The sequence below is a fragment of the Soonwooa sp. genome, assembly GCF_030151385.1.
Lineage (GTDB): Bacteria > Bacteroidota > Bacteroidia > Flavobacteriales > Weeksellaceae > Soonwooa.
The window spans coordinates 1-45765 of sequence record NZ_JASLDS010000070.1; the positions used below are offsets into that span (position 1 = coordinate 1).

43 protein-coding genes are annotated in these 45765 nt (G+C 36.1%); 32 read left to right on the plus strand and 11 right to left on the minus strand.

The genetic code is table 11. The features are described 5' to 3' along the window. The 8 genes from Q1V95_RS13060 to Q1V95_RS13095 all read left to right on the plus strand — a co-directional run. The coding region (locus Q1V95_RS13060) for a DEAD/DEAH box helicase (RefSeq protein ID WP_300674775.1) at positions 1 to 1540 on the plus strand (1540 nt) is incomplete at its 5' end. A 138-nt stretch (positions 1541 to 1678) separates the two neighbouring features. Then, positions 1679 to 2317 carry a DUF47 family protein gene (locus Q1V95_RS13065; protein ID WP_300674778.1) on the plus strand — a complete coding sequence of 213 codons (639 nt, stop codon included), beginning with the start codon at positions 1679 to 1681 and terminating at the stop codon, positions 2315 to 2317. 27 nt (positions 2318 to 2344) lie between these two features. Continuing rightward, positions 2345 to 3481 (plus strand): inorganic phosphate transporter, encoded by a 1137-nt coding sequence (locus tag Q1V95_RS13070; RefSeq protein ID WP_300674780.1) that lies wholly within the window; start codon positions 2345 to 2347, stop codon positions 3479 to 3481. Between the two features lie 140 nt (positions 3482 to 3621). Further along, complete coding sequence (locus Q1V95_RS13075; RefSeq protein ID WP_300674783.1) at positions 3622 to 4593, plus strand: polyprenyl synthetase family protein; 972 nt, start codon at positions 3622 to 3624, stop codon at positions 4591 to 4593. A 3-nt stretch (positions 4594 to 4596) separates the two neighbouring features. Next, positions 4597 to 5199 (plus strand): hypothetical protein, encoded by a 603-nt coding sequence (locus Q1V95_RS13080; RefSeq protein WP_300674785.1) that lies wholly within the window; start codon positions 4597 to 4599, stop codon positions 5197 to 5199. Positions 5200 to 5260: 61 nt separating this feature from the next. Beyond that, positions 5261 to 6226 carry a GSCFA domain-containing protein gene (locus Q1V95_RS13085; protein ID WP_300674788.1) on the plus strand — a complete coding sequence of 322 codons (966 nt, stop codon included), beginning with the start codon at positions 5261 to 5263 and terminating at the stop codon, positions 6224 to 6226. A gap of 137 nt (positions 6227 to 6363) precedes the next feature. Continuing rightward, a complete protein-coding gene (locus Q1V95_RS13090; RefSeq protein WP_300674790.1) occupies positions 6364 to 7137 on the plus strand; it encodes a TatD family hydrolase in 774 nt (257 codons plus the stop codon). Further along, positions 7137 to 8267, plus strand: a complete 1131-nt coding sequence (locus Q1V95_RS13095; protein ID WP_300674793.1) for a 1-acyl-sn-glycerol-3-phosphate acyltransferase — start codon at positions 7137 to 7139, stop codon at positions 8265 to 8267. The genes Q1V95_RS13090 and Q1V95_RS13095 overlap by 1 nt, the downstream gene beginning before the upstream one ends. Positions 8268 to 8301: 34 nt before the next feature. On the opposite strand, the gene Q1V95_RS13100 is transcribed toward Q1V95_RS13095, so the two are convergent. From Q1V95_RS13100 to Q1V95_RS13125, 6 genes are all read right to left on the minus strand, one after another. Further along, positions 8302 to 9585, minus strand: a complete 1284-nt coding sequence (locus Q1V95_RS13100) for a DEAD/DEAH box helicase (RefSeq protein ID WP_300674796.1) — start codon at positions 9583 to 9585, stop codon at positions 8302 to 8304. Between the two features lie 83 nt (positions 9586 to 9668). After that, positions 9669 to 10157, minus strand: a complete 489-nt coding sequence (locus Q1V95_RS13105) for a DUF6438 domain-containing protein (protein WP_300674799.1) — start codon at positions 10155 to 10157, stop codon at positions 9669 to 9671. A gap of 44 nt (positions 10158 to 10201) precedes the next feature. After that, positions 10202 to 10810: a porin family protein gene (locus tag Q1V95_RS13110; protein ID WP_300674802.1), complete on the minus strand. Its 609-nt coding sequence runs from the start codon at positions 10808 to 10810 to the stop codon at positions 10202 to 10204. A gap of 20 nt (positions 10811 to 10830) precedes the next feature. Continuing rightward, entirely contained in the window at positions 10831 to 11814 is a 984-nt protein-coding gene (gene obgE / locus Q1V95_RS13115; RefSeq protein WP_300674805.1) for a GTPase ObgE, read from the minus strand. Between the two features lie 98 nt (positions 11815 to 11912). Further along, complete coding sequence (locus Q1V95_RS13120; RefSeq protein ID WP_300674808.1) at positions 11913 to 12494, minus strand: adenylate kinase; 582 nt, start codon at positions 12492 to 12494, stop codon at positions 11913 to 11915. Between the two features lie 47 nt (positions 12495 to 12541). Then, on the minus strand, positions 12542 to 13096 hold the full coding sequence (locus Q1V95_RS13125) for a phosphoribosyltransferase family protein (protein WP_079666245.1): 555 nt from the start codon (positions 13094 to 13096) through the stop codon (positions 12542 to 12544). A gap of 135 nt (positions 13097 to 13231) precedes the next feature. Here Q1V95_RS13125 and Q1V95_RS13130 point away from each other — a divergent pair, with 135 nt between their 5' ends. The 10 genes from Q1V95_RS13130 (at position 13232) to Q1V95_RS13175 (ending at position 23075) form a co-directional block, all read left to right on the plus strand. Then, positions 13232 to 14125 carry a T9SS type A sorting domain-containing protein gene (locus Q1V95_RS13130; RefSeq protein ID WP_300674814.1) on the plus strand — a complete coding sequence of 298 codons (894 nt, stop codon included), beginning with the start codon at positions 13232 to 13234 and terminating at the stop codon, positions 14123 to 14125. A 287-nt stretch (positions 14126 to 14412) separates the two neighbouring features. Next, the gene (gene hisG / locus Q1V95_RS13135) at positions 14413 to 15270 is read left to right on the plus strand and encodes an ATP phosphoribosyltransferase (protein ID WP_300674816.1); all 858 of its coding nucleotides are present in this window, start codon (positions 14413 to 14415) and stop codon (positions 15268 to 15270) included. Positions 15271 to 15280: 10 nt separating this feature from the next. After that, positions 15281 to 16573 (plus strand): histidinol dehydrogenase, encoded by a 1293-nt coding sequence (gene hisD, locus Q1V95_RS13140; protein WP_300674819.1) that lies wholly within the window; start codon positions 15281 to 15283, stop codon positions 16571 to 16573. Positions 16574 to 16584: 11 nt separating this feature from the next. Further along, positions 16585 to 17601, plus strand: coding sequence for a histidinol-phosphate transaminase (gene hisC / locus Q1V95_RS13145; RefSeq protein WP_300674822.1), 1017 nt, complete (start codon positions 16585 to 16587; stop codon positions 17599 to 17601). A gap of 69 nt (positions 17602 to 17670) precedes the next feature. Then, the gene (gene hisB / locus Q1V95_RS13150; protein ID WP_300674825.1) at positions 17671 to 18804 is read left to right on the plus strand and encodes a bifunctional histidinol-phosphatase/imidazoleglycerol-phosphate dehydratase HisB; all 1134 of its coding nucleotides are present in this window, start codon (positions 17671 to 17673) and stop codon (positions 18802 to 18804) included. A 96-nt stretch (positions 18805 to 18900) separates the two neighbouring features. Continuing rightward, complete coding sequence (hisH, locus tag Q1V95_RS13155; RefSeq protein WP_300674828.1) at positions 18901 to 19500, plus strand: imidazole glycerol phosphate synthase subunit HisH; 600 nt, start codon at positions 18901 to 18903, stop codon at positions 19498 to 19500. A gap of 85 nt (positions 19501 to 19585) precedes the next feature. Then, entirely contained in the window at positions 19586 to 20299 is a 714-nt protein-coding gene (gene hisA, locus Q1V95_RS13160) for a 1-(5-phosphoribosyl)-5-[(5-phosphoribosylamino)methylideneamino]imidazole-4-carboxamide isomerase (protein WP_300674831.1), read from the plus strand. Positions 20300 to 20389: 90 nt separating this feature from the next. Next, entirely contained in the window at positions 20390 to 21142 is a 753-nt protein-coding gene (gene hisF, locus Q1V95_RS13165; RefSeq protein WP_300674834.1) for an imidazole glycerol phosphate synthase subunit HisF, read from the plus strand. After that, positions 21139 to 21735, plus strand: a complete 597-nt coding sequence (gene hisIE, locus Q1V95_RS13170; protein ID WP_300674837.1) for a bifunctional phosphoribosyl-AMP cyclohydrolase/phosphoribosyl-ATP diphosphatase HisIE — start codon at positions 21139 to 21141, stop codon at positions 21733 to 21735. The genes hisF and hisIE overlap by 4 nt, the downstream gene beginning before the upstream one ends. Positions 21736 to 21932: 197 nt before the next feature. Then, the gene (locus tag Q1V95_RS13175; RefSeq protein ID WP_300674840.1) at positions 21933 to 23075 is read left to right on the plus strand and encodes a DEAD/DEAH box helicase; all 1143 of its coding nucleotides are present in this window, start codon (positions 21933 to 21935) and stop codon (positions 23073 to 23075) included. Between the two features lie 42 nt (positions 23076 to 23117). Here Q1V95_RS13175 and Q1V95_RS13180 read toward each other — a convergent pair whose 3' ends face one another. Beyond that, entirely contained in the window at positions 23118 to 23474 is a 357-nt protein-coding gene (locus tag Q1V95_RS13180) for a diacylglycerol kinase family protein (RefSeq protein WP_300674843.1), read from the minus strand. A 334-nt stretch (positions 23475 to 23808) separates the two neighbouring features. On the opposite strand from Q1V95_RS13180, the gene dnaN reads away from it, so the two are divergent. Next, on the plus strand, positions 23809 to 24939 hold the full coding sequence (gene dnaN, locus Q1V95_RS13185; protein WP_300674846.1) for a DNA polymerase III subunit beta: 1131 nt from the start codon (positions 23809 to 23811) through the stop codon (positions 24937 to 24939). A gap of 150 nt (positions 24940 to 25089) precedes the next feature. Next, positions 25090 to 27492 (plus strand): phenylalanine--tRNA ligase subunit beta, encoded by a 2403-nt coding sequence (gene pheT / locus Q1V95_RS13190; protein ID WP_300674848.1) that lies wholly within the window; start codon positions 25090 to 25092, stop codon positions 27490 to 27492. A gap of 56 nt (positions 27493 to 27548) precedes the next feature. Here the strand turns inward: pheT and Q1V95_RS13195 are convergent, their stop codons facing one another. The 3 genes from Q1V95_RS13195 to Q1V95_RS13205 form a co-directional block, all read right to left on the minus strand. Then, positions 27549 to 27920 (minus strand): hypothetical protein, encoded by a 372-nt coding sequence (locus tag Q1V95_RS13195; RefSeq protein WP_300674850.1) that lies wholly within the window; start codon positions 27918 to 27920, stop codon positions 27549 to 27551. Between the two features lie 68 nt (positions 27921 to 27988). Beyond that, entirely contained in the window at positions 27989 to 29896 is a 1908-nt protein-coding gene (gene acs, locus Q1V95_RS13200; protein WP_300674852.1) for an acetate--CoA ligase, read from the minus strand. 14 nt (positions 29897 to 29910) lie between these two features. Then, entirely contained in the window at positions 29911 to 31797 is a 1887-nt protein-coding gene (locus Q1V95_RS13205; RefSeq protein WP_300674854.1) for an AMP-binding protein, read from the minus strand. Positions 31798 to 32259: 462 nt separating this feature from the next. Here Q1V95_RS13205 and Q1V95_RS13210 point away from each other — a divergent pair, with 462 nt between their 5' ends. From Q1V95_RS13210 to argH, 8 genes are all read left to right on the plus strand, one after another. Next, positions 32260 to 32856, plus strand: coding sequence for a GNAT family N-acetyltransferase (locus tag Q1V95_RS13210; protein ID WP_300674857.1), 597 nt, complete (start codon positions 32260 to 32262; stop codon positions 32854 to 32856). Continuing rightward, a complete protein-coding gene (locus tag Q1V95_RS13215) occupies positions 32828 to 34015 on the plus strand; it encodes an argininosuccinate synthase domain-containing protein (protein WP_300674859.1) in 1188 nt (395 codons plus the stop codon). Before Q1V95_RS13210 ends, Q1V95_RS13215 begins: the two co-directional genes overlap by 29 nt. Before the next feature lie 337 nt (positions 34016 to 34352). After that, positions 34353 to 35318 (plus strand): N-acetyl-gamma-glutamyl-phosphate reductase, encoded by a 966-nt coding sequence (argC, locus tag Q1V95_RS13220; protein WP_300674862.1) that lies wholly within the window; start codon positions 34353 to 34355, stop codon positions 35316 to 35318. 94 nt (positions 35319 to 35412) lie between these two features. After that, positions 35413 to 36549, plus strand: coding sequence for an aminotransferase class III-fold pyridoxal phosphate-dependent enzyme (locus Q1V95_RS13225; protein WP_300674863.1), 1137 nt, complete (start codon positions 35413 to 35415; stop codon positions 36547 to 36549). 83 nt (positions 36550 to 36632) lie between these two features. Next, positions 36633 to 37586: an acetylornithine carbamoyltransferase gene (locus tag Q1V95_RS13230; RefSeq protein ID WP_300674865.1), complete on the plus strand. Its 954-nt coding sequence runs from the start codon at positions 36633 to 36635 to the stop codon at positions 37584 to 37586. An 80-nt stretch (positions 37587 to 37666) separates the two neighbouring features. After that, entirely contained in the window at positions 37667 to 38458 is a 792-nt protein-coding gene (gene argB, locus Q1V95_RS13235; protein ID WP_300674867.1) for an acetylglutamate kinase, read from the plus strand. After that, positions 38430 to 39518 (plus strand): M20 family metallo-hydrolase, encoded by a 1089-nt coding sequence (locus tag Q1V95_RS13240; RefSeq protein ID WP_300674869.1) that lies wholly within the window; start codon positions 38430 to 38432, stop codon positions 39516 to 39518. Before argB ends, Q1V95_RS13240 begins: the two co-directional genes overlap by 29 nt. A gap of 242 nt (positions 39519 to 39760) precedes the next feature. Further along, positions 39761 to 41065: an argininosuccinate lyase gene (argH, locus tag Q1V95_RS13245; RefSeq protein WP_300674871.1), complete on the plus strand. Its 1305-nt coding sequence runs from the start codon at positions 39761 to 39763 to the stop codon at positions 41063 to 41065. Here argH and Q1V95_RS13250 read toward each other — a convergent pair. Next, a complete protein-coding gene (locus Q1V95_RS13250; protein WP_079666277.1) occupies positions 41062 to 41517 on the minus strand; it encodes an Lrp/AsnC family transcriptional regulator in 456 nt (151 codons plus the stop codon). The genes argH and Q1V95_RS13250 overlap by 4 nt on opposite strands. A 239-nt stretch (positions 41518 to 41756) precedes the next feature. Between Q1V95_RS13250 and Q1V95_RS13255 the strand changes: the two genes are divergently transcribed. From Q1V95_RS13255 to carB, 4 genes are all read left to right on the plus strand, one after another. Then, the gene (locus Q1V95_RS13255) at positions 41757 to 42647 is read left to right on the plus strand and encodes an aspartate carbamoyltransferase catalytic subunit (protein ID WP_300674873.1); all 891 of its coding nucleotides are present in this window, start codon (positions 41757 to 41759) and stop codon (positions 42645 to 42647) included. 87 nt (positions 42648 to 42734) lie between these two features. Further along, positions 42735 to 43832 (plus strand): carbamoyl phosphate synthase small subunit, encoded by a 1098-nt coding sequence (locus Q1V95_RS13260; protein ID WP_300674875.1) that lies wholly within the window; start codon positions 42735 to 42737, stop codon positions 43830 to 43832. Between the two features lie 13 nt (positions 43833 to 43845). Beyond that, the gene (locus Q1V95_RS13265) at positions 43846 to 44199 is read left to right on the plus strand and encodes a four helix bundle protein (protein ID WP_300674877.1); all 354 of its coding nucleotides are present in this window, start codon (positions 43846 to 43848) and stop codon (positions 44197 to 44199) included. Between the two features lie 60 nt (positions 44200 to 44259). Further along, positions 44260 to 45765: carbamoyl-phosphate synthase large subunit (gene carB, locus Q1V95_RS13270; protein ID WP_300674879.1), on the plus strand; the 1506-nt coding region annotated here is incomplete at its 3' end.

Consider the following 45765-nt stretch of genomic DNA (forward strand, 5'->3'; position numbering starts at 1 on the left):
AACAGCAGCGTTTTCGCTTCCGATTTTGGATATGATTGACGAAACGAGTCGCAAAATCCAATTTTTGGTGCTTTGTCCGACGCGAGAATTATGTCTTCAAATTACGAAAGACATAAAAAACTACACCAAGTATTTACCAAATATCAAAACAACTGCGGTATATGGTGGTAGTAGTATTATGGAGCAAATCCGTTCTTTAAGAGATAAACCACAAATTATTGTGGGAACTCCAGGACGTGTTATCGACCTTATTAACAGAAAAGCTTTAGACTTCTCTAGCATCCATTGGTTGGTGTTGGATGAGGCTGACGAAATGTTGTCTATGGGTTTTAAAGATGATTTGGAAACAATTATCAGCGAAACACCAGAAACAAAACAAACTTTCTTGTTCTCTGCTACGATGAACAAAGAAGTTGAAAGAATTTCTAAAAACTATTTAACGAATCCACATCGTATTTCGGTAGGTTCTATTAACGAAGTTAAAAAGAACATCAAACACGAATATTTTGTAGTAGGTTACCGTCAAAAGAAAGAAGCGCTAAAGCGTATGATTGATGCTAACCCTAACCAATATTCGATTATTTTCTGCCGTACAAGAATGGAAACACAAGAGGTTGCAGACTTCTTGATGCAAAATGGTTACGCAGCAGATGCTCTTCATGGTGACTTATCACAAGCGCAACGTGATACAGTTATGAAGAAATTCCGTTTGAAAAATATCGATATTCTTGTGGCAACAGACGTTGCAGCAAGAGGTTTGGATGTTGACTCTTTAACGCATGTTATCCATTTCTCATTACCAGATGATCCAGAAGTATTTGTACACAGAAGTGGTCGTACAGGACGTGCTGGGAAAGATGGTATTTCTTTAGCTTTGATTAAACCTGAAGAAAGTAGAAAGCTTAAACAAATTAAAGCTTCTACAAAAATCGAAATCAATGAAGGGAAAATCCCAACAGGTGACGATATTATGAAAGCACAAGTTAATGGTGTTTTCGAAAAATTGTTAAGCGAAGAAGGTGCAGAAGATGTATTTACATTTGATGATGCATTGATTCCTGATTTGTCTCAATTTTCAAAAGAAGAGTTGGTGCACAAGTTACTTCAATTCCAATTGAAAGAATTAGGAACTTACTACAAAGACAGAAATGACTTGGTGGAAGCTAAATTCAATGGAGGAGATGACAGAGGAAGTCGTCGCGAGAGAGGAAGAGAGCGTGAGAGAAGAGGCGAACCTCGTGAAAGAAGAGAAGGTGGACGTGATGGTGGAAGAGACCGTAAGTCTAGACGTAATTCTGAAAACATGGTGAGATTTTTCTTTAACTTAGGAAAAAGAGACCAATTGAAGAAAATGGACATGTTGGAGATTCTTAACAAAGCAACTTCGAAGTCTAAAAAACGTGCAGATATTGGCGATATCGAGATTCTTGAGAAATTCTCATTCTTCGAAATCGAAAAATCTTTCAAAGATGAAGTTCTTAGAGGGCTTGAAACTCAGAAATTTAAAGGAAAAGATATGCGTGCGGAAGTCGCTAACTAATCCTCGTAAAATACTAGTAAAGACCTACATCCAGCGATGTAGGTTTTTTTATTTGTTAATGATTTATTAACATTGGCTTATTATTGAGGTTATGCTTATTTTGGATATTTGTGGATTCAAAATATAAAATAATATAAAATGGGAATTGGGAATATTTTCAGAGCATTCCAGCCGAAAGACAAGATTTTTTTTGATTTGTTCGAGAAGGTGACAGACACATTGGTGGATATGTCAAAGACTTTTCATGAAGGATTGTTGGAGTTTGATGTCAATGATGAGTCAATGCTTAACCAAATGAGTGACTATGAGCACAAGATGGATGATTTGACACATGAAGTTTTTGTACAATTGGGTGAAAACTTTATCACACCATTTGACAGAGAAGACATCAGTCAATTAGCTGCTGGACTAGACGATATCGCAGATTATATCTATGCTTCTGCAAAGTACATCTACCTTTACAAAACGCCTGAAAATAAAGTATATTCTGAGTTTTCATTATTGATTCACAAATCTTGTGTTGAGTTGAGAAGAGCTATCGAGAATCTTAAAGATTTCAAAAACCCTAACGAGGTTAAAGAATCTTGTATTAAGATTAACTCTTACGAAAATATTGCTGACGATGTATTAAGTCAAGCAACTGTTAAGCTTTTCGAGACTAATGATGCGATACTTATCATCAAACAAAAATCTATTCTTGATTATCTTGAAATAGTAACGGACAAAGCTGAAGATGTTGCTAACATCATGGAAAGTATTGTTATTAAATACGCTTAAGTCTATTCATTAACCAAATAATTACGAATGGATTTTCCAGTTTTACTAATTGTCATTATTGCGTTAGCGTTAATATTTGACTATATCAATGGTTTTCACGATGCCGCAAACTCTATTGCGACAATTGTGTCAACTAAGGTTTTAACACCTTTCCAAGCAGTTTTATGGGCTGCACTTTGGAACTTTGCAGCTTTCTTTATCGCAGCTTATGTTATCGGCGAGTTCAAAATTGGTAACACGATTGCCAAAACCGTCAACGAAAGTTATATTAACCTAGAAGTAATCTTTGCGGGTCTTATTGCAGCGATTGCATGGAACTTGCTGACGTGGTGGTTTGGTATTCCGTCATCATCGTCACATACCTTGATTGGAGGTTTCATCGGAGCTGCTTTGATGCATGCTTTGTGTTTAGATTATCAAGCGCTTAGTACTGCTCATCCAGATGCAGGATTTTTTCATAATTTATTAGAAGCTTTCAAGCAACTCTTTACACAAGATGTTGTTAAGTTTAAAGTCGTTATTCCAATTTTCTTGTTCATCTTTATGGCGCCATTAATTGGTATGGTGATTTCGATTATTATCACGTTGATTATTATTCAGCTTTATAAAAGATCGAATCCACACAAGGCAGAAAGGCAATTCAAAAAAATGCAGTTGGTGTCTTCGGCATTATTTAGTTTAGGTCACGGGCTTAACGATGCTCAAAAAGTTATGGGTATTATTGGTGCAGCCGTTATCTATTACCATGTTAATATGTTGGGAGATCAATACGCATTGATGAAACCTGCTGTAAGATTTGACTTCTTTACACAGCATTATATTTGGGTGCCTTTGGTGTCTTTCATCGCAATCGCATTGGGAACAATGAGCGGTGGTTGGAAGATTATCAAAACAATGGGTACCAGAATTACAAAAGTGACGCCTTTGGAAGGTGTAGCTGCTGAGACGGCAGGTGCGATTACATTATTCATTACAGATCACTTTGGTATTCCAGTTTCTACAACTCATACTGTAACAGGATCTATCATTGGTGTAGGTTTGACCAAAAGAGTTTCTGCAGTAAGATGGGGTGTTACAGTAAGTCTATTGTGGGCTTGGGTGTTAACAATTCCTATTAGTGCTATTGTTGCTGGAATTACATATCTTATTGTAATGGCTTTCTAAGTTTTAGAAAACTTTAAATTAAAATATAAACTTTGTCTTCGTAAGTCGACAAAGTTTTTTGTTTTATAGGCTTTTAGAGCTGTAGAAGATTTACTTAAACCGTTTTAAAATTGTATTTTTGTGTAAAATTATTTCGGTCTATGAATTTTTTAGATAAATATCAGAATATTGTTTCTGAAGCAGTTGAAAAACACCAATTTAAAGAAGATCCAGCAGAACTATATGCACCAATGAACTACATTATGGCGCACGGTGGCAAAAGAATGCGACCAATTATGGTGTTGATGGCTTGCGAATTATTCGGTGGTAATTTAGAAAATGCTTTGAAGCCTGCTTTGGCGATTGAGTATTTCCACAACTTTACACTAATTCATGACGATATTATGGACGAGGCGCCGCTTCGTCGTAACAAACCAACGATTCATACTTTGTATGGACTTAACATTGGTATTCTTTCGGGAGATAATTTGCTGTTCAAGGCTTATCAGTATTTTCTAGATTTGGAGCCTATACTTTTCAAAAAGTGTTTGAAGATATTTACAGATACTGGAATTGTCGTTTGCGAAGGTCAGCAGTTGGATGTTAACTTCGAAAGCATGAACGATGTTAGCCATGATGATTATATTAAAATGATTACTTACAAAACGGGATCTCTTAGTGCAGCATCTTTACAGATTGGTGCGCTGATTGCAGGAGCAAGTGATGAAGAGTCAGATTTGCTTTATAATTTTGGTAAACATTTAGGAATCGCATTCCAAATTATGGACGACTATTTGGATGTCTATGGCGACCAAGCTGCGGTTGGAAAAAAACATGCTGGCGATATCTACGAAAACAAAAAAACAATTCTTTATCTAACGGCTTTGGAAAATGCTAATGATGATGAGCGTAAAGAGTTGGATTATTGGTACAGTAAAAAGACCGACAATGTTGATAAAATCTATGGTGTCGAAAAGATTTTTCGTATGACGAAGGTTGAAGAAAAAGTGCTTCGTTTGGTACATCAACACAGCGAAATCGCTTTAGAATATTTGGCTAAAATTGACGTTCCTGTGGAGAATAAAAAACCGCTTTTGGAACTTGCAGAATATCTATTAAGAAGAGAAAAATAAATCATGATTTTAGGACATTATATTATTAAAAAATATAGAAGTCTTAACGGACAAGGTCTAGGAACTAGATTTATTATCGTTGGTATCCCTCTAATACCAATACAAAGCTTTTACTTTCTTGATAAGAAGAAAAGTTTTGAAGTTGATTTGTATTGGAGACAGGTCGTTAAAATCTATATGATAATGATATCGATTATTATATTGTGTTTTATGTTTGGAAGTAATGCAGGCTATTATAGTAATCATAATACTTTCAAAGTGAAAGTGGGATTATTAGTATTGGTTAATGTTTTAGTTCTATATTTTTTAGATTTTTATCCAAAGAAAGATAAACAAATAAGGCTTCTACTAGAGGATGCTGTTGGTATTAATGCTCTTCCTAAATTTTTAGGTCACGAAATGGCTTACAATATTCAAAAAGGCTTTATTCAAAGTTTTGGTGGAAATTGGAAAGATAAAATATTAAGTAAAGAATATAGTTTGGGTGAAGTTCCCTTACTGTTTTCAATAGCTGTGTACGAGCAGTATTTATTTAAAAGTGAAAAGAATCAGAAAATGGTTGATTTACTTTTTAATGAATATAGTAAGATCAAAAACTTAAATTAAATCGAGGTTTCATTAATTCATTTACTATTTAGAAAAATAAATTTTAATTTTTATTAAATTCATGATTTTCAGAACAGAAGTTGACATCAATGCCGTTGAAGAAAAAATCCAAATCGAAGATTCTATCTTTTCGATAGGTTCGTGTTTTGCCTCGGAGATTAGTACCAAATTGGCAGATGGACAGCTCAAAACTTTCCACAATCCGTTTGGGACTTTGTTCAATCCGTTTGCGATTAACCGTGCATTTCAGAAGATTTACGCAGGGAAAGATTATACCGAGGCAGACCTTATTCTGGCTAATGATTTGTTTATTAGCTTGGATCATCATTCGTCGTTTGACTCTCGTTTTTCGCACAAAACTTTGGAGCAGATCAACACGAAATTGCAGACGGCTAATGACTTTTTGCAAACGACAAAATGGGTTGTTATCACTTATGGAACGTCCTATATTTACGAGTTTTTGCCAAAAAATAAAATCGCAGCCAATTGTCACAAAATCCCACAAAAATTCTTTAATAAAAGATTTTTGAAACACGAAGAATTGTGTCAAAATATTGCCGAAACTATAGAATGCATCAAGGATATTTGCCCAGATGATGTTCAGGTTTTGTTCAGCTTGTCACCCGTTCGTCACACCAAAGACGGAATGACCGAAAACAGCTTGAGCAAAGCAAAATTGATGACAGCAATCCACGAGGTTGTGCCCAATTATAACAACTGTCATTATTTGCCGATTTATGAAATTTTGATGGACGATTTGCGCGATTATCGTTTTTACAAAGACGATATGTTGCACCCAAATTCGCAGGCGGTTCAATATGTTTGGGAGAAATTTGGACAAGCTTTTTTTGCCGATGAAACAAAGCTTTTCATCAACGAAAATAACAAAATTCAGTCCGCGCTTCAACACAAATCTTCGGATGAGGAAAGTCCAAAACATCAAAAGTTTTTAGAAACTTTAAAACAGAAAATCCAAGATCAGCGTCAAAAAGTTAAACATTCGATTTTCTCGGATTTAGATTTTTAGGGCAGCTATTTCCGCCGGAGCCTGTACTGAGCTTGTCGAAGTGCTCCCGCTATTGATTTACGAATTACGAATTAGGAATTACGAATTGTTTTCGCTAAGCAACTAAAAACTAACAACCGCCAACCAACAACAAAAAAATGATTGATACACATACACATTTATATTCAGAACAATTCGATGAAGATAGAGCCGCGATGATTGATCGTGCCGTGGACAAAGGTGTTGAGCAATTTTTGTTGCCTGCTATCGACTCCGAAACGCACGAAAAAATGTTGCGGTTAGAAGCTGACTATCCTGAGCAAATGTATGCGATGATGGGACTTCATCCTTGTTCTGTACAACCAGAATCTTTGGAAAAAGAACTCGAAATCGTAAAAAACTATATCGATCAAAGAGATTTTGTTGCCATTGGAGAAATCGGAATTGATCTTTATTGGGATAAGTCCACTTTGGATATTCAAATAAAGGCATTTGAACAACAAATCGACTGGGCAATAGAAAAAGATTGGCCAATTGTGATCCATACACGCGAAAGCTTTGACGAAACTTTTGAAGTTCTAGACCGGAAAAAGCATCCCAAACTTCGAGGGATTTTCCATTGTTTTTCAGGCGATTTGGAGCATGCAAAACGTGCTATAGATTTAGGATTTATCCTTGGTATTGGTGGTGTTGTTACTTTTAAAAATGGAAAAATTGACCAATTCCTTAACGAAATTCCGTTGGACAAAATCGTTTTGGAAACAGATTCACCTTATCTTGCACCTGTACCATTTCGTGGAAAACGAAACGAAAGTGCATATGTAGCCTTGGTTGCTGGGAAGTTGGTGGATGTATATGGCGTTTCATTTGATGAGATTAATCAAAAAACAACAGAAAACGCGCTTAGAATGTTCAATCTAAAAAAAGATTAATGCAAAGCATATTTGAAAATATAAGATTTTATAATCCTGAAGAAGTGCAAAGCGCCTTGCTCTCGATGCAAAAACATCCGATGATGCAAGCTTTGTTGCGTTTCACATTTCCTCAAAAATCTGAGGAAGAAATTTCTTCGGTTCTAAAATCAATTAACAGTATAGAAGATTTTCAGTCAAAAGTCATTCGTTTTTGTATTCAGAATATATTATCGCAATCCTCGGAGGGATTAAAGGTTTCAGGTTTAGAAAATCTTGATAAATCTAAAACTTATCTTTTTATATCCAATCACCGTGATATTGTATTGGATACGAGTTTGCTTAATTTGGCGTTGTTGGAAAATGACTTTCAATTAACCGCTTCGGCGATTGGCGATAACTTGGTGCAACGCGATATTTTCATGGTTTTAGCAAGGCTGAATCGTAACTTTTTGGTGAGTCGAGATGTGTCGCCAAGAGAACTTCTTAAGAGCAGTCAAATGTTGTCAGAATACATTAAGTATTTGGTTTTGGAAAGTCATCAAAATGTTTGGATTGCCCAACGCGAAGGCCGCACCAAAGACGGAAATGATAATACGCATCCAGGTGTTCTGAAGATGTTGGCAATGGCAAATGGCAAAAATGATGTTTGCGATTATTTCGAAAAGCTTAATCTTTTGCCTGTAAGTATTTCCTATGAATTTGATCCAACTGACAAGCTGAAAACGGTTAAAGCGCATCAATCCAAAGATATTCCGAAAGATAAAAATGAGGATTTTAATAATGTGATGGCGGGTGTGTTAGGACAGAAGAAACATATTCATATTCATTTTGGGAAAACGATGGAAACTGACTATTCTCGAATTAAAGCAGAATCCGAAAACGCAAACCAAGAAATTCAAAATCTTGCAAAGGCAGTTGACAAGCAAATAATTGGAAATTATCACTTGTTCCCGACCAATTTTATTGCTTATGATGTTCTTACAAAAGGTAATCGTTTTAGTGGTCGCTATTCGGAGAGTGAACGTGATTTTTTCGTGCGCCGTTTAGAACTTAATATTGATAAAAATCAAGAATCTTTCCTGAACCACTATTTAGGAATGTACGCAAATCCGGTAAAAAATAAATTGGATTTGGGTTTAGAAATATAAAAAAGGAAGCAAATTTTGCTTCCTTTTTTGTAGCTTACTTCTTTCTAGTAAAATTACTCTTGTTATTTGGCTTTTTGTAAGATAATCCGCTGCGTTGTTCAGATTTGGATTGTTTGTTAGCAGCAGGTCTTGGTGGTCTAGCAGCCATTGGCTTGTTGTTGCTATCACGTTTTTGCTCAACCAAATTATCGGTGTGGAAAGGATGATTCTTCTCAACCGGAATTTTTTTACCAATCAATTTTTCGGTGTTTCTTAGGTTGACAAGATCCAATCCATCAACAAAAGAAAAAGAGGTTCCTTCGTTGCCCGCACGACCAGTACGACCAATTCTGTGGACGTAAGTTTCGGCAACGTCGGATAATTCGAAGTTCAAAACATATTTTAATTCGTCGATATCAATACCACGTGCTGCAATGTCTGTCGCAACAAGAACACGTGTTTTTTTCGATTTAAAATTGTTAAGCGCATTTTGTCTTTGGTTTTGTGACTTGTTACCGTGGATGGCTTCAGCAGAGATTTTTGAAGATTGCAACTTACGTGCAATTTTGTCTGCGCCATGTTTAGTTCTTGCAAAAACCAAAAGTTGGTCAATCTTTTTATCTTGAAGAATGTGTATTAACAAATCAAGTTTATCATCCTTTTCAACAAGATAAGCACTTTGTTGGATAGTGTCAGCCGTTGACGACACTGGTGTCACTTCGACCTTTACAGGATTGTGCAGAATGCTGTTGGCAAGTGCGCTAATCTCTTTAGGCATCGTCGCTGAGAAGAAAAGCGTTTGTCTTTTTTGAGGAATAAGTTTGATGACTTTTTTAACATCGTGAACAAATCCCATATCCAACATTCTGTCGGCTTCATCCAAAACAAAAATCTCTAAATCTTTGAGACTGATAATTCTTTGGTTGATGAAATCTAGCAATCGTCCTGGTGTTGCAATAAGGATGTCAACCCCTTTTCTAAGACTTGCTTCTTGTGCACCTTGTTTAACACCTCCGAAAATCACCAAAGATTTTAGTGGAAGCGCTTTGCCATAATCTTTGAAGTTTTCTTCAATTTGTATAGCGAGTTCACGCGTTGGCGTAAGGATTAAAGCTTTTATCTTTTTGTTGCTAGGCGAATACCTAGACATTAAATTTTGTAAAATCGGAATCGCAAAAGCTGCGGTTTTTCCTGTTCCTGTTTGGGCACAACCTAAAAAGTCTTGTCCTTTAAGAATGGTTGGAATAGCTTTTTCCTGTATGGGCGTTGGCTTTTCGTATCCTAAAGTTTGGACAGCTTTTGTAATAGGTTCTATTAAATTAAGGTCTGTAAAATTCAAATGAATATATTTATTTTAAAAAAGAAATTCCTTCGCGATGAAGGAATTTTATGTTGCAAAGTTAGGTTAAATAAAATAAAGACTTATTCTACTTTTTTCCAATCTTGATTTTTGCGCAGTTCACGGATAAAATCGTAAACTTCTCTTAGGTTTTTGCTTCCATTGCCGCCGTAATCTTCGATGTTTTTAGATGTTCCATCTTTGTATTTGATGCGAAGAAAACTTGTTGCCATATCTGTGATATTGCGGTCTCCATATTTATTGTTGAGACTTTTGGGATTTAGTTTGTTTAGCAGCGCTGTTAACTTTTTGTAATCCTCCGCTTTTATTGTCGTTTTAAAAGTCCCTTCTCTTGGTTTCGAAAAATCATCTTTTGAAAAATTTTCTCCAAAATTAAAACGTTCTGCTTCGAAAACTGCGGTTCTATCTGCATTAATTGTCATTTTGAAAACGGAGCAAAAACCATAACATGGTGTTGTTTCGAATTCTATCGTCGAATATTTGGATTGGTTTTTCTGTGCTTGACAAGACATTAAAACAACAAATGCAAAAAGACTTAATAAGTATTTCATAATTTTTATTTTCTGAAAAGCTTTCAATTTTCGTTCCAATAATATTATTTGAATCGGTAACCTAAACCAACTTGGAAAAAGCTAGCTTTTATATCGGCGCCTTCTTTATTAATTTTAAAAAAGTTAAAATTATATCGGGCATCAAAAAACAAATTATTTGGTAGCTTATATTCTGTACTTAAAAAAGGAAAAATATTTAATGTGCTAATGTTATCAATTTTTCCATCTTGATAAAATCCGTCATGGAATGAATATTTAACATTTGGATTCAAGTTAATACCGAAATTAAGTCCCGCTGAAACCGAAAAAGGCTCTGCGATATAATACTTCGCTGAAATCGGAATTTGCAATTGTGGTAAATGTACGTTTGCTTTTTGAACGCCCATGTTGATAATTTCGTTTCCGACCATACTCGTTACGTCATAACTGAATTTTCCGCCAAGTTCGGTGTACAAAAGCTCACCTTGTACAGAAAATTTGTCGTTAATTTTGTGTTCAGCAACACCTCCAACATAGAAGTAAGATTTGCTGTCAATATTCTCATCGAGAAGATTAATCGTTGATAAGTTGTAACCTGCTTTTACGCCGAAAGTTGTTTGCGCATAGGAGGTTGCTAAAAATCCTAAAGCAAGAATTGATAGTAGTTTTTTCATAGTTTATTGTGATGTGATTGTTATCCGTGTAGTTTTTTCCAGATGGCGTCTTTTAGCTCCATCAATCCTTCGCCAGTAACACCTGAGAAGAAAATTGGTTTTTTGCCTTCCGGGAATTCAGAAGATATTTCTGCTTTTAATTCGTCATCCAACAAGTCCGCCTTAGAAACCGAAATAATATAATCTTTATCCAAAAGTTCTGGATTGTATTTTTTTAATTCATTTTCTAAAATCTCAAATTCTTTATAATGATTTTCCGAATCTGCAGGGATTAAAAAAAGTAGGATAGAGTTACGCTCGATGTGACGTAAGAAGCGATGACCAAGACCTTTTCCTTCCGCAGCACCTTCGATAATCCCAGGAATATCTGCCATTACAAAGGATTTGTAATTTCTGTAATCCACAATTCCTAAGTTAGGCGTAAGCGTAGTAAACGCGTAGTTAGCAATCTTTGGTTTTGCCGCAGAAACTGAAGCCAACAAGGTCGACTTACCAGCATTTGGAAAACCAACAAGTCCAACATCAGCAAGAATTTTTAGTTCGAAAACAACAAAACCTTCTTCGCCTTCCATACCAGGTTGTGCATATCTCGGTGTTTGATTGGTAGATGATTTGAAGTGCTCGTTACCAAGTCCACCTTTACCACCTTTCATGATGATGATTTCTTGACCATCTTCTAGGATTTCGCCAAGGATTTCGCCATCTTCATTTTTTGCAATGGTGCCGATGGGCACATTGATGTAGATGTCCTCACCAGCTGCACCAGTTAACTGATTTTTAGCACCGTTTTCACCACGACCAGCTTTCACGTGACGTGTGTAACGAAGCGGAAGAAGCGTCCATTCGTGACCGTTACCTTTCATGATGATGTCGCCACCACGACCACCATCGCCACCGTCAGGACCACCTTTGGGAATGTATTTTTCGCGACGAAGATGGGCTGAACCTGCGCCTCCGTGACCTGATGTACAATGAATTTTAACGTAATCTACAAAATTGGACATTTGTTTTCTTTTTTAATTATATATGATAAATTATGAGTTACAAATTTAGAATTAAGTACAAACCTAACTCATAATTTATAACTCATAACTAAAAAAAATTACTTTGTAATTTTTTCAACTTCAGCAAAAAGTTTTTCTGCGATGTCTGATATTTCTCCAATACCATTAACCTCTACATATTTGCCTTGTTGTTTGTATAGTTCTGCAACTTCTGCCGTTTTTGCATAATATTCTTTGATGCGGTTACGGATGATTTCTTCGTTGCTATCGTCAGTTCTTCCACTTGTTTCGCCTCTTTTCAAAAGTCGTTGTACAAGCGTTTCGTCCTCAACTACCAAGGCTAGACAAATCGTGATGTCAGATTTTAGTTCGTCTTTTACAATTTGTTCCAAAGCTTCGGTTTGTTTTGCAGTTCTTGGGAAACCATCAAAAATAAAACCTGCGGCAGTTGTCGGTTTTCTTAGTTCGTCCACCAACATATCAATGGTCACTTGGTCTGGTACTAACTCGCCTTTGTCGATGTAAGATTTCGCAAGTTTTCCTAGTTCTGTTTCATTTTTGATATTGAATCTGAAAAGGTCGCCAGTCGAAACTTGTTTAAGATTAAATTTTTCAATCAAATGTTGCGCTTGCGTTCCTTTTCCGCTTCCCGGAGGACCGAATAATACTAAGTTAATCATTTTTTATTTAGATTTATTTGGAATACGATGCGAGACCGTATAGAAATTTAGTGGTTGATACTTCCGTCTTCTAATTGATAAAGGTCTTTTAGGTTTCTTCCCAACTCATCATAATCCAATCCGTAGCCTAAAACAAATTTGTTAGGGATTTCTTTCCCAACATAATCGATCTTGAATTCTTTTTTGTAAACATCCGGTTTTAGTAACAAAGATGCTACTTTAATCGATTTTGGACGTTGTGTTTCTTTAAAATAAGTGAAAAGATTTTCAATTGTATTACCTGTATCCACAATGTCTTCCATCAAAATAATGTGACGGTCCTTGATGTCTTTTGTTAGCTCCATCTCTTTGAAGACAATCCCCGAAGATTCTGTCCCAACATAAGAACTCATTTTGATAAAACCAAGTTCGCACTCGCCAGGATAAGCTTTGATAAAATCAGAGAAAAACTGAATAACACCACTTAAAACCCCGATGAAAACTGGACGTTCGTCTTTGTATTCTTCATAGACTTCTTTCGCCATTCTATCGACGATTGTTAAGATTTCTTCGTGCTTTAGATAAGGGACAAAGGATTTGTCGTGAACTTTTATACTTTCCATAATTTTTTAAGAAAGCACAAAATTACGCATTTTAATTTATTATTAATAATTAGAAATATGACTTATGTAATAATATTAAAATTTTTGACTCTGTTTGATAACTTTATTTATTTTTGCAGCCCTTTAACTATTAATATGAATAAAAAACTATTTATTTCTACACTTTCGATATTGTTGTTTAGCCAAAGTATTTCGGCACAAGAAACCAAAATCTCTTTTGAAACTTCGGAAGGTTTTACTCTCGGAAACTTTAATGGACAAAAAGGATGGAGCAATTGGGGGTATGTGGACGAGACGCATTCTCAGGTCGTTAACACGATAGCAGCGGACGGCGCAAACTCGGTTGAAGTTACGGCAGATGAGGCGCAAGAAGAGAATTGGGGAGGCATTTTCTACAATGCACCAGCTTATAGAAGAATGTCAATTTCGGCAGACATTTATCTAGATAAGTTAACCTCTGCGGATTACGATATGTTGACGCTTTACAGCATGGATGTTGATGACTACGAGCGTATTGGAGGTTTCTACTATAGTTATAATGCAAGCTTAGAAGTTGGCGATGATACGACAAGCGTTATCAAAACTTGGCAGGCTAAAAAATGGTACAACTTAAAAGTTAACATCGATTTTAACACAAAAAAAATCGAGTATTATCTTGATAATGTTAAACTTACAACCTCGACTTTTAATTCTGAAATTAATTCCATTAAAGAGTTTGATTTTGAGTTCGATAATTATAAATCGGGTTTCAAAGTGGATAATGTTAAAATCCAAAATCTTGATAATCTAGCAACTGCTGAAATTGATAAAAATGTGTTTCAAGTTTATCCAAATCCAAGTTCCGATTTTATAAATATTAAAGGAGTAAAAGATGTAGAGCAGATTTCGATTTTCGATGGCAGCGGAATTTTAATTTATCAATCAAATTCTTTTGCTCCTATTGATGTTAAAGCTTGGAAATCTGGTTTGTATTTAATTAAGATTAAAACTAAAAATACAGAAGTAACGACTAAATTTATTAAGCAATAGTCTTTATAGGATATTTTTAGATTTCAGAAATATTATCTTGTTTGTTTTAAATTTTTAGAAAAATATTTTGCTTGTTAAAAATTATTTATAAATTTGCTTCATCAAAATAACAAAAATGTATAACAATCAATTACATCATTATTATCATCATACTTGCACTCAGGCGAGCTGATAATGATATGTAGTTGACAGAAAATATCAAAATCCCGTTTGAGTAAATCGAACGGGATTTTTTATTTTTAATCGGCAGAATCCGCGATTTACTCAGGCTTTAATTCAATAAAAAAATGAGTAAACTAAAAATTGCCATTCAAAAAAGCGGACGACTTTACGAAGATTCCATCAAGCTTTTGCGCGACTGCGGCATTTCTTACAATGACGGAAAAGACCAACTGAAGGTTTCTGTCGATAATTTTCCGCTTGAGATTTTTTATCTGCGTAACTCCGATATTCCGCAATATGTCGAAGATGGTGTTGTGGACGTTGCAATTGTTGGCGAAAATCTTTTAATCGAAACTTCAAAAAATATTGATGTTGTTGAGCATTTAGGATTTTCGAAGTGTCGTGTATCAATGGCAGTTCCCAAAGATATTGATACAGACGATTTATCTTATTTTAATGCTAAAAAGATTGCAACTTCTTACCCGAATACCCTGCGTCGATTTCTAGACGAGAATAATATTAAGGCCGATATTCACGTCATTTCTGGTTCGGTGGAGATTGCGCCAAATATTGGTCTTGCGGAAGGCATTTGTGATATCGTAAGTTCAGGTTCAACTTTGTTTAAAAACGGACTTCGCGAGACAAAAGTGATTCTAAAATCCGAAGCGGTTTTGGCAAAAAATCAAAATCTTTCAGAAGAAAAAGAAGCGATTTTAGGGAAATTGTTATTTCGAATCCAAGCCGTTCAGAAAGCTAAAAATTCAAAGTATATTTTGCTAAATGTCCCGAATTCTAAGATTGAATCGGTTTCTAAAATCTTGCCCGTTCTTAAAAGTCCGACCGTTATTCCTTTAGCAGAGGAAGGTTGGAGTAGCATACATTCTGTTATTGACGAAAGTCGTTTTTGGGAAGTTATTGACGAGTTGAAGCAAGCTGGTGCGCAGGATATTTTGATTATCCCGATTGATAAAATGGTGATTTAAAATTTCGATTATGATAATTACTAAATATCTTCAGAAAAGCGATTGGAAGAATCTTGTGCAAAGACCAACGCTGGAAAAACAAAACTTAAAATCCCTAATTGCGGAAGTTTTTGACAATGTTTCTACAAATGGAGACGAAGCTTTGAAATTTTTTTCTAAAAAATTTGATAACGTTGATATTGCAGATTTTAAAGTTGCAAGAAAAGAAATTGAAACGGCGAAAAGTTTAATTTCCGAAGATTTGAAAAAAGCGATTCAGCAAGCGAAATCGAATATCGAAATTTTTCATGCGTCGCAAAAAGAATCCATTAATAAAATCGAAACAACTTCTGGTGTGACTTGTTGGCGAGAATCTCGCGGCATCGAGAAGGTTGGAATCTATATTCCTAGCGGAACGGCGCCTTTGTTTTCGACCGTTCTTATGTTAGCAATTCCTGCAAAATTAGCAGGTTGTAAAGAGATTATTTTGTGTTCGCCGCCGGACGAGAAAGGCGAAATTAATCCTGCGATTTTGTACGTGGCGGAACTTTGTGGTGTTACTGAAATTTTTAAAGTTGGTGGTTCGCAAGCGATTGCTGCGATGACTTTTGGGACAGAAACAATTCCTCAAGTTTATAAAATTTTTGGTCCCGGAAATCAGTTTGTAACAACTGCGAAAGAAATGGCGACCGAATTTGGTATTGCTATCGACATGCCTGCTGGTCCTAGCGAAGTTTTGGTAATTGCAGATGAACAAGCGATTCCTGAGTTTTGTGCGGCAGATTTATTATCTCAAGCAGAACACGGCGCTGATAGCCAAGTTGTTTTTATTTCTGATAACGAACGGGTTTTTGAAGATACTTTAAACGAGTTAAAATTACAATTGCAGAATTTACCTCGTAAAGATTTGGCAGAAAAAGCTATTGAAAATAGTCAATTTATTTTGGTTAAAACTTTATCCGAAGCTTTTGAAATTTCTAATTTTTATGCGCCCGAGCATTTGATTTTAGCTGTTGACAATCCAGCGAATTGGACTTCTAAAATTGTTAATGCTGGTTCTGTTTTTCTTGGGAATTATTCTTGCGAAAGTGCTGGTGATTATGCTTCTGGAACCAATCATACCTTGCCAACCAATTCGTTTGCTAGAAGCTATTCTGGCGTTTCTTTAGATTCTTTTTTAAAGAAAATTACTTTTCAAAATATTACAAAACAAGGTATTCAAAACCTTGGAAAAACCATCGAAGTTATGGCGGAAGCAGAAGGTCTTTTTGCACACAAAAATGCGGTAACACTTCGATTAAATCAAATTAATCAAAACAAATAAACTTTTAAAAAATGGAAAATCCGATACAAAAATTTGTTCGACCAAATATTCTTGCACTTCAACCTTATATTAGCTTTAGAGATACTTTGTCAGACGGCGATTACACGCTTTTAGATGCCAACGAAAATCCGTTCGGGACTTACAATCGTTACCCAGATTCGACTCAGAAAAAACTAAAACAAAAACTATCCGAAATCAAAAATATCCCAAGTTCGCAAATTGCTTTGGGAAACGGAAGCGATGAGTTGATTGATTTGATTATTAAAATATTTTGCGAGCCTAAAAAAGATGCAATCGTTGTGATGAATCCATCTTTTGCAATGTATAGTTTTTATGCAACAATTAATGAAAACAAGATTGTCACACTTGATTTAGATTCTGGTTTTCAATTGAAAAAAGAGGATTTTTTAAATAAAACTAAAGATACAAAAGCGAAAATTTTGTTTTTATGTTCGCCCAACAATCCAACAGGGAATTCTATTGACGATTTGGAATTTTATGTTAAGAATTTTGACGGAATTGTCGTTGTTGATGAAGCCTACATAGAATTTTCAAACCAACAATCGATTTTGGATAAGTTAAATGAATTTGAGAATCTGATTGTTTTACAAACGCTCTCAAAAGCCCGTGCTTTAGCTGGTTTAAGAATTGGAATGGCGTTGTCGTCGGAGTTTATTATTTCTCTAATTAACAAAACAAAAGCGCCTTACAATATTAGTGAGGTCAACATGAGAACTGCACTTCAAGAATTGGAAAAAGTTGAAGAATACGAAAGTCGTTTACAAGAAGTTTTAGTTCAGAAAAATATTTTAAAACAAGCTTTTGAAAACTCTTCAAGTATTAAAAAAGTTTATGATTCTGATGCTAACTTTTTCTTGGTGGAAGTTGAAAACTGTGAAGCTTTTTACGAAGATTTAATTCAAGCAAAAATATTGTGTAGCAAACGTTTTCCAGCGATTCCGAATGCTTTAAGAATTAATGTCGGAAGTGCCGAAGAAAATCAAGAACTGATACAATTGTTAAAATAAGATTTTAGAATTAGGATTGACTTTTTCCATCATTCATAATTCAAAAATTGCAAATCATACATAAAAAAAATGAAAAAAATATTGTTCATAGATCGCGACGGAACCTTGATTTTGGAACCCGAAGATTACCAAGTTGACAGTTTCGAAAAGTTAGAATTTTATCCAGAAGTTTTTACTTATCTCGGACGAATCGCTAAAGAATTGGATTTCGAATTGGTAATGGTGACCAACCAAGATGGTTTGGGAACCGAATCGCATCCAGAGGAAAAATTTTGGCCGATTCAAAATTTCGTTATTAAAGCTTTTGAAAATGAAGATGTGAAATTTGATACTATATATATTGATAGAACTTTTGCGCATGAAAATGCACCAACACGCAAACCAGCAACTGGTCTGTTGACGAAATATATTAATAATCCAGATTATGATTTAGCGAATTCTTATGTAATTGGTGACCGAATTACCGATGTTAAATTGGCACAGAATCTTGGTTCAAAAGCGATTTTTATCGCAAATGATGAAACGCTGGGCGCAAATGAAATTAAGCAAAATGAAAATCTTGACGAAGTTATCGCGTTGAAAACAGCGTCTTGGAAAGCTATTTATGAGTTTTTAAAACTTAAAAATCGTTTTGCATCCATCGAAAGAAATACCAACGAAACAAAAATAAAAATTGAATTAAATCTTGATGGAACTGGTAAATCCGAAATTTCGACTGGACTTTATTTTTTTGATCACATGCTTGACCAAATTTCACGTCATGGCCAAATGGATTTGAAAATAAAAGTTGATGGCGATTTGCAAGTTGACGAACATCATACGATTGAAGATACAGCGATTGCTTTGGGAGAAGTCTTTACCAAGGCTTTAGGAGATAAGTTGGGAATTGAGCGTTACGGTTTTACGTTGCCAATGGACGATTGTCTTGCGCAAGTTGCAATTGATTTTGGTGGTCGAAATTGGTTGGTTTGGGAAGCGGATTTTAAACGCGAAATGATTGGACAAATGCCAACGGAAATGTTTTATCACTTTTTTAAATCCTTTAGCGATGGCGCAAAAGCCAATCTCAACATCAAAGCGGAAGGAGCAAATGAGCACCACAAAATAGAAGCGATTTTTAAAGCTTTTGCAAAAGCCATTAAAATGGCTGTAAAACGAGATTCAGAAAAAATGATTTTACCATCAACAAAGGGACTTTTGTAATTTACGAATGATGATTTAGGATTTACGATTTCTTAATTCGTAAATCGTATATAGTAATTCTAACATCGTAAATCAAAAATCGTAAATCAAAAAATAATGATTGCAATAATAAAATACAACGCTGGAAATGCAAAATCGGTTTTTAACGCAGTGGCGCGTTTGGGTTATGAAGCCGTTATCACAGACGATTTCGGTATAATAAAAAATGCTGAAAAGGTTATTTTTCCGGGTGTTGGTGAAGCAAGTTCGTCGATGAAGTATCTTAAACAAAAAGGTTTAGATAACATTATTAAAAACCTAAAACAGCCTACTTTGGGAATTTGTCTTGGTCAGCAATTGATGTGCGAGTTTTCGGAAGAAGGAAATGTTGATTGTTTAGGGATTTTTCCGATTCAGGTTAAGAAATTTCCTGTCAAAGATATTGTTCCGCACATGGGTTGGAATACGATTTATGATTTTCAAAATATGATCTATAATCTTCCTGCAAAATTATTTGATAACATTAATAGAAATTCCGATGTCTATTATGTCCACAGTTATTATTGTGAATTGTCCAATTTCACGATTGCTAAGACGAATTATATTTTAGAATTTTCCGCTGCACTTAATAAAGATAATTTTTATGCAACTCAATTTCACCCCGAAAAATCGGCTGAAATAGGAGAACAAATCTTGAAAAACTTTTTAGAAATTTAACTATTTACGAAGTATGATTAGGTTGTAAATCGTAATTCTAACATCGCTAATCTAAATTCTAAAATCGTAAATCAAAAATAAAAATATGAGAATTTTCCCTGCAATAGACGTTATCGACGGAAAGTGTGTTAGGCTTTCACAAGGCGATTACAATACTAAAAAAATATACAACGAAAATCCTTTAGAAGTTGCAAAAGAGTTTGAGGATTTCGGAATTGAATATTTGCATTTGGTTGACTTGGATGGTGCAAAGTCCAAACAGATTATCAATTACAAAACTTTAGAACAAATTACTTCTAAAACCAATCTCAAAGTGGATTTTGGAGGAGGTATAAAGTCTGACGCTGACATTAGAATTGCGTTCGAGTGTGGAGCAAACCAAATTACAGGCGGCAGTATTGCTGTGCAAAATCCAGCTTTATTTGAAGAATGGATTCTTAAATATGGAAGTGAAAGAATTATTTTGGGCGCGGATGCAAAAGACCGAAAAGTTGCGACACATGGCTGGCTAGAGACTTCTGAGTTGGACGTTGTTAAGTTTATTCAAAACTATGAACAAAAAGGAATCGAATATGTGATTTGTACGGACATCGCAAAAGATGGGATGTTACAAGGCGCTTCGAATGATTTGTATACTGAGATTTTAGAAAATACTGAAGTTAAACTAATTGCTTCTGGCGGCGTGTCTTCAATTGATGATTTAATCCAATTAAAAGAACTCGGTTGTGAAGGCGCAATCCTAGGAAAAGCAATTTATGAAGGAAGAATTTCACTTCGTGATTTACGATTGTTGATTTAGGGATTTGAGATTAAATCGTAAATCAGAATTCTAAAACCGTAAATAATTTAATCGTAAATCTAAAATCAAGTAATCGTAAATATAAAAAAAGTGTTGAAAAAAAGAATAATTCCGTGTCTTGACATAAAAGATGGAAGAACGGTGAAAGGTGTTAATTTTATTGGCTTGCGTGACGCTGGCGATCCTGCTGAATTGGCAAAAAAATATGTTGATGAAGGCGCTGACGAATTGGTGTTTTTAGATATTTCGGCAACCTTAGAAAAACGAAAAACACTTGCCGAAATGGTAGAGAAAATTGCCACAACTATAAATATTCCGTTTACTGTTGGTGGTGGAATCAATTCAGTAGAAGATGCTTCTGAAGTGATTAATGCTGGTGCAGACAAAGTTTCTGTGAATTCTTCTGCTGTAAAAAATCCGCAATTGATAATCGATTTAGCTGCTCAGTTTGGTTCACAATGTGTGGTTGTTGCAGCGGATACGCGTGATGTCAACGGAACACAAAAAGTCTTTGTGAATGGTGGAAAAGTAGAAACTGATTGGGAAACTTTGGATTGGGTGAAAAAGGTGGAGACTCTTGGTGCCGGCGAAATTTTGTTAACATCGATGGATGGTGATGGGACAAAGGCGGGTTTCAAAATAGATATTACAAAACAAGTTTCCGAAAGTGTTAATATTCCTGTTATCGCTTCTGGCGGCGCTGGAAAAATGGAAGATTTCGCGGAAGTTTTTAACAAGACAAAAGCGAGCGGCGGATTGGCGGCGAGTGTTTTTCACTTCGGTGAAATTCCGATTCCTGAACTTAAAAATTATTTAAAACAACAAAATATAGCAATACGATGACAATCAATTTTAATAAATCTAATGACGGCTTGGTTCCGGTGATTATTCAGAATTATCTTAATAATCAGGTTTTGATGTTAGGTTATATGAATGAGGATGCTTTTAATAAAACTCAAGAACTTGGAAAAGTGACATTTTTTTCGAGGACTAAAAATAGATTGTGGACTAAAGGCGAGGAGTCTAGCTTTTTTTTAGAAGTTAAATCAATGGCTGTTGATTGTGATAACGACACGATTTTAATAAAGGCAAAACCGCACGGACCGACTTGTCATACAGGTTCTATGACTTGTTTTAATGAAGTTTCGAATCATGGATTTATTTATGAATTAGAACAAACTATCAATGATCGAATCGATTTTGATGAACAGGAATCTTACACCAATCAATTGTTCAAAAAAGGAATCAATAAAGTTGCTCAGAAAGTGGGCGAAGAAGCTGTGGAATTGGTTATTGAAGCAAAAGACAACAATGATGATTTGTTTTTAAATGAAGCCGCAGATTTGATGTATCATTATTTAACTCTTTTAAAAGCTAAAGGTTTTCAACTTGACGATGTTGAAAATATTTTAAAATCTAGAGAAAACGCGCCTTGAAGACCAGAATAAATCTATGGCGCGGAAAATCGCGTTAGGGATTGCAGCGAAAATCCTTTGCTGAAAGCAAAGATTGTAGCGGAAAGCCCGACCGAAGGGAACGCCCAAAAACAAAAAAAGCTTGAGGTGTTAAATAATAAAAATAGTCGAATTGATGCCTAATTATTATTAGTTTACCTTTGCAGAAATAAGAAAATATGTCGTTTGAGTCATTAGGATTGTCGCACAATATTATAAAATCTGTCAATAAATTGGGTTTTCTAAAACCTTTTCCAATTCAGGAGCAAGCTGTTCCCGTTATTTTGTCTGGAAAAGATCTTATGGGAATCGCGCAAACGGGATCTGGTAAAACAGCGAGTTTTGTAATGCCTATTTTAGAAAAATTGCAGAATGGAGACGTTAAGAAAGACCGTAATATTCAGGTTTTAGTGTTGGTGCCGACACGAGAATTGGCTATACAGATAGAAGAGGTTTTCAATGCTTTTATCCCGACTTTGAAACGTGATATCAAAACGATGGCGGTGCATGGCGGCGTTTCTATCAATCCTCAAATGAAAGGAATGTACGGCGTAGAAGTGCTTGTCGCGACGCCGGGACGATTGTTGGATTTGATCGATCATAATGCGTTGAGTATTTCTAAAATTTCTCAGTTGGTTGTGGATGAAGCGGACAAAATGTTCCAGTTGGGATTTGAGGAAGAGATGAATAAACTTTTCAAAATGATGCCTGTTGCTAAACAAACTTTGCTGTTTTCTGCGACGCTCAACGAAAAGGTCGACGAGATTAAAAAACGATTAACGATTAACCCGACTTTGGTTGAGGTAAAAGCTGAAGAGGTTAATATCGACAATATTACGCAATTGGCTTATTTGGTGGAGCCTGAGCAAAAAGGACCTTTTTTGAGATATTTGATTAAAGAACAAAATATTCAGCAAGCTTTGGTTTTTGCGTCTTCTACAAGAAATGTTGATAATTTGGTTGAAAAACTAAAGAAGAATAAAATCCCTGCAACGGCTATTCATGGTAAAAAATCTCAAGGTGCTCGTACAGGGAATCTTAAGGGTTTTAAGGAAGGCGAAGTTCAGATTTTGGTGGCGACAGATCTTATCGGACGAGGGATTCATATTGACGATTTGGCTTGTGTTATCAATTACGAGCTGCCGCGATCTCCGCTGGATTACGTCCACCGAATTGGTAGAACGGGACGTGCCAACGAAAAAGGAACGGCGATTACGATTTTGACACACGACGATTTGCAACATTTTAGGGTTATTCAGAAGAAAATGGGTAAACGAGTTGACCTTATCCATACTGAAGATATCGACCTTCACGGTTATTAAAATTTAATAAATAAAACCAGTCTTCGGATTGGTTTTTCTATTTTAGGAAAAGATGTATTTCCAATAGATTATTGCGCCAACAACGACTGCTAGGATAGAAGCGATTAAAACGGCGGCGCCAGCAACATCTTTTATAATGCCGATGCGTTTGTCAAAATTGGGTTCGATAAAATCGCAAATTTGCTCGATGCAAGTGTTTAGTGCTTCGGCAACCATAACAGAAAAAGTCACGCTAAGAATCGCGATAATTTCCCAAGTTTGTAGTTTGAAATAGAAAATCAAGATGAGGTTAACAAAAAGTCCCAAGCAATGGATTTGGAAATTTCTCTCGTTTTTTAACAACCAAAAGAGACCTTTAAAAGTATAATAGAAACTCTTATGTAAAGCTGGTTTTTTCATGAGAAAAATTTTATTTTTTGTTAAATCTTAAAATTCTTTACAAATATAGATAAATCCTAAAATTGTAGAGTCTGTTTAAATTTTATTGCTAAAATTTTTATAGCAGTTTGGGATGGATTTTTTGTTTCGTGTTTGAAGATTTAGCGGGCTAAATCAAAAAAAGGAAATGAAAAATAGGCGCAAAAGGGCATTGAAAATTTAGCATAGATGCTTTTGTGACTTGTTAATTTTATGTTTCGATAAAATTTTAAACTCACTCTTGGTAATTAATTACAAATCAGACCGCCAATTTGCCATAATTTTTTATCTTTGTGAATCGAAATAATTAGCTTTTATGAGATTTATTGTTGCCAGTGGCGAATTGCAAAAAGCCTTACAAACGGTTAGTGGTGTGATTTCTGGTTCGCAATCCAGACCAATTTTGGAAAATTATCTTTTTGAATTAGATCAAAATAATTTAAGAATTACAGCTTCCGACGGAGAAACAACTTTGATAACTTCTATCGAGGTGATGTCCGACGATGCTGGAAAAATGGCGGTTCCTGCCAAAATCTTCCAAGATTTCCTAAAGACTTATGGCGAACAACCATTGACATTAGTCGTGAAGGATGCACCAGAAGGTAATGGTAGCGTATTAGAAATTTTGGACGAGAAAGATAACTTCTCTGTTGCACTTGACAATGCAGAAGATTATCCAGAATTGCCAGAATTTGACGCTTCTCAAAAAGTGGTTATGCCAGGTGGCGTTTTGGCAGATGCGTTGAGCAATACATTGTTCGCGACAAGTAACGATTCGCTTCGTCCGGTGATGACAGGTGTTTTGTTCCAATTTGCTGAAAACGAAACCAACTTCGTGTCAACGGATTCTCACAGATTGGTGGTTTACAAGAGAACAGATCTTGCAAATGCAGAACCAATGGAATTCATCATGCCTAAAAAACCTTTGGCGATTTTCAAAAATATCCTTAACAATTCGGTTGATGAAGTTGTTATTGAGTTTAACGAAAATATGGCGAAGTTCACGTTTGGTAACAATGTTTGGATTTGTCGTTTAATTGATGGGAAATATCCTAACTACAACGCGGTTATTCCTAAAGAAAATCCAAATGTATTAACGATTAACAGAAGTTTGTTATTAAGTTCTATCCGTAGAGCCTCGATTATGTCGAACAAATCTACAAACCAAGTGCGATTCAAGCTTTCGGGCAATGTTCTTCATTTGCATGCGGAGGATACAGAATTTGCAAACAAAGCGGATATGCAAATCCCTTGCGATTATAACGGAGAAGATATTAACATCGGATTCAGCTCTAAGTTTTTAACAGAAATGTTATCTGTTTTGGGTGCTGACGATATCACTTTCAAAATGTCTCAACCGAATCGTCCAGGTATCATCGAGCCGATTGATGGACTCGAAGACAACGAAAACATCTTGATGTTATCAATGCCGGTTATCGGATTATAAAGTTTAAAAAACAGAAAATAACAATTTGAGATTTGAAAAATTCAGGTCTCAAATTTTGTTTAAAATAAGATTTTATTACAGAAGCGTTTTTGAGTTTTTATTAAATTTAATAATAAAATATCAGCCTTCTAAAAATTCAAACTCAGAAAAATGAAAATTTCAAATAATTGGCTTAAAGATTATATTAAAACCAATTTGACTACGGAAAAAATCGGTCAGTTTCTTACAGATATTGGTCTGGAGATAGAAGTTATCGATAAGTACGAAAGCGTTAAAGGAAACCTAGAAGGTATTGTTGTAGGGAAAGTTTTGACTTGCGAAAAACATCCCAATGCAGACAAGTTAAGCAAAACGACAGTTGATGTAGGTAACGGAAAAATCCTAGAAATTGTTTGTGGTGCTCCAAATGTTGCTGCTGGACAGACTGTGCCAGTTGCCGTTGTTGGAACTAAAATATATGATAAAACCGGAAACTTTTTCGAAATTAAAAAAGCAAAAATTCGTGGCGAAGTTTCAGAAGGGATGATTTGTGCTGAGGACGAGCTTGGTTTGTCAGACGATCACGGCGGCATCATGGTTTTGGATGAAACTAAATATAAAGTAGGAGAGAATTTCGCAAAGTATTTTGAGTTAATTAATGATGAAGTTTACGAAGTTGGTTTAACGCCAAACCGTACAGATGGAATGTCGCATTATGGTGTAGCAAGAGATTTGCACGCATATTTGTCATCCAATGCTTTTCCGTCAGAGTTAGAAAAATTGTCGACTGTGGTCTTGACTTCGGAAGGTTCTCACGATTTCCAAATCGATATCGAAAATTCAGAATTGACGCCACGTTATCTTGGTGCTGTTGTTGAAGGACTAAAAGTTGAAGAGTCACCATCTTGGCTTAAAGATAGATTAAAAGCGATTGGTCTTGCGCCGATTAACAATGTTGTGGATATTACCAATTATATTTTGCACAGTTATGGTCAGCCTTTGCACGCTTTTGATGCTGATAAAATCGTTGGTCACAAAGTGATTGTTGGGAAGTCGCCAGAAGGAACGGTTTTCAAAACTTTGGATGGCGTAGAGCGCAAGTTGAAAGGCACCGAAATCATGATTAAAGACGGAAACCAAAAGCCAATGTGTATTGCAGGTGTTTTTGGTGGTGAAGAAAGTGGTGTGTCGGATTCTACGACTAAGATATTTTTAGAAAGTGCTTACTTCAATCCAGTTGCGGTGAGAAAAGCTTCTAAAGCGCATGGACTTAATACCGATGCTTCTTTCAGATTTGAGAGAGGTGTTGATCCTAATAACACAAAAACAGTTTTGACAAAAGCTGTTAAAATGTTGGAGGAAATTGCTGGTGGTAAATTGGTTGGTGAAATTTTGGAATCTTATCCAACGAAGATTGAACCTTTCTATGTGGTGCTTCGTTATTCTAAAGTTGATCAAATTTTAGGTGTTAAAATTCACCGTGAAAAAATAAAAGAGATTTTAAAATCTCTAGAAATTACTGTTCTTAACGAAATCGCAAATGGACTAGAATTGTCTGTTCCTGCATATCGTGCGGATGTAACGCGAGAAATTGATGTTATCGAAGAAATCTTGCGTATCTATGGTTACAACAAAATTGAAGCGCCGAAGAAAACATCTTTCACAACGGTTAGCTTGCATTTGGATGATCAAGATGCTTTAGAAAACGCTTGGGCAAGAACTTTGCAAAGTCAAGGTTTTAATGAAGTGATGAACAACTCTTTGACTTCTGTTAAAGACGAAACCAACGCTGTTAAGCTTCTTAATCCCCTAAGTAATGAACTTTCGACAATGAGAAAATCTTTGTTAGAAGGACTTTTGCAAAATGCGGCTTATAATATTAATCGTAAGAATCCAGATATTAAGTTTTTTGAATTAGGGAAAATTTATCACAAATTCGAAAAATATGAAGAAAGAAAGCAACTGGCGATTTTAACATCGGGAAGAAACGTTTCCGAAAATTGGTTGCAACCAAAAAGTGCTACAGATTTCTTTATGTTGAAAGCTTATGTTAAAATTCTTCTTGATAAATTAAACATCGAAACAACAGAAAGAGCTTTGGAAGATGCACGTTTTTCTGATGCTTTAGAAATTGTTTCTGGTGACAAAACTTTGGTGAAATTAGGAAAAGTGGCGCCAGCTTTGCTTAAAGATGCGGACATGGATCAAGATGCTTTCTATGCAGAGATCGAATTGGAAAATTGTCAATCTTTAAGAAATACTGGGAACTTTAAGTTTGTTGATATTCCTAAATTTAACAAGATTAGAAGAGATTTAGCAATGTTGGTTGACAAGTCTGTGACTTATGGAGAATTATACGAATTGGCGAGAAAGAACAAATCGCCTTTCTTAAGAGAAATCAACTTGTTCGACGTTTACGAAGGTAAAAATCTACCAGAAGGTAAAAAGTCTTACGCCATGAGTTTTGAACTTCTTAACGAAGAAAAAACTTTGGAAGATAAAGACATTTCGGAAGTGATGAATTCGCTAATTAAGTCTTTCCAAAAAGAATACAATGCTGAATTGAGAGCTTAATTCTCTTAGCATTAAATAAAAAGTCCAAAGCTAATAACTTTGGACTTTTTTTGTTTTTAAAACTGAGATTTAACCTGAGAGTCCATTCCAGAACTTGTTCCTTTAATGTTAACATCTGGTGTGGTTGGCACCTGTGCGTTGGCTAAAACCGAAATTCTTTTTTTAAGATCTTCAAAATTACTCGCTTCTTCAATTGTCATATTGTTAAACAAGTAGGTTTTGTTAACGTCATTTCTATTAAAAATTTCTGAAATCGAATCTGCATGAGCGTCATCTCTAACTTGTACACTCGCCGAAAAATGCTCGTCACCGCTGTTGTTAAGGTAAACGATGTACTGAGAATTTTCGATTCCCGCATTTTCTAAGTCGTTTTCTAGAGTTTTGTAGTTGCTGTGATTATTAAATAATCCTGTAATAATACTTGCCATAATTTGATTTTTTTTGGTGTTATATTTTTAGATTATCAAAAACCGAACAACTACAAACTTAAAGAACGTTAAATTTTTTCGTTTTTAATTTCGTCCACGATTTCAGGATTTAACAATGTCGATGTATCCCCGAAATTACTGAAATCACCTTCCGCAATTTTTCTCAAAATACGACGCATAATTTTTCCAGATCTCGTTTTTGGAAGCGCTGACACAAACTGTATTTTGTCAAGTTTCGCAATAGGACCAATTTGGTCAGAGATTAATTGATTAATTTCTTTTTTAAGATTTTCGCGGTCTCTGCTTTCACCAGTTTCTTTCAAGATAACATAACCGTAAAGTGCATTTCCTTTGATGTCATGCGGATAGCCGACAATCGCGGACTCGGCAACTGCTGGATGTTGGTTGATGCTATCTTCAATCGGAGCAGTCCCAAGATTGTGTCCCGAAACGATAATAACGTCGTCCACACGACCTGTAATTCTGTAATAACCGACTTCGTCTCGCAATGCGCCATCACCAGTGAAGTATTTTCCTGGGAAAGCCGTGAAGTAAGTTTCTTTATAACGTTGGTGGTCGCCCCAGATACTTCTTGCGATGCCTGGCCAAGGGAAGCGAATGCAGAGATTTCCAGTAACTTGATTTCCTGTGATTTCGTTTCGTTTGTCGTCCATTAAAACTGGTTGTACGCCAGGAAGTGGAAGCGTCGCATAAGTAGGTTTTGTCGGTGTCACAAATGGAAGAGGAGAAATCAAAATTCCGCCAGTTTCTGTTTGCCACCAAGTATCGACAATTGGACATTTCTTTTTACCAACATGATCGTTAAACCAATGCCAAGCTTCGTCATTGATAGGCTCTCCAACCGAACCAATTACTTTTAAGCTCGATAAATCATGTTTGTCTACCCATTCAACATTTTCTTTTGCTAAAGAACGAATTGCCGTTGGCGCCGTATAGAATTGAGTGACTTTGTGTTTTTCGATAACTTCCCAAAAACGGTCAGGTTCTGGATAGGTTGGCACACCTTCAAAAATTACCGTTGTTGCACCGTTAATTAATGGACCGTACAAAATGTAAGAGTGTCCTGTAATCCAGCCAATGTCCGCCGTACACCAATAGATATCGTTTTCTTGATAGTCAAAAACATTTTTAAACGTAAATCCCGAATAGACCATATAACCAGCGCAAGTGTGCAGCATGCCTTTTGGTTTTCCTGTCGAACCTGATGTATAAAGGATAAATAAAGGGTCTTCGGCATCCATGATTTTAGTAACATAATCGGAAGAAGCTTTTGCTAAATAATCGTCCATCCAAAAGTCGCGACCTTCTTTCATATTAACGGCGCCATTGGTACGCTTTACAACCATCACTTTTTCTACGGTTTCGCAAGAGTTTAGCGCTTCGTCAACAATTGATTTTAGGTCTAAGGCTTTACTACCACGATAACTTCCATCGGAACAAATAATAACTTTTGCGCCGCAGTCGTTTGCTCGTGAAGCGATTGCAGAAGCTGAAAATCCTGCAAAAATAACAGAATGTACTGCACCCATTTTTGCACAAGCTAACATTGCAACAGCAAGTTCTGGAATCATCGGAAGATAGATGCAAACGCGATCGCCACGTTTTACACCCATTTCTTCAAGGACATTTGCCATTTTGCAAACGCGTTCGTGCAAGTCACGATAAGTGATGTGCTGGGCTTCTTCTTTAGGATCGTTAGGTTCCCAAATAATGGCTGTTTTCTCACCGCGAGACTCTAAGTGACGATCGAGACAGTTTTTGGTAATGTTGAGTTTTGCATTTTTAAACCATTTAATATTGGCTTCTTCCATGTCAAATTCTACAACTTTGCTCCATCGTTGGTACCAAACGAAATTTTCGTCGGCGATTTTGTCCCAGAATTTTTTAGGATTCTTGATGGACTTTTTGTATTGTTTAAAGTATTCGGGAAGATTTTTTATTTGATAATTGTTCATATATAATGAGGATTTTATTTTTTATAAATTTTAATTTTTTCGATAAGTTCATCGATTATGCTTTCGTCATCAATAGTCGATGGAATTTGGAATTCTTTGCCGTCCAAAATCGTACGAATTAACTTTCGCAGGGTTTTTCCAGAACGGGTTTTGGGCAATCTTTTAACGACCATCACATTTTTAAGACTAGCTACAGCACCAATTTTTTCACGCACTTTTTGGATGACTTCTTTTTCAACTTGCTCTTCGGAGATTTCGGAGCCATTTTTAATCACAACCGAAGCAAAAGGAATTTGACCTTTCAGGTCATCGTCGATACCAACAACCGCACATTCGGCAACATCGGGATGCGACGACACAACTTCTTCCATTTCGGAAGTTGACAATCTGTGTCCAGCAACATTAATGACGTCGTCTACACGTCCAGTGATAAAAACGTAACCATCTTCGTCCACAATCGCGCCATCGCCAGAGAAATAATAACCATCAAACTGTGATAGATAACTATTTTCGAATCTTTCATAATCTTTCCAAACGCCAAGCAAAGCACCTGGAGGAAGCGGAAGTTTTATCGCTAAATAACCTTCGTGATGGGCGTCGAGTTCGTAACCGTTTTCATCAAAAATTCTGATATCATAACCAGGAATCGGTTTTCCTGCCGAAGCTCTTTTAATTTTATAATCGTCAAAACCTGTCATCAATCCCAACATTGGCGACCCAGATTCTGTTTGCCACCAATGGTCGATGGCTGGCACGCCGATATGTTGGTCAAACCAATCCAAAGTCGCAACGTCGCAACGTTCGCCAGCGAGGAATTGCTTTTTTAAACTTGATAAATCATATTTTTTGACCAATTCTCCATTCGGGTCTTCTTTTTTAATAGCTCTGATTGCAGTAGGTGCTGTAAACATTATCGAAACTTTATAATCCTGAATAATGCGCCAGAAAGTTCCTGCGTCGGGTGTCATCACAGGTTTTCCTTCAAAGATTACAGTTGCATTACGGTTGATTAAAGGTGCATAAACACTATAACTGTGACCAACAGCCCAACCAAAATCCGAGGCAGCCCAGAAAGTTTCGCCAGCTTCAATTCCATAAATATACTTCATCGAAAATTTAAGAGTTGTTGCATAACCACCAGTGTCGCGAACAATTCCTTTTGGTTTTCCCGTCGTTCCAGAAGTATACAGCAAGTACAAAGGATGTGTCGACTTTACCGAAACACAATCAACGGCACGAGATTTTGAAACCAATTCTTCGTAATCGATGGTACCTTCAAAATATTCGGTTTTATTTTCGACAAGATTTCTATTAAAAACGATAATATTTTCAACTTTGTCTTGTGCCAGTTCGATGGCCTTTTCAACCAAAGGAAGATACGGAATTCGCTTTGCAATTTCGACGCCAGCAGTTGCGGTAATTAAGACTTTGGGTTTGCAATCGTCAATTCGGACAACCAATTCTTGTGGTGCAAAACCTCCAAAAACAACATTGTGTATCACACCAATTCTTGCACAAGCCAACATAGCGAACATCGTCTGCGGAATCATCGGCATGTAAATAATGGCGGTGTCGCCTTGTTTTAGACCTAAAGATTCTAATCCTCCTGCAAGTTTTGAAATCTCTTCTTTGGCTTCCGAAAATGTGTAGGTTTTCTTTTGGTTGGTAACGGGAGAGTCGTATATAATGGCAACTTGGCCACCAAAACCATCTTCGATATGTTTGTCAATACAGAGATGACACATATTGAGTTCGCCATCTGCAAACCATTGGTTGTAATTATTTTCGTCAGGAGAGGTTATTGTTTTAGGAAACTTGTACCAGCTGACTGCTTCGGCTTGCTCTTTCCAGAATTCTTCTTTGTTGTCTTTACTTTGCTGAACTAACTGGTCTGCATTCATCTTTTTTCATTTTATATTTAGCAATTCTACATATTTGGTGTAATAGTTATTATCAGGACTTTTTTGATAAATTCTATTTTGTTTTTATGCTAGTTTTAAAGTTAAGAATTTTTGACTTTTAAATTGAGTTTCAATCCAAAATTTTAAACTGTTTTAACATAAAGATTTGTTCAAGGATTTCTTGATGAATAATTACTCAACTTTTCTTAAGTTTCTTCTTTTGGGCTAAAATTTAATTCGCCTTTTAAAACGCCTTGTTTTCAGTATTTTTTTTTGTTGTGAAAGAAATTTTATCTAGAAGTTTTAAATTTTTCTGTCGGATTTAGTGTTTTATGATCTAAAATTAAATTTTATTTAGATAAAAAATCTTTAATTAAAATTTAATAAACAAAAAATATCTAAAATATTTGTTTTGTAAAGTTATTATGTTTTACATTTGCAGCTTTAATTAGATATAAGTCAATGAAAATAGAAGTTTCCTCAGAAAAACATTTGCATTACGCAGAGGAAATCAAACAGGAGATGGCGGACTCGGCCAAAGTTAGAGGGACTGGCATTGCACAAAGAACAGTAGAGTTTTTGTGTCAAAAAATGCTGGAAGGAAGTGCTGTCTTGGCGATTGAAGACGATGGTCGCTGGATGGGATTTTGTTATTTGTCATCATGGAGTGATGGTGCATTTGTAGCAAATTCTGGAATGATTGTTTCTCCCAATTTTAGGAAAAGAGGTGTCGCTAAAATGATGAAAGCGAAAATCTTCGAATTGTCTCGCGAGAAATATCCCGAAGCTAAAATTTTTAGTCTAACAACAGGGCTTGCGGTGATGAAGATTAACTATGACTTAGGATATCAACCTGTAACATATTCGGAGATTACGAAAGACGATACTTTTTGGGAAGGCTGCAAAAGTTGTGTCAACTACGATGTGTTAAAAAGTAAAAATAGAGAAAATTGCCTATGTACGGCGATGTTGTATACACCGAACAAAGAGCGAGCTTTATTTAATTCTAACAATTCAAAAATTACGAAAGATGAAGAAAAGTGTGGTCTTGGCGTTTAGTGGTGGACTTGATACTTCATATTGTGCAAAATATTTAAGTGAAACTTTGGGTTACGAAGTTCACGCTGTAACTGTTAATACAGGAGGTTTTAATGATGTAGATGAGGTTGAATTAAAATCTCGCGCCGAAAAACTAGGTGTGGCAACTTATACTTTTATTAACGCTGAAAAAGAGTACTATAACGATTGTGTTAAATATTTAATTTTCGGAAATGTCCTAAAAAATAATACTTATCCGCTTTCTGTAAGTGCTGAGAGAACAGTGCAAGCACAGAATATTGCGAAATATGCTAAAGAAATTGGAGCTTCTGCAATTGCACATGGCAGTACTGGTGCGGGGAATGATCAAGTTCGGTTTGACTTGATTTTCCAAGTGATGTGTCCCGAAATGGAAATTATTACGCCGATTCGTGATATGTCTTTATCGCGAGAAGAGGAAATTCAGTTTTTGAAAAATCATGGCTTTGATATCGATTTCGAAAAAGCGCAATACTCAATTAATAAAGGACTTTGGGGAACTTCAGTCGGAGGAAAAGAAACTTTGAAATCGCGTCACAGTCTTCCCGAAGATGCGTTTCCATCACAAGTTGAAAAACAAGAACCATCTGAACTAGAAATAGAATTCAAAAACGGTGAAATTGTCGCTGTTAATGGCGAAACTTTTGCGCATTCAGTTTTTGCGATTCAAAAGATTGAATCTTTGGCAAGTCCTTATGGAATTGGCCGTGACATCCACGTTGGCGATACGATTGTGGGGATCAAAGGACGTGTTGGATTCGAGGCTGCTGCTGCATTGGTAACGATTAAAGCGCATCATCTTTTGGAAAAACACACGCTTTCAAAATACCAACAAACCATAAAATCGCAATTGTCAGATTGGTATGGAAACTGGCTTCACGAGGCGCTTTTCCTAGATCCAGTGATGAGAAATATCGAAGCTTTTCTTAACGATTCTCAAAAGACAGTTAACGGTAAAGTATTTATAACGCTTTATCCTTACCGATTTGTGTTAAACGGAATTGAGTCCGAAAACGATTTAATGTCTGATAAATTCGGAAGCTATGGCGAAGCCAATCGCGCTTGGACGGGAGATGATGTTAAAGGATTTACTAAAGTTTTGAGTAATGCTTTAACGATTTATCATCAAATTAACAGTTAGAGTTTTAAAGATTTGGGCAACTTTTCCGCCCGAACTTGTGCTGAGCTTGTCGCAGTGCTCCCGCTTTTTCTTTTTTTTTTTTTTTTGAAAAAAAGAAAAACGCTCCGTTCAGGTTGGGCTGCGTGCAATTCGCTGCAAAAAAATATAATTGCAAAATAAGTCCCTAAGGGACGGTTTAACAAAGAATAGGAAGATTTCGTATTCATATTAAAAAATCCAAAGGAGTCCCAGCGGGACGATTTAATGTAGGATAGGAGACAACTCCTATCGAATACGAATAAACAAAATGATTTGAGTGGTGATTCCTATTTCCTATCAATGATGAAAAAAACAAAAAATGAAAAAAACAGTTGGCATTATTGGAGCAAACGGATATACGGGAAGCGAGTTGGTTCGTCTTTTAGCTTATCATCCCGAAGTTGAAACGACTTGTCTTTTTAGTCGTTCAAATTCAGGTGTCAGAATTTCGGAGATTTACCCAGATTTACAAGGGATTTGTGATGCTGTTTTGACTAACGAACTTCAGAAAGTTGATATTTTGTTTTTATGTCTTCCGCATAAAGAAAGTCAAAATTGGCTGACTCAAAATCCAATTGACGCTGAAACTTTAATTATAGATTTAGGAAATGATTTCCGTTTAGAGGGAAATTTTAATGGTAGAAAATTTATCTATGGACTTCCAGAAATCAACAAAGCTGAAATTCAAAATTCTCGAAGTGTAGCCAATCCTGGCTGTTTTGCGACGGCAATTCAGTTGGCGTTGTTGCCTTTAACGAATGCGGGGTTATTGACGGAAGTTTATACAACTGGAATTACAGGTTCTACAGGAGCTGGTCAAAAGTTGCAATCAACAACGCATTTCACTTGGCGAAATGATAATATTTCCGCTTACAAAACTTTGACACATCAACATGTGGAGGAGATTTTAATGAATTTGAATTCTAAAAGCTCCAATGATGTAAAGTTAAATTTCGTGCCTTGGCGTGGTGATTTTGCGCGTGGAATTTTTACAAGTTCAACGATAAGGTGCGATAAAAGTTTAGAAGAAGTCAAAGCTTTGTTTCAGGACTTTTATGAGGATGCGAAATTTGTTCAGATAGCGGATGGACATTTAGATATGAAACAAGTCGTTAATACAAACAAGTGTGTTATTGAAATTGAGCAAAATGACGGTTTCACCGTAGTGCATTCTGCTATTGATAATTTGTTGAAAGGCGCATCAGGACAAGCAGTTCAAAATATGAATTTAGCGATGGGTTGGGAAGAAACCTTAGGATTAAATCTTAAACCAATTGCTTTTTAAATTTAAAAAAAGGAGATTTCTGTTTTAGTTTTAAATCGAGTAAAGAGATATTAATATTTAAAACAAGAAATCAAAAAAAAAACAAAAAGAAAAAATGAATTTATTCGAAGTATATCCATTGTTTGACATTAATCCAGTAAAGGCGAAAGGCTCTTTTCTGTGGGATGACAAAGGACAACAATATTTAGATTTTTATGGAGGTCATGCGGTAATTTCGATTGGGCACAATCATCCATATTATCAAGAAAAATTAAAAGACCAGTTAGAAAAAATTTCGTTTTATTCCAACTCTGTACAGAATAATTTGCAAGTGGAATTGGCTGAAAAGTTAGGCGAGCTTTCTGGTTACCAAGATTACAGTTTATTTCTTTGTAATTCGGGTGCTGAAGCTAACGAAAATGCTTTAAAATTAGCATCTTTCCACAATGGGAAGAAAAAAGTGATTTATTTTTCAGACTCGTTTCATGGTCGTACTTCGGCAGCGGTTGCGGTGACAGACAATCCAAAAATTGTTGCACCTGTTAATGCTTCCGATAATTTTATCAAATGTGCTTGGAACGATGTCGAATCTTTAGGGACTATATTTAAGACCAACGAGATTAGTGCTGTAATTGTTGAAGGAATTCAAGGTGTTGGAGGCATTAATTTGCCAGATGAACACTTCATTCAAAGTATCAGAAGTTTGTGCGATAGCAATGATGCGGTAATGATTTTGGATGAAGTGCAGTCTGGATATGGTCGCGCTGGTTATTTCTTTGCACATCAAGAATTTGGCGTTAAACCAGATATAATCACAACAGCAAAAGGAATGGGAAATGGTTTTCCAATTGCTGGGGTTTTAATTAGTCCAAAATTCAAAGCGAGTAGCGGACTTTTGGGAACAACCTTCGGCGGAAATCATTTGGCTTGTGCGGCAGGTATTGCAGTTCTCGACGTTATTAAGAACGAAAACCTTATTGAAAACGCTGAAAAAATAGGCGCTTATATCGAAGATAAAATTAAAAACTTTAAACATATCAAATCCATTAGGCGACGTGGATTGATGATGGGAATTGAGTTGGATCAGCCTTGTGCAGAAGTTCGTTCTGCTTTGTTAAAAAAGCATTTTGTATTCACAGGAAATGCAAATGACAAAAATGTATTGAGGATTTTGCCAGCTCTTAACATCACCGAAAAAGAAGCGGATATTTTTATCACTGCTTTAGAAGATATTCTTCAAAATTTAAATTAAAGTTAGAACAGCCTTCATCATGAAAGATATATTTTAAATGACGTCGGAGGAGGCTGTTGTTTAAAATTATCAAAAATTTCAAAATGAAAAATTTTACAAGTGTTGAAGATATTAATGATCTTCAATCTATGATAAAAAAGGCTTTAGAAATTAAAGCAAATCCTTTGGCAGAGCCTAACAAAGGAAATGGAAAAACAATAGGTTTGGTATTTCTTAATTCAAGTTTAAGAACGAGATTAAGCAGCCAAATTGCAGCACAGAATTTGGGCTTAAATGTGTTAATGTTGAATGCTGCGCAAGAAGCTTGGAATCTAGAATACAATGATGGTGTGGTTATGGATGGCGGAACAGTCGAGCATATTAAAGATGCGATTGAAGTTCTAAATCAATATTGTGACATCATTGCGGTGCGTTGTTTTGCAGGGATGAAATCCAAGGAAGATGACATAACGGAAAGCATTTTAAGCCAATTTGAAAAACATGCAAAACTGCCAGTCGTTTCGTTAGAGTCGGCGACGCGTCATCCATTGCAGAGTTTTGCGGATTGCATTACAATAACCGAGAATTGGAAACAAGAAAAGAAGCCGAAAGTCGTTTTAACTTGGGCGCCACATGTTAAGCCAATTGCGCATGCGGTGGCAAATTCTTTTACAGAATGGATGCAAGCATTGGATGTTGATTTTGTAATTGCGAATCCAGAGGCTTATGATTTGGATCCAAATTTTGTAAAAGACACACCAGTTTTCCACAATCAAGATGAAGCGCTAAAAGATGCCGATTTTATCTATGTCAAAAACTGGTCGTCTTTTGAAGATTATACAGCAATGCCAGAGGTTAAAGAAGACTGGCTATTGAGTTTAGAAAAGTTGAAAGCAACCAGCGATGCGAAAGTAATGCATTGTTTGCCAGTACGACGAAATTTGGAGTTAAGTGATGAAGTGATGGATAGCAAACATTCCATTATTTATCAACAAGCAAAAAACCGAATTTTCTCAGCGCAAACTGTTTTCAGCGAAATCTTAAACGAACTAAAATAAATTTTAAAACAGGAACACGATAGATAGGAGAGGCGAAAGGAAAGACAGAATAATCTCTATCACAAAAACATAAATCCGAAATGAAAGAAAAATTGTATATCATAAAAATTGGCGGTGCCTTAATCGATGACGAGGAAGCGCTAGATCAATTCTTAAATAGATTTTCAAAAATTTCTGGAAAACGAATTTTAGTGCACGGCGGCGGAAAGCTCACCAGCACTTTGGCAGAAAAGCTTCACGTTCCGCAGCAGATGGTCGACGGCAGACGTGTGACCGATGCGCAGACTTTGGATATTGCGACGATGGTGTATGCGGGAAAAATCAACAAAAGTATTGTGGCGAAACTTCAGAATTTAGATTGCGATGCGATGGGATTTACAGGTGCAGATGCTAATTTAATTCAAGCTGAAAAACGCAGTGTCGAAGAAATAGATTTTGGATTTGTTGGTGATGTCAATCGTAAAAGCGTGAATTCAAAACTCATTCGTAAGTTTTTAAAATTAGATTTAATTCCCATTTTTTCTGCAATTACGCACGATCATCATGGCGATTTGCTCAATACAAATGCCGATTCTATCGCTTCCGTTTTGGCACAAGCTTTATCAAAAAAATTCGATGTTGAACTGTTATTTTGTTTTGACAAAGATGGCGTTTTAGAAGACGTTAACGATAATTCAACTTTGATAGAAGTGCTTTCCGAAGATGATGTTTTAAAACTTAAAGAAGAGAAAAAAATACATAAAGGCATTCTCCCCAAAATAGAAAATGCTTTACTCGCAAAGAAAAATGGTGTGCAAAAGATTTTTTTAATTAACGAAACCAAACTACAAGAACATATAATTTATGATAACCAAGGAACTGAAATCTGTTAACCAAATCGACGAACTGCTCGACAACGCAACTAAACTTTTAAAAAAGATGATTGCGACGCCTTCGCTTAGCAAGGAAGAGTACGATGTATCACTGGTTATAGAGAGTTTTTTTAAGGAGAAAGGCGTGGCAATTAACCGTTGCAAAAACAATATCTGGGCAACGAACAAAAATTTTGACGCTTCCAAACCATCAATTTTGCTTAACACTCACCACGACACTGTGAAGCCAAATAAAGCTTACACGATGGATCCTTTTATCCCAGTCGAAAAAGACGGGAAAATTTTTGGATTGGGAAGCAACGATGCTGGAGCATCTTTGGTGGCGATGTCGCAAGTGTTTCTTCATTTTTATGAAAAAGAAAATCTGTCGCATAACTTAATTATAGCCTTGACAGCTGAGGAAGAAATCTCTGGATTGGACGGCATCGAAGCTTTGTTTCCACAACTTCCAAACGTTGAGTTGGCGATTGTTGGCGAACCAACAAAAATGAATTTGGCGATTGCCGAAAAAGGACTTTTGGTAATTGATGGCGAGATGCAAGGCACGGCGTCTCATGCTGCGCATCCCAACGACGACAACGCGATTGTGAAATGCATGGCAGATTTGCAACATATCCTAAACTACAAATTCGAGAAAACCTCAGAATATCTTGGCGATGTCAAAGTCACGTTAACGGTTATTAACGCAGGGACACAGCACAATGTAGTGCCCGAAAAATGCAATTTCACGTTGGATGTTCGTGTAACCGATGAATACAGCAACAAAGAAGTTTTCGACATCATCCAATCCGAAATGAAATCCACGCTTACGGCGCGTTCGTTTAGACTTAATTCCTCAAAAATCGAAATCGCGCATCCTTTTGTGCAGGCTGGTTTGGCGCTTGGCAGGACAACTTACGGTTCGCCGACTTCGTCCGATCAGGCGATTATTCCGTGCACTTCGGTCAAGATGGGACCTGGCGACAGCCTGCGTTCGCACACGGCAGATGAGTTTATCTACATCGCCGAAATCAAGGACGGCATCGAAATTTACATCAATATTTTAGAACAGGTTTTATAGTTTTTTTATTTGGGCAGCTATTTCCATCCTCCGCTCCCGCTTTTTTGTTTTTGCAATCCTCGTTCCTCGGAATTGCAGAAACAAAAAGAGCTCCGCTCAGGCTGGGCTGCGACTACTAACTGGTTTCAGAATTTTGATTTTCGATTTACGAATCATAATTAACGAGTTAATATTTTAGATTTACGAATGACCGACAACTGTCAACCAAAGACCATTAACTAAAAATCTTTTAAATATAAAAAATGAAAAAAATTTGGCAGAAAGACCAATCCAAAACAGATGATTTAGTCAACAAATTTACTGTTGGTAAGGATTTGGATTTTGATGACCGTTTAGCAAAATACGACGTCATCGGCTCGATGGCGCATTGCAAAATGTTAGCAGAAGTTGGTTTGATTTCTCATGAAGAATCAACAGCAATGCTGACGGTTTTAGATACTATTTTAGAAGATATTAACGCTGGTAATTTCGAAATCGATAAGTCAGCTGAGGATATACATTCCCAAGTTGAAGCGATTTTAATAGAAAAATTAGGTGATACCGGAAAAAAAATCCATACAGCAAGATCCCGTAATGATCAAGTTTTGTTGGATATCAAACTTTATTTACAGCAAGAGATTCGTGAGATTTCAGCTTTGGTTGATATTTTATTCCAAACTTTAATTTCGTTGGCAGAACAACATCAGAAAGTTTTGTTGCCTGGCTACACGCATTTCCAAATTGCGATGCCGTCGTCTTTTGGATTGTGGTTTGGCGCTTATGCCGAATCGCTATTGGATGACGCTGAATTGCTCTTGTCAGTTAAGAATATTATTAACAAAAATCCTTTGGGATCCGCTGCTGGTTATGGTTCGTCATTTCCAATTGATAGAGCGAGTACAACTTCCAAATTAGGTTTTACGTCAATGAATCATAATTCGGTTTATGCACAAATGACACGTGGGAAATCGGAGAAATTGTTGGCTTCAGCTTTATCGGTTTTAGCAGGAACTTTAAGCAAATTTAGTTATGATGTTTGTTTGTATTTAAGTCAAAATTTTGATTTTATAAGCTTTCCAAAAGAGTTTACTACAGGAAGTAGCATTATGCCACACAAGAAAAACCCTGATATTTTTGAGTTGGTAAGAGCGCGTTGCAATCGTATACAATCACTTCCAAATGAATTGATTTTGTTAACCAATAATTTGCCATCGGGTTATCATCGCGATATGCAGCTTACAAAAGAAATTTTGTTTCCAGCAATTGATTCTTTAAAGGAATGTTTAGAAATCCTAAATTACACACTTCCAAATATCCAAGTTAAAGATGGGATTTTAGAAGATGAAAAATACAAATATCTTTTCAGCGTGGAGAAGATTAATGAAGAGGTAAAAGCTGGTGCTTCTTTTCGAGATGCTTATGTCAGTGTAGGAAATGCCATCGAAAATCAAGAATTTGATTACGATATCAAAGATCTCCAACACAGCCACCAAGGCAGCATCGGAAATCTTTGTTTAGATGAGGTTGCGCACCAATTCCATAAGATTGCTACGAAACTTCAGGCTTAGTCAAGTTTGAAAGTAGTAGTTTTCTTTACTTCATGCAGTACAATAGAACTGTGATACAAGCCGATATTCGGCGAATTTGATATGACATTAACAGCGAAGTCGTTGTAAGAGTTAATGTCTTTTGCGATAATTTTTAACATATAGTCGTATTCACCAGAAAGACTGGTAATTTCTTGGACTTCATCGAATTTTTCGATGTGTTCTTCAAAGGCTTCCAAAGCTTTTTTGGATTGTTCTTTCAGTCTTATGTTGCAATAGACAATAATGTTAAGTCCGAGCTTTTCGCGGTTAAGTAAAGCGACATATTTTTCGATTACTTTTTGTTTTTCGAGTTGTTTGATTCGCTCGTAAGTTGGGGTGAAGGTAAGTCCTATTCTTTCCGAGATTTCTTTTACTGATAATGTAGAATCTTGTTGAAGAATACTTAGAATCATTCTGTCTTTAGCATCCATGATTTATGATTTTTAACAAAAATATAAAAAATGTTAACAAAAACAACAGTATGATAAAAAATGTTAAAAACTCTGAAAAATATTTTTGAGAATTAATAGAAAAGTTTATCTTTGCAGCTAATGAAAAAAGCATTATTGATATCATTAGATTTACCGGGCGTAAGCGCTCTTTACGATATTTTTAATTAAAGCGAGGATTGTTGTCCTCGCTTTTTTTGTGCTCAAAACTCAAAATATAGATGTTTAATATTACACAACTTAGCCAAGAAAAGATTAACAAGATCATCCAAGATGCCTTGGAAATCGCAGATGGAAAAAGCTTCAAAGCCAAGCAAGATATTTTTGTATCGAATTTGTTTTTTGAAGATAGTACAAGAACTAAAACAAGCTTTGACATTGCTGAGCGAAAATTGGGACTTAAAGTAGTTCCGTTTGATGCATCGCACAGTTCGGTTAACAAAGGCGAAAGTCTTTATGATACTGTTAAGACAATTGAAAGTTTGGGTGTTAATTTGGTTGTGATTCGTCACAAGCAAGATCGCTTTTATGAAGATTTGAAGAATATCAATATTCCGATTATCAACGCTGGCGACGGAACAGGGAATCATCCTTCTCAATGTATGCTAGATTTGGTGACAATCTATCAGGAATTTGGAAAATTCGAAGGTCTTAAAATTGGGATTGTTGGTGATGTTAAACACAGTCGTGTGGCTAACTCTAATGCTGAAGCTTTACGTCGCTTAGGAGCGAAAGTTTACTTCTCGGGTCCATCAAAATGGTTTGATGAAGGCGCTATTATTAATGGGACTTTTTTAGGTTTTAGCGAAGTGGTTAAAGAAGTTGACGTTTTAATGTTGTTGAGAATTCAGCATGAAAGGCACGATGCGAAAATGAGTTTTACAGCTGAAGAATATCATAAGAAATATGGTTTAACCAAAGAACGTGAAAAATTAATGAAACCAAATGCTATCATTATGCATCCGGCACCAATTAATAGAGGCGTTGAAATTGATACAGATTTGGTGGAATGCGAGCGTTCGAGGATTTTTAAACAAATGGAAAACGGCGTTTATGCAAGAATGGCAATTCTAAAAGACGCTTTGGAACAAAAAGGATTTGAGTTTGAATAAATTGTAAAATGTACTTAGTACGTTTGAAATAATAATTTAATAAAATACTTTGTACATTTTACATCGTACAATGTGTAAGAAAGAAAAATGAAAAAGAAATTAATATTAGAATCGGGTGAAGTATTCCACGGAACAGGTTTCGGAGCCAATTTGGATACCGATGGAGAAGTGGTTTTCAACACAGGAATGACAGGTTATCAGGAGTTGATTTCTGACCCATCGTACTGCGGACAAATCGTTTGTATGACGTATCCATTAATTGGAAATTACGGCATCAACCGCGACGATTATGAAAGTATCGAACCCGCAATCAAAGGTTTAATTGTAAAAGAAGTTTGCGATTTACCTTCAAATTTCAGAACACAAATGGATTTGGATGAGTTTTTCCAAAAGAAAAATTTAAGCGGAATCTCTGGAATCGACACCAGAAAATTAACGAGAATTCTTCGTAACAAAGGTGTTGTAAAAGGAAAAATCGTTAACGCTGATGCGGACGAGGCTGCAGTAATTTCAGAATTAAAAGGAACAAACTTCCCGACCAACCAAGTGGAAGTGGTTTCTACAAAAACACCTTACGCTGCTCCAGGAAGAGGCTTAAAAGTTGTTTTGGTGGATTTCGGTTCTAAGTTGGGTATTATCCGCGAGCTTTCTCAAAGAGATTGCGACATCACTGTGGTTTCTCAAGACACAACGGCAGAAGAAATTCTTTTGATGGATCCAGATGGTGTGATGCTTTCTAACGGTCCTGGCGATCCAGAAGATGTTCCTCATGCATTGGAAATGATTCGCGGAATTTTAGGAAAAACTCCAATTTTCGGAATCTGTTTAGGACATCAATTAATCGCTTTGGCTTGTGGTGCTAAAACTTTTAAGCTAAAATTCGGACACAGAGGTGGAAACCATCCAGTGTTAGATTTAGAAAAAAATACGGTGGCAATAACTTCTCAAAATCACGGTTACGCTGTTGACCAAGATTCTTTGAAAAACACAGACTTAATCGAAACTCACATCGCTCTTAACGATAGAACCAACGAAGGTGTAAAACATAAAATTCACCCTTGCTTCTCTGTACAATACCATCCAGAAGCAAGTCCAGGTCCAGAAGACGCGAATTATTTGTTTGATGAGTTTATTGATTTGATGAACCGAGAATCGAGAGCCAAGAACCAAGAGGTAAAAATCTAAAAATCGATTAAAAATGCACAATTTTGAGAATTTACTATTTTGGCAAAAGTCTATTCAATTAGCAAAACAAGTTTATTTGGTTTGTCAGGATATTCCAAATGACGAAAAATTTGGATTAATATCTCAAATGAAACGTGCAGCTATTTCAATTTCATCAAATATTGCTGAAGGTTCAGGAAGAAACAGCAATAAAGAATTTAATCACTTTCTCGGAATTTCGTTAGGATCTGCATTTGAGTTACAAACGCAACTCATCTTAACAAAAGAACTAAATCTTTTATCATCTGAAAAAATTGAAAGTCTTTTGAAAGAAATTTCCGAAATTCAAAAAATGATTTATTCATTTAAAAATAAGTTAATTATGTAAATCTAAAAGCCTTGGCTCGTGAATCTCGGTTCTTGGCTCATGGCTCTAGCATCTATAAAAATGAAAAGAAACGACATAAAAACCATCCTAGTTATCGGTTCAGGTCCCATCATTATTGGTCAGGCTGCCGAATTCGATTATGCGGGAACTCAGGCTTGTCTTTCCTTAAAGGAAGAGGGCTACAAAGTTATTTTGATCAACTCCAATCCGGCGACGATTATGACGGATGTGGAAATCGCAGATAAAGTGTATATCGAGCCGATTTCGCTTCAATTTGTGAGTCATATCATCAGAAAAGAGCGTCCAGATGCGCTTCTTCCGACTTTGGGAGGACAAACCGGACTGAATATGGCGGTTGAATTAGAGAAATCTGGAATCCTTGAAGAATGCAAAGTTGAAGTTCTTGGAACCAAGCTTTCTGCGATTAACAGAGCGGAGGACAGAGATTTGTTCCGTGAGTTGATGCGTGAATTAAATGAGCCAGTTCCAGATTCAGATATTGTACACACAGTTGAGGAATCGGTGGCTTTCGCGAATAGAATCGGTTATCCAGTTATCGTTCGTCCAGCTTTTACAATGGGAGGAACTGGTGGTGGAATCGCTTCCAATGAAACAGAATTAAGAGAAATTTCTGAACTAGGACTAAAATATTCTCCAGTAACCCAATGTTTGATTGAAAAATCAATTGCAGGTTTCAAAGAGATAGAATACGAAGTAATGCGTGATGCCAACGACAATGCAATTGTGGTTTGTAACATGGAAAACATAGATCCAGTGGGAGTTCACACGGGAGATTCTATTGTTGTGGCGCCGTCTCAAACACTTTCTGATAGAGAATATCAGTTGTTGAGAAATGCTTCACTTAAAATCATTAGAGCTTTAGGAATTGAAGGTGGTTGCAACGTTCAGTTGGCTTTGGATCCGCACTCATTCAATTATTATATCATCGAGGTGAATCCGAGAGTTTCGCGTTCATCGGCTTTAGCATCGAAAGCGACTGGTTATCCGATTGCGAAAATCGCTGCTAAAATTGCTGTGGGTTTAACACTTGACGAAATCATGAATCCTGTTACTGGTACATCTTACGCTTGTTTCGAGCCTGCTTTGGATTATGTGGTAACAAAGTTCCCAAGATTCCCATTCGATAAGTTTGAAACAGCTGATAGAAGACTTTCAACACAGATGAAAGCAACGGGAGAAGTGATGGCAATCGGACGAAATTTCGAGGAATCTTTGCAAAAAGCGATTCGTTCTTTAGAAACAGGAATTCGACATATCGGACTTAAAACCAAGCAAGCAGAAGCTTTAACAGCGGAAGAAATCGAAAGAAGAATTCGAGTTTGTGATGACGAAAGATTGTTCATCATTGGTGATGCTTTGCGAAGAGGTTACGATTGGGAAACGATTGTAGAATGGAGCAAAATTGATAAATTCTTTATTTGGAAAATCAAAAAACTAATTGATTTTGAAACAACAATTAAAGAAAATAAATTCAACAAAGATATTTTACTTGAAGCTAAAAAATTAGGTTTCGCAGACCTAAATATCGCTCATCTTTGGGGAGTT

Coding starts and splice junctions, on each gene's coding strand:
- Q1V95_RS13065 (WP_300674778.1), top strand. CDS start 1,679: ATGGGAATTGGGAATATTTTCAGAGCATTCCAGCCGAAAGACAAGATT.
- Q1V95_RS13070 (WP_300674780.1), top strand. CDS start 2,345: ATGGATTTTCCAGTTTTACTAATTGTCATTATTGCGTTAGCGTTAATA.
- Q1V95_RS13075 (WP_300674783.1), top strand. CDS start 3,622: ATGAATTTTTTAGATAAATATCAGAATATTGTTTCTGAAGCAGTTGAA.
- Q1V95_RS13080 (WP_300674785.1), top strand. CDS start 4,597: ATGATTTTAGGACATTATATTATTAAAAAATATAGAAGTCTTAACGGA.
- Q1V95_RS13085 (WP_300674788.1), top strand. CDS start 5,261: ATGATTTTCAGAACAGAAGTTGACATCAATGCCGTTGAAGAAAAAATC.
- Q1V95_RS13090 (WP_300674790.1), top strand. CDS start 6,364: ATGATTGATACACATACACATTTATATTCAGAACAATTCGATGAAGAT.
- Q1V95_RS13095 (WP_300674793.1), top strand. CDS start 7,137: ATGCAAAGCATATTTGAAAATATAAGATTTTATAATCCTGAAGAAGTG.
- Q1V95_RS13105 (WP_300674799.1), bottom strand. CDS start 10,157: ATGAAATACTTATTAAGTCTTTTTGCATTTGTTGTTTTAATGTCTTGT.
- Q1V95_RS13110 (WP_300674802.1), bottom strand. CDS start 10,810: ATGAAAAAACTACTATCAATTCTTGCTTTAGGATTTTTAGCAACCTCC.
- obgE (WP_300674805.1), bottom strand. CDS start 11,814: ATGTCCAATTTTGTAGATTACGTTAAAATTCATTGTACATCAGGTCAC.
- Q1V95_RS13120 (WP_300674808.1), bottom strand. CDS start 12,494: ATGATTAACTTAGTATTATTCGGTCCTCCGGGAAGCGGAAAAGGAACG.
- Q1V95_RS13125 (WP_079666245.1), bottom strand. CDS start 13,096: ATGGAAAGTATAAAAGTTCACGACAAATCCTTTGTCCCTTATCTAAAG.
- Q1V95_RS13130 (WP_300674814.1), top strand. CDS start 13,232: ATGAATAAAAAACTATTTATTTCTACACTTTCGATATTGTTGTTTAGC.
- hisG (WP_300674816.1), top strand. CDS start 14,413: ATGAGTAAACTAAAAATTGCCATTCAAAAAAGCGGACGACTTTACGAA.
- hisD (WP_300674819.1), top strand. CDS start 15,281: ATGATAATTACTAAATATCTTCAGAAAAGCGATTGGAAGAATCTTGTG.
- hisC (WP_300674822.1), top strand. CDS start 16,585: ATGGAAAATCCGATACAAAAATTTGTTCGACCAAATATTCTTGCACTT.
- hisB (WP_300674825.1), top strand. CDS start 17,671: ATGAAAAAAATATTGTTCATAGATCGCGACGGAACCTTGATTTTGGAA.
- hisH (WP_300674828.1), top strand. CDS start 18,901: ATGATTGCAATAATAAAATACAACGCTGGAAATGCAAAATCGGTTTTT.
- hisA (WP_300674831.1), top strand. CDS start 19,586: ATGAGAATTTTCCCTGCAATAGACGTTATCGACGGAAAGTGTGTTAGG.
- hisIE (WP_300674837.1), top strand. CDS start 21,139: ATGACAATCAATTTTAATAAATCTAATGACGGCTTGGTTCCGGTGATT.
- Q1V95_RS13175 (WP_300674840.1), top strand. CDS start 21,933: ATGTCGTTTGAGTCATTAGGATTGTCGCACAATATTATAAAATCTGTC.
- Q1V95_RS13180 (WP_300674843.1), bottom strand. CDS start 23,474: ATGAAAAAACCAGCTTTACATAAGAGTTTCTATTATACTTTTAAAGGT.
- dnaN (WP_300674846.1), top strand. CDS start 23,809: ATGAGATTTATTGTTGCCAGTGGCGAATTGCAAAAAGCCTTACAAACG.
- pheT (WP_300674848.1), top strand. CDS start 25,090: ATGAAAATTTCAAATAATTGGCTTAAAGATTATATTAAAACCAATTTG.
- Q1V95_RS13195 (WP_300674850.1), bottom strand. CDS start 27,920: ATGGCAAGTATTATTACAGGATTATTTAATAATCACAGCAACTACAAA.
- acs (WP_300674852.1), bottom strand. CDS start 29,896: ATGAACAATTATCAAATAAAAAATCTTCCCGAATACTTTAAACAATAC.
- Q1V95_RS13205 (WP_300674854.1), bottom strand. CDS start 31,797: ATGAATGCAGACCAGTTAGTTCAGCAAAGTAAAGACAACAAAGAAGAA.
- Q1V95_RS13210 (WP_300674857.1), top strand. CDS start 32,260: ATGAAAATAGAAGTTTCCTCAGAAAAACATTTGCATTACGCAGAGGAA.
- Q1V95_RS13215 (WP_300674859.1), top strand. CDS start 32,828: ATGAAGAAAAGTGTGGTCTTGGCGTTTAGTGGTGGACTTGATACTTCA.
- argC (WP_300674862.1), top strand. CDS start 34,353: ATGAAAAAAACAGTTGGCATTATTGGAGCAAACGGATATACGGGAAGC.
- Q1V95_RS13225 (WP_300674863.1), top strand. CDS start 35,413: ATGAATTTATTCGAAGTATATCCATTGTTTGACATTAATCCAGTAAAG.
- Q1V95_RS13230 (WP_300674865.1), top strand. CDS start 36,633: ATGAAAAATTTTACAAGTGTTGAAGATATTAATGATCTTCAATCTATG.
- argB (WP_300674867.1), top strand. CDS start 37,667: ATGAAAGAAAAATTGTATATCATAAAAATTGGCGGTGCCTTAATCGAT.
- Q1V95_RS13240 (WP_300674869.1), top strand. CDS start 38,430: ATGATAACCAAGGAACTGAAATCTGTTAACCAAATCGACGAACTGCTC.
- argH (WP_300674871.1), top strand. CDS start 39,761: ATGAAAAAAATTTGGCAGAAAGACCAATCCAAAACAGATGATTTAGTC.
- Q1V95_RS13250 (WP_079666277.1), bottom strand. CDS start 41,517: ATGGATGCTAAAGACAGAATGATTCTAAGTATTCTTCAACAAGATTCT.
- Q1V95_RS13255 (WP_300674873.1), top strand. CDS start 41,757: ATGTTTAATATTACACAACTTAGCCAAGAAAAGATTAACAAGATCATC.
- Q1V95_RS13260 (WP_300674875.1), top strand. CDS start 42,735: ATGAAAAAGAAATTAATATTAGAATCGGGTGAAGTATTCCACGGAACA.
- Q1V95_RS13265 (WP_300674877.1), top strand. CDS start 43,846: ATGCACAATTTTGAGAATTTACTATTTTGGCAAAAGTCTATTCAATTA.